This is a genomic window from Methylibium sp., from assembly GCF_035762065.1.
GTDB lineage: Bacteria > Pseudomonadota > Gammaproteobacteria > Burkholderiales > Burkholderiaceae_C > Methylibium.
Map to the genome: position 1 here is coordinate 54660 of NZ_DASTPW010000040.1, position 55970 is coordinate 110629.

The 55970-nt window shown below is 71.8% G+C and carries 52 protein-coding genes, 1 pseudogene and 2 riboswitches (2 of these 55 cut by a window edge); of the genes and pseudogenes, 34 read left to right on the forward strand and 19 right to left on the reverse strand.

The window, feature by feature from the left end:
* The 8 genes in view from sctU to VFR90_RS10780 are tightly spaced (at most 40 nt apart) and all read left to right on the forward strand, a layout consistent with a single transcriptional unit that may run on beyond the window.
* A protein-coding gene (sctU, locus tag VFR90_RS10745; RefSeq protein WP_326406128.1) for a type III secretion system export apparatus subunit SctU crosses the window boundary here: on the forward strand, window positions 1–190 show its 3' portion. 896 nt of this gene lie to the left of the window's left edge; 190 of the gene's 1086 nt are visible here — the last part of the coding sequence; its start codon lies off the left edge, out of view; its stop codon occupies window positions 188–190.
* Between the two features lie 29 nt (window positions 191–219).
* Window positions 220–2274 (forward strand): type III secretion system export apparatus subunit SctV, encoded by a 2055-nt coding sequence (gene sctV, locus VFR90_RS10750; RefSeq protein ID WP_326406129.1) that lies wholly within the window; start codon window positions 220–222, stop codon window positions 2272–2274.
* A gap of 13 nt (window positions 2275–2287) precedes the next feature.
* Window positions 2288–3316, forward strand: coding sequence for a type III secretion HpaP family protein (locus VFR90_RS10755; protein ID WP_326406130.1), 1029 nt, complete (start codon window positions 2288–2290; stop codon window positions 3314–3316).
* The gene (sctQ, locus tag VFR90_RS10760; protein WP_326406131.1) at window positions 3313–4374 is read left to right on the forward strand and encodes a type III secretion system cytoplasmic ring protein SctQ; all 1062 of its coding nucleotides are present in this window, start codon (window positions 3313–3315) and stop codon (window positions 4372–4374) included. The genes VFR90_RS10755 and sctQ overlap by 4 nt, the downstream gene beginning before the upstream one ends.
* Window positions 4361–5023, forward strand: coding sequence for a type III secretion system export apparatus subunit SctR (gene sctR, locus VFR90_RS10765; protein ID WP_326406132.1), 663 nt, complete (start codon window positions 4361–4363; stop codon window positions 5021–5023). Before sctQ ends, sctR begins: the two co-directional genes overlap by 14 nt.
* 18 nt (window positions 5024–5041) lie before the next feature.
* On the forward strand, window positions 5042–5302 hold the full coding sequence (gene sctS / locus VFR90_RS10770; RefSeq protein ID WP_326406133.1) for a type III secretion system export apparatus subunit SctS: 261 nt from the start codon (window positions 5042–5044) through the stop codon (window positions 5300–5302).
* Window positions 5299–6378, forward strand: a complete 1080-nt coding sequence (locus VFR90_RS10775) for a hypothetical protein (protein WP_326406134.1) — start codon at window positions 5299–5301, stop codon at window positions 6376–6378. The genes sctS and VFR90_RS10775 overlap by 4 nt, the downstream gene beginning before the upstream one ends.
* 40 nt (window positions 6379–6418) lie before the next feature.
* Window positions 6419–6874, forward strand: coding sequence for a CesT family type III secretion system chaperone (locus VFR90_RS10780; RefSeq protein WP_326406135.1), 456 nt, complete (start codon window positions 6419–6421; stop codon window positions 6872–6874).
* A 106-nt stretch (window positions 6875–6980) separates the two neighbouring features.
* Here VFR90_RS10780 and VFR90_RS10785 read toward each other — a convergent pair whose 3' ends face one another.
* Both VFR90_RS10785 and VFR90_RS10790 read right to left on the reverse strand, forming a co-directional pair.
* Window positions 6981–8417 (reverse strand): pectate lyase, encoded by a 1437-nt coding sequence (locus tag VFR90_RS10785; RefSeq protein ID WP_326406136.1) that lies wholly within the window; start codon window positions 8415–8417, stop codon window positions 6981–6983.
* Between the two features lie 56 nt (window positions 8418–8473).
* Window positions 8474–8884, reverse strand: a complete 411-nt coding sequence (locus tag VFR90_RS10790; protein ID WP_326406137.1) for a hypothetical protein — start codon at window positions 8882–8884, stop codon at window positions 8474–8476.
* 227 nt (window positions 8885–9111) lie between these two features.
* Here VFR90_RS10790 and VFR90_RS10795 point away from each other — a divergent pair, with 227 nt between their 5' ends.
* Window positions 9112–9429 (forward strand): c-type cytochrome, encoded by a 318-nt coding sequence (locus tag VFR90_RS10795; protein ID WP_326406138.1) that lies wholly within the window; start codon window positions 9112–9114, stop codon window positions 9427–9429.
* A 10-nt stretch (window positions 9430–9439) separates the two neighbouring features.
* Window positions 9440–10744, forward strand: a complete 1305-nt coding sequence (locus tag VFR90_RS10800) for an NAD(P)/FAD-dependent oxidoreductase (RefSeq protein WP_326406139.1) — start codon at window positions 9440–9442, stop codon at window positions 10742–10744.
* Window positions 10745–10752: 8 nt separating this feature from the next.
* On the opposite strand, the gene soxZ is transcribed toward VFR90_RS10800, so the two are convergent.
* From soxZ to VFR90_RS10835, 6 genes are all read right to left on the reverse strand, one after another.
* Window positions 10753–11541, reverse strand: a complete 789-nt coding sequence (gene soxZ, locus VFR90_RS17675; RefSeq protein ID WP_414676524.1) for a thiosulfate oxidation carrier complex protein SoxZ — start codon at window positions 11539–11541, stop codon at window positions 10753–10755.
* 84 nt (window positions 11542–11625) lie between these two features.
* Window positions 11626–13182, reverse strand: coding sequence for an alkaline phosphatase D family protein (locus tag VFR90_RS10815; protein WP_326406140.1), 1557 nt, complete (start codon window positions 13180–13182; stop codon window positions 11626–11628).
* Between the two features lie 11 nt (window positions 13183–13193).
* A complete protein-coding gene (locus VFR90_RS10820; protein ID WP_326406141.1) occupies window positions 13194–13322 on the reverse strand; it encodes a hypothetical protein in 129 nt (42 codons plus the stop codon).
* Entirely contained in the window at window positions 13267–13626 is a 360-nt protein-coding gene (locus VFR90_RS10825; protein ID WP_326406142.1) for a hypothetical protein, read from the reverse strand. Before VFR90_RS10825 ends, VFR90_RS10820 begins: the two co-directional genes overlap by 56 nt.
* Before the next feature lie 26 nt (window positions 13627–13652).
* A complete protein-coding gene (locus VFR90_RS10830; protein ID WP_326406143.1) occupies window positions 13653–15524 on the reverse strand; it encodes a phytase in 1872 nt (623 codons plus the stop codon).
* A 10-nt stretch (window positions 15525–15534) separates the two neighbouring features.
* Window positions 15535–17913, reverse strand: coding sequence for a TonB-dependent receptor (locus VFR90_RS10835; RefSeq protein WP_326406144.1), 2379 nt, complete (start codon window positions 17911–17913; stop codon window positions 15535–15537).
* Between VFR90_RS10835 and VFR90_RS10840 the strand changes: the two genes are divergently transcribed.
* Genes VFR90_RS10840 through VFR90_RS10855 form a run of 4 tightly spaced genes read left to right on the forward strand, consistent with a single transcriptional unit; the run spans window position 17876 to window position 21309 of the window.
* A complete protein-coding gene (locus VFR90_RS10840) occupies window positions 17876–18433 on the forward strand; it encodes a hypothetical protein (protein WP_326406145.1) in 558 nt (185 codons plus the stop codon). The two genes, VFR90_RS10835 and VFR90_RS10840, sit on opposite strands and share 38 nt — an antisense overlap.
* Window positions 18434–18491: 58 nt before the next feature.
* A complete protein-coding gene (locus tag VFR90_RS10845) occupies window positions 18492–19775 on the forward strand; it encodes a DUF3422 family protein (protein WP_326406146.1) in 1284 nt (427 codons plus the stop codon).
* Between the two features lie 11 nt (window positions 19776–19786).
* Window positions 19787–20566, forward strand: a complete 780-nt coding sequence (aat, locus tag VFR90_RS10850) for a leucyl/phenylalanyl-tRNA--protein transferase (protein WP_326406147.1) — start codon at window positions 19787–19789, stop codon at window positions 20564–20566.
* The gene (locus VFR90_RS10855) at window positions 20563–21309 is read left to right on the forward strand and encodes an arginyltransferase (RefSeq protein ID WP_326406148.1); all 747 of its coding nucleotides are present in this window, start codon (window positions 20563–20565) and stop codon (window positions 21307–21309) included. The genes aat and VFR90_RS10855 overlap by 4 nt, the downstream gene beginning before the upstream one ends.
* A 39-nt stretch (window positions 21310–21348) precedes the next feature.
* On the opposite strand, the gene VFR90_RS10860 is transcribed toward VFR90_RS10855, so the two are convergent.
* Both VFR90_RS10860 and VFR90_RS10865 read right to left on the reverse strand, forming a co-directional pair.
* Window positions 21349–21987, reverse strand: coding sequence for a CoA transferase subunit B (locus tag VFR90_RS10860; protein WP_326406149.1), 639 nt, complete (start codon window positions 21985–21987; stop codon window positions 21349–21351).
* Between the two features lie 2 nt (window positions 21988–21989).
* On the reverse strand, window positions 21990–22709 hold the full coding sequence (locus tag VFR90_RS10865; RefSeq protein ID WP_326406150.1) for a CoA transferase subunit A: 720 nt from the start codon (window positions 22707–22709) through the stop codon (window positions 21990–21992).
* 87 nt (window positions 22710–22796) lie between these two features.
* On the opposite strand from VFR90_RS10865, the gene VFR90_RS10870 reads away from it, so the two are divergent.
* Complete coding sequence (locus VFR90_RS10870; protein WP_326406151.1) at window positions 22797–23399, forward strand: LuxR C-terminal-related transcriptional regulator; 603 nt, start codon at window positions 22797–22799, stop codon at window positions 23397–23399.
* 119 nt (window positions 23400–23518) lie between these two features.
* Window positions 23519–23923: pseudogene (locus VFR90_RS10875) on the forward strand (glycosyltransferase); the annotation flags it as partial.
* Here VFR90_RS10875 and VFR90_RS10880 read toward each other — a convergent pair.
* From VFR90_RS10880 to VFR90_RS10895, 4 genes are all read right to left on the reverse strand, one after another.
* A complete protein-coding gene (locus VFR90_RS10880) occupies window positions 23924–24409 on the reverse strand; it encodes a copper chaperone PCu(A)C (protein WP_326406152.1) in 486 nt (161 codons plus the stop codon). It abuts the pseudogene before it with no gap.
* A 66-nt stretch (window positions 24410–24475) separates the two neighbouring features.
* Window positions 24476–24895 carry an acyl-CoA thioesterase gene (locus tag VFR90_RS10885; protein ID WP_326406153.1) on the reverse strand — a complete coding sequence of 140 codons (420 nt, stop codon included), beginning with the start codon at window positions 24893–24895 and terminating at the stop codon, window positions 24476–24478.
* A 14-nt stretch (window positions 24896–24909) separates the two neighbouring features.
* Window positions 24910–25569, reverse strand: coding sequence for a YceH family protein (locus VFR90_RS10890; protein ID WP_326406154.1), 660 nt, complete (start codon window positions 25567–25569; stop codon window positions 24910–24912).
* 115 nt (window positions 25570–25684) lie between these two features.
* Window positions 25685–26467, reverse strand: coding sequence for an SDR family oxidoreductase (locus VFR90_RS10895; protein WP_326406155.1), 783 nt, complete (start codon window positions 26465–26467; stop codon window positions 25685–25687).
* A gap of 238 nt (window positions 26468–26705) precedes the next feature.
* On the opposite strand from VFR90_RS10895, the gene VFR90_RS10900 reads away from it, so the two are divergent.
* From VFR90_RS10900 to VFR90_RS10930, 7 genes are all read left to right on the forward strand, one after another.
* Window positions 26706–28298 (forward strand): DUF4331 domain-containing protein, encoded by a 1593-nt coding sequence (locus VFR90_RS10900; protein WP_326406156.1) that lies wholly within the window; start codon window positions 26706–26708, stop codon window positions 28296–28298.
* A 22-nt stretch (window positions 28299–28320) separates the two neighbouring features.
* Window positions 28321–28635, forward strand: a complete 315-nt coding sequence (locus VFR90_RS10905) for a hypothetical protein (RefSeq protein ID WP_326406157.1) — start codon at window positions 28321–28323, stop codon at window positions 28633–28635.
* Window positions 28636–28759: 124 nt separating this feature from the next.
* On the forward strand, window positions 28760–29938 hold the full coding sequence (locus tag VFR90_RS10910; protein WP_326406158.1) for a tetratricopeptide repeat protein: 1179 nt from the start codon (window positions 28760–28762) through the stop codon (window positions 29936–29938).
* Window positions 29935–31110 (forward strand): HupE/UreJ family protein, encoded by a 1176-nt coding sequence (locus VFR90_RS10915; protein WP_326406159.1) that lies wholly within the window; start codon window positions 29935–29937, stop codon window positions 31108–31110. The genes VFR90_RS10910 and VFR90_RS10915 overlap by 4 nt, the downstream gene beginning before the upstream one ends.
* Window positions 31111–31209: 99 nt before the next feature.
* Window positions 31210–32889, forward strand: a complete 1680-nt coding sequence (locus VFR90_RS10920) for an electron transfer flavoprotein-ubiquinone oxidoreductase (protein ID WP_326406160.1) — start codon at window positions 31210–31212, stop codon at window positions 32887–32889.
* Window positions 32886–34343 carry a DUF2868 domain-containing protein gene (locus tag VFR90_RS10925; protein ID WP_326406161.1) on the forward strand — a complete coding sequence of 486 codons (1458 nt, stop codon included), beginning with the start codon at window positions 32886–32888 and terminating at the stop codon, window positions 34341–34343. The genes VFR90_RS10920 and VFR90_RS10925 overlap by 4 nt, the downstream gene beginning before the upstream one ends.
* The gene (locus VFR90_RS10930; protein WP_326406162.1) at window positions 34340–35845 is read left to right on the forward strand and encodes a GTPase; all 1506 of its coding nucleotides are present in this window, start codon (window positions 34340–34342) and stop codon (window positions 35843–35845) included. Before VFR90_RS10925 ends, VFR90_RS10930 begins: the two co-directional genes overlap by 4 nt.
* 86 nt (window positions 35846–35931) lie before the next feature.
* Here VFR90_RS10930 and VFR90_RS10935 read toward each other — a convergent pair whose 3' ends face one another.
* Complete coding sequence (locus tag VFR90_RS10935; protein ID WP_326406163.1) at window positions 35932–36309, reverse strand: hypothetical protein; 378 nt, start codon at window positions 36307–36309, stop codon at window positions 35932–35934.
* Here VFR90_RS10935 and VFR90_RS10940 point away from each other — a divergent pair.
* Window positions 36293–38248: a hypothetical protein gene (locus VFR90_RS10940; protein ID WP_326406164.1), complete on the forward strand. Its 1956-nt coding sequence runs from the start codon at window positions 36293–36295 to the stop codon at window positions 38246–38248. The genes VFR90_RS10935 and VFR90_RS10940 overlap by 17 nt on opposite strands.
* A 48-nt stretch (window positions 38249–38296) precedes the next feature.
* On the opposite strand, the gene VFR90_RS10945 is transcribed toward VFR90_RS10940, so the two are convergent.
* The 3 genes from VFR90_RS10945 to VFR90_RS10955 form a co-directional block, all read right to left on the reverse strand.
* Window positions 38297–39088 carry a metallophosphoesterase family protein gene (locus VFR90_RS10945; RefSeq protein ID WP_326406165.1) on the reverse strand — a complete coding sequence of 264 codons (792 nt, stop codon included), beginning with the start codon at window positions 39086–39088 and terminating at the stop codon, window positions 38297–38299.
* A gap of 10 nt (window positions 39089–39098) precedes the next feature.
* A complete protein-coding gene (locus tag VFR90_RS10950) occupies window positions 39099–40022 on the reverse strand; it encodes a diacylglycerol/lipid kinase family protein (protein ID WP_414676526.1) in 924 nt (307 codons plus the stop codon).
* Between the two features lie 104 nt (window positions 40023–40126).
* The gene (locus VFR90_RS10955) at window positions 40127–40546 is read right to left on the reverse strand and encodes a CoA-binding protein (RefSeq protein ID WP_326406167.1); all 420 of its coding nucleotides are present in this window, start codon (window positions 40544–40546) and stop codon (window positions 40127–40129) included.
* Between the two features lie 137 nt (window positions 40547–40683).
* Window positions 40684–40806: riboswitch (glycine riboswitch) on the forward strand.
* 22 nt (window positions 40807–40828) lie between these two features.
* Window positions 40829–40943: riboswitch (glycine riboswitch) on the forward strand.
* A gap of 60 nt (window positions 40944–41003) precedes the next feature.
* Between VFR90_RS10955 and gcvT the strand changes: the two genes are divergently transcribed.
* The 10 genes from gcvT to VFR90_RS11005 all read left to right on the forward strand — a co-directional run bounded on the left by gcvT (window position 41004) and on the right by VFR90_RS11005 (window position 53686).
* Window positions 41004–42155: a glycine cleavage system aminomethyltransferase GcvT gene (gene gcvT / locus VFR90_RS10960; RefSeq protein WP_326406168.1), complete on the forward strand. Its 1152-nt coding sequence runs from the start codon at window positions 41004–41006 to the stop codon at window positions 42153–42155.
* A gap of 35 nt (window positions 42156–42190) precedes the next feature.
* The gene (gene gcvH, locus VFR90_RS10965; protein WP_326406169.1) at window positions 42191–42565 is read left to right on the forward strand and encodes a glycine cleavage system protein GcvH; all 375 of its coding nucleotides are present in this window, start codon (window positions 42191–42193) and stop codon (window positions 42563–42565) included.
* Window positions 42566–42629: 64 nt separating this feature from the next.
* Window positions 42630–45557, forward strand: coding sequence for an aminomethyl-transferring glycine dehydrogenase (gene gcvP / locus VFR90_RS10970; protein ID WP_326406170.1), 2928 nt, complete (start codon window positions 42630–42632; stop codon window positions 45555–45557).
* A 55-nt stretch (window positions 45558–45612) separates the two neighbouring features.
* Window positions 45613–45852, forward strand: coding sequence for an AbrB/MazE/SpoVT family DNA-binding domain-containing protein (locus VFR90_RS10975; RefSeq protein WP_326406171.1), 240 nt, complete (start codon window positions 45613–45615; stop codon window positions 45850–45852).
* Window positions 45849–46247, forward strand: coding sequence for a type II toxin-antitoxin system VapC family toxin (locus VFR90_RS10980; RefSeq protein ID WP_326406172.1), 399 nt, complete (start codon window positions 45849–45851; stop codon window positions 46245–46247). Before VFR90_RS10975 ends, VFR90_RS10980 begins: the two co-directional genes overlap by 4 nt.
* A gap of 4 nt (window positions 46248–46251) precedes the next feature.
* Entirely contained in the window at window positions 46252–47331 is a 1080-nt protein-coding gene (locus VFR90_RS10985; protein ID WP_326406173.1) for a threonine aldolase family protein, read from the forward strand.
* A gap of 21 nt (window positions 47332–47352) precedes the next feature.
* On the forward strand, window positions 47353–48783 hold the full coding sequence (locus VFR90_RS10990) for an L-serine ammonia-lyase (protein WP_326406174.1): 1431 nt from the start codon (window positions 47353–47355) through the stop codon (window positions 48781–48783).
* Window positions 48784–48848: 65 nt separating this feature from the next.
* A complete protein-coding gene (locus VFR90_RS10995) occupies window positions 48849–50315 on the forward strand; it encodes a TldD/PmbA family protein (RefSeq protein ID WP_326406175.1) in 1467 nt (488 codons plus the stop codon).
* Window positions 50312–51646, forward strand: a complete 1335-nt coding sequence (locus tag VFR90_RS11000; protein WP_326406176.1) for a metallopeptidase TldD-related protein — start codon at window positions 50312–50314, stop codon at window positions 51644–51646. Before VFR90_RS10995 ends, VFR90_RS11000 begins: the two co-directional genes overlap by 4 nt.
* A gap of 198 nt (window positions 51647–51844) precedes the next feature.
* Entirely contained in the window at window positions 51845–53686 is a 1842-nt protein-coding gene (locus VFR90_RS11005) for a diguanylate cyclase (protein ID WP_326406177.1), read from the forward strand.
* A gap of 16 nt (window positions 53687–53702) precedes the next feature.
* Here the strand turns inward: VFR90_RS11005 and VFR90_RS11010 are convergent, their stop codons facing one another.
* A protein-coding gene (locus VFR90_RS11010; RefSeq protein WP_326406178.1) for an efflux RND transporter permease subunit crosses the window boundary here: on the reverse strand, window positions 53703–55970 show its 3' portion. Its footprint extends 864 nt past the window's final position; the window shows 2268 of its 3132 coding nt (coding positions 865–3132); its start codon lies off the right edge, out of view — the gene reads right to left on this strand; the stop codon is at window positions 53703–53705.

The window sequence follows — 55970 nt, forward strand, 5'->3', positions numbered from 1 at the left end:
CCGCATCGCCGAGGAGCACGGCATCCCGCAAGTGCAGGACCCGCCGCTGGCGCGCGCGCTGCACAAGCTGGAGATCAACGACGCGGTGCCCGAGTCGCTGTTCGAGGCGGTGGCCGCGGTGCTGCGCTGGGTGATGGTGGTGCGCTCGGTGGGCGGCAAGGGCGCGCCCGCCGCGCAGCCGCCGCACTGACACGGGCGCTTGAAAGCGAGGACGCCGCCATGGCCTTCAAGATGAATCCGACGCTGGTCAACGACGCGGCGATGGCGCTGCTGGTCGTCGCGATCATCGCCCTGATGATCCTGCCGCTGCCGATCTTCCTGATCGACACGCTGCTGGCGATCAACATCGCGATCAGCGTGCTGCTGCTGATGACGACGCTGTTCATCCCGAACGCGATCGCGCTGTCGACCTTCCCGTCGATCCTGCTGTTCACGACGCTGTTCCGGCTGTCGCTGAACATCGCCTCGACCAAGGCGATCCTGCTGTATGCCGACGCGGGGCACCTGATCGAAAGCTTCGGCGAGCTGGTCGTCGGCGGCAACCTGGTCGTCGGCATCGTGGTGTTCGCGATCGTCACGATCGTGCAGTTCATCGTGATCTCGAAGGGCTCGGAGCGCGTGGCCGAGGTCGGTGCGCGCTTCACGCTCGACGCGATGCCGGGCAAGCAGATGAGCATCGACGCCGACCTGCGCGCCGGCCACCTCACCGGCGAGGAAGCGCGCCGCAAGCGCGCGCTGCTGGCGATGGAAAGCCAGATGCACGGTGGCATGGACGGCGCGATGAAGTTCGTCAAGGGCGACACCATCGCGGGCCTGCTGATCACGCTGGTCAACCTGGTGGCCGGCATCGTCGTCGGCGTCATGTACCACGGCATGACCAGCGGCGAGGCGGCGAACCGCTTCGCGGTGCTGTCGATCGGCGACGCGATGGTGTCGCAGATCCCGTCGCTGTTCATCTGCGTGGCCGCCGGCGTGCTCATCACCCGCGTGGCCGACGACAACGAGAAGAAGCCGAAGTCGCTAGGCCAGGACATCAGTGCGCAGATCACCGGCAACGCGCGCGCGATGTACCTCGCCGCCGGTCTGGTGGCGGCCTTCGGTCTGGTGCCGGGCTTCCCCTGGATGCAGTTCATGCTGCTCGCCGCGGGCCTCGCGGCCGCCGGCTACGTGCTCGACAAGCGCCGCCGCAAGCAGGAGCAGGTGGTGCTGTCCAAGCCGCTGACCGCGCTGCAGCGCGACGGCGCCAAGGGCGACCCGCCGTCGATCCGCACCGAGCCGCCGATGTTCGCGAAGCCGCTGGCGATCCGCATGTCCAAACCGCTCGGCCAGCTGCTGCACGCCGACGCGCTCGACGAGGCGCTGACCGCCGAGCGGCAGAAGCTGCAGGAGCTGCTCGGCCTGCCCTTCCCCGGCATGGCGATGTGGGTCTCCGCCGCGATGACCGACTACAGCTTCGACGTGCTGCTCAACGACGTGCCGACCGGCGAGATCAAGGTGCCGGGCCGCCTGTTCTATGTCGACGATCCGCAGTCCCCGCTGATGGCCGGCGCGCAGAAGCACGGCCCGCTGTTCGACCGGCCGCAGTCGGCCTGGGTCACGCCCGAGGCGGTGCCCGAAGGCGGCGCCGAGGGCGTGCTCTCGCTCGAGGTCGTGCTGGCGCGCCAGGTGATGACGGTGCTGCGCAAGAACGCGCACCTGTTCATGGGCGTGCAGGAGGTGCAGTGGGTGCTGGAGCGCGCGACGACCGACTACCCCGGCCTCGTCACCGAAGTCCAGAAGATCCTGCCCGCGCAGCGCATCGCCGAGGTGCTGCGCCGCCTGCTCGAGGAACAGGTGCCGGTGCGCAACCTGCGCAGCATCTTCGAGAGCCTGATCGCCTGGGGCCCCAAGGAAAAGGACCTGGTCGTGCTGACCGAGTACGTGCGCGGCGACCTCGGCCGCTACCTCGCGTTCGAGGCCGCCGGCGGTGCCGGCTTCGTGCAGGCGGTGCTGCTCGAGCCGCAGGTCGAGCAGGCGATCCGCCAGTCGATCAAGTCGACGCCGGCCGGCAGCTTCCTCGCGATCCCGCCCGACGCCGCGCAGACCATCGTCGACAACATCATGCGCATGGTCGGCGAGCAGCGGCGCACCGGCGTCGCGGTCGTGACCTCGATGGACATCCGCCGCTACGTCAAGAAGATGGTCGAGGCCCGCGTCAGCTGGCTCGGCGTCTATTCGTTCCAGGAGCTCGGCAGCCTGGTGGAACTGCGGCCGCTGGGCCGCGTGAGCTTGTGACCGGAGGCAGGCAATGCAGGCTCGGCGACCCTTGGTGATCCTGGTCGGATCGACCGCCCCGGCGAACGCCGTCGGTGCCGCCGGCGCGGCACCGCCGCCCGCCGACGACGATGCGCAGTCGCTGCTCGCGCGCCGTTTCGCCGAGGTGCTGGCGGTGCAGCGGCGCGTCGATCGCGAGCGCGACCGCAAGCGCGCCGACGGCGAGGACGACGAGAAGTCGCGCGCGGCCGTCGAGGCAGCTGCCGCGGCCGCGGCCTCGGCTGCCGCGGCGAACGAGGCGCGTGCCCAGGCCGCGGCGTCGCCGCAGCCCGACGAGCCACGGCCCGACGAGCCGCGGCCCGAGGCCCGCGCCGGCGAGCAGCACCCCGGCGATCCGGGCCGCGCAGCCGAGCGAGCGGCCGAGGCCGTCATCGCGCGACGCGAGCCAGCCCCCGCCGCGACGGCCGCGCCGCGCCATGCCGAGGCCGGCTCGGCCCCGCCGGCACCGGCCACGGGCAGCACGCACGACGGGCCCGGCCTGCGCGCCGCGCGCCCGGGCGAGGCGGCCGGGTCGCGCGAACTCGTGCCGTCGCTGCCGGTGCCGGCCGAGCCGCTCGAGACGGCATCGACGCGCGCTCGCGACGAGCCGGCTGGCCCGCCCGAGGCGATCGGCGACGCGCCGACCGTCCCCGCCGGCCCGATGGCCCTGCCGCTCGCGCCGATGCAGCAGGCGCCGCAGACGCAAGGCGGCGACGCCGGCAGCGACGACGCGCAAGGCGACGAGCCGGACGACTGGACGCGCGCGATGGTCGGCGTGCTCGCCTCGCTGCACCACCGCGCCTCGCCGACCGCCGAAGGCTGGACGGTGACGCTGCCGGCCGACCCGGTCGTGCTGCCCGACTCCTGCCTGCGCATCGAGGTTTCGCCGCATTGGATGTCGCTTCGGTTCGCGACCCACTCGCCCGAGAGCCATCGCCTACTGTCCACGCACGCTCAGGATCTCGTGCGCTCGCTGCAGAAGGAGCTCGGTGACCGGCGGCAGATCGACCTGGAGATCGCATGACCTTCCCCTCACGCGGCAGCACGCTCGCAGCGCACACCGGCGACGTCGCGTCGCTCGCCGGCCTGTTGCCGTCGATGCCGGCCGACATCGCGGCGCTGCACCGCACGGTGTTCGACCGCCGCTTCGAGCCGTGGCTCAGGGAAGTCTTCGCCGAAGCGAGCCTGCGCATCGAGCAGCGCGACGGCACCGCCGACGACAGCCGCCGCGGCCTCGCGGTCGAGCTGCGCTGCGACGCCGGCAGCACGCACGGCTTCGTCGACACGACGCAGTGGGGGCCGCTGGCGAGCATCGAATCGTGGCTGCAGACGCCGGGCGGCGACCAGGTCGCCGCGCTGATCTTCGAGACGCTGCTGCACAAGGTGCTGCCGCGCCCCGGAGCCCTGCCGGGCCTGGAGGTGGCGTCGGTCACGCAGGTCGAGACCGAGCCCTCGCCGTGGCCGCTTGCGGTGCTGCACGTCAACGAGCGGCAGATCCGGCTCGGCGCGATCGACCCCGGCCTCGCGCTGCACGTCGCGGCCGCGATGCGCTCGGACGGTGCCGCGGCGCTGGCGGCGCTCGGCGCGCTGCGCCTGCCGGGCCGGCTGCGGCTGTCGAGCCGACCTTACGCGCTCGCGGCGCTGCGCACGCTCGGCGCGGGCGACCTGGTGATCGTCGGCCGCACCGCCACGCAGCCGGCTTGGTGGCTCGCCGGCTGCGGCACCTGCCTGGCCGCGCCGGCCGAGCTCGACTGGGACGCCCTTTCGCTGCGGCTCGCCGCCGCCCCGCAACTGCGCGACGACGACGCCCAACCCTCCACGGAGAACCCCACGATGACCGCCACGCTCGCCGACCTGCAGGTCCCCGTCGCCTTCGAGATCGACACCGCCCGGCTCACGCTCGACGAGCTCTCGGGCATGGCCAGCGGCTGCGTGATCGCGATGGACGTGCCGCTGGCGCATGCGCCGGTGCGCATCGTCTGCCAGGGCCAGCACGTCGGCGTGGGCCAGCTCGTGGCGATCGGCGAGCACCTGGGCGTGCGCATCGAGCGAATGCACTGGAACGGCCATGCCGGGCTTTGAAGTCGATCCGGTTTCGCTGTTCCTGGTGATCGTCGGCCTGGGCATCCTGCCCTTCGCCGCGATGGTGGTCACCTCCTACACGAAGATCGTCGTCGTGCTCGGCCTGCTGCGCAACGCGCTCGGCGTGCAGCAGGTGCCGCCGAACATGGTGCTCAACGGCGCGGCGATCATCCTCAGCTGCTACATCATGGCGCCGATCCTCATGGAGGCGGCCGACCGCATGAGCTTCGCGGGCAAGCAAAGCAGCGGCCAGTCGTCGGCGCAGTCGCTGATCCAGGCCGCGCAGGCCGCCTACGAACCGTTCCGCGGCTTCCTCGACAAGCACGCGAACGAGCGCGAGAAGACCTTCTTCCTCAAGTCGGCCGCCGCGATCTGGCCGCCCGAGTACGCGCAGAACGTCAAGGCCGACGATTTCCTCGTGCTCGCGCCGGCCTTCCTGCTCACCGAGCTGTCCGCCGCCTTCACGATCGGCTTCCTGCTGTACCTGTGCTTCACGATCATCGACCTGGTGATCGCCAACGTGCTGCTGTCGATGGGCCTGAACCAGGTGACGCCGACGAACGTCGCGATCCCGTTCAAGCTGCTGCTGTTCGTGGTGCTCGACGGCTGGCCGAAGCTGGTGCACGGGCTCGTGCTGACCTACCGCTGAGACGCCGGAAGCATCGCCATGGGCTTCGATCAGGTCGTGCAGTTCACTTCGGAGGCGCTGATCCTGTGCGTCATCCTGTCGCTGCCGGCGGTGCTGGTCTCGTCGATCGTCGGGCTGGCGGTGGCCTTCTTCCAGGCCGTCACGTCGCTGCAGGACCAGAGCATCTCGCAGGGCATCAAGCTGTTGTGCGTCACCGTCGTCGTGCTGCTCGCCGCCCCCTGGGGCGCCAGCACCCTGCTCACCTACACGGAGCGCCTGTTCGAGGCGATGTTCAAGTGAAACCCCTGGGCGGATCCTCGCCGGCCGACAAGGCCCGCATCACGGCGCACGAGGCCCCGGCGCCGCAAGCGGCACCGCGCACCGGCCTGTTCAACGGCCTGCAGTTCCGCGAGCCGCCGCCGAAGAACGCGACGCCGACGATGCCGCTTTCGATGCAGACCTCGCTCAAGGTGCGCCCGGCGCCGCAGGCACCGCAGGCGCCGGCGCCCGCGATGCCGGAATCCGCCGGCGCGGCCGCGCAGCGCTCGACCGCGCGCGAGGCCCCGCAGCACGATGCCGACGCGGGCGCGCTCGGCGACAGCGGCGCTGCCGCGCCGCCGCGCTACGTGTCCGCCGTGGCCGCGCGCCAGGGCCGCGGCGACGACGACGGCCAGCACGACGAAGACGGCGGCGGCGGCCAGGGCGGTGGCTCGCGGCACCCGCAACAGGGCCATCCGCCGCGGCCGGACCACGCGCCGGATGCGTCGGCCGCCCGCGCCAAGGCCGACGGCAGGCCCGACGCCGGCGCCGCCTCGAGGTCGCGCGCGGCCGGGCGGCCCGCACCGGGGCCGGGCGCCGGCACGCCGGCGCGGGTGCCGCTCTTCGCCGCGCAGCGACCGGTGATGGAATTCATGGCCACCCAGCTCGCGCTGCTCAGCGAAAACGTGCCGGGCTCACAGACGCTGTGGGGCACCGACCCGGCGAGCCGGCGCGCCGGCGAGCGCGAGCGCGCGCTGGCCAGCGTGCTGTTGTGGAACGCCGAGCGGGTCGACTCGATCGACGCGGGCGCCACGCCCTCGCAAGTCAGCCGTGCGGCCCTGCACGCCTACCTTGGCTCCGACCCGCGCCCCGGCGTGCTGTGGAACCTCTCAGCGGTGCAGGACCTGCTGCTCACGCTGCGCCCGGGCCGGCCGGAGTCGGCCGACGGCGACCTTACCGACAAGCAGCGCGTCCACAACGCGCTGCTGCCGCTGATCCTGCTGCACGCGAACCGGCCGCGCACCTCGGCCGCGCGCGAGACGACGCGCGCGCGCATCCAGTTCGTCGAGTCCAGCACACGGCAGCTCGCAAAGCCGCACGAAGGCGAAGAAACCTGAAGCGCCCGGCTGCGCCGGGGCGCGCAGCGCATTCACTGCGATGAACCACCAGCGCTATCAGGAACTGATCCGCGAGACCTGCGAAGCGGTCGGGCTGCCCGACACGCGGGCGATCGTCGAGCGCGGCGCGCTCGAGGTTGAGGGCTACGAGATCCAGCTGCTCAACTACGAGACGGATCCCAGCGCGATCTACATGAACTTCGTCTTCGGCGTCGTGCCGGCCGGGCGCTCGCTCGCGATCTGGCGAATGATGCTGGAGGCGAACCTCTCGGTGTATGCCCAGGACCAGGCGCACCTGGGCATGGACGCCGACACCGGCAGCGTGCTGCTGATCGTGCGGCTGGTGATGGTGCAGAACGTGGACGGTCAGCACTTGGCCGAGGTCATCAGCCACTACGTCGAGCACGGCCGCTACTGGAAGAACACGATCCTCAACACCAACGACGAGATGTTCGAAGGCGTGTGCTCGGGCGACTACCGCTGGATCAAGGGCTGAGCGCCCCGCGGGCGTTCGGCACCACGCACGTTCGACGCACCAACGAAAACGCCGCCGTGCGGACACGGCGGCGTGGTTCGCGAAAGGGCCGGGCGGCCCGGCGAACTCACTCTTCTTCCGGCTCTTCCTCGTCTTCGTTGGGGTTCCACTCGCTGCCGGGCTGCATCGGCGGCACGCCACCGGACGCGGTCGTCGTCGAACCCCGCACGTTCTGCTGGTACGGCGAGCGCACCATCGTGCTTTCGGAGCCGTCGGTCTCGACGTTGCTCAGGGTGATGTAAGCGCTGCTCGAGTCGGTGCGCACGATCGACTCGTCGCCGTTGACGAACCGGCTGTTGTTGATCTGGATGTTGGTGCTGATCTCCTGTCCGCCGTTGGTGCGGATCGCCTTGCCGAAGGTGTCGGCGTAGAAACCGTTGACGGTGAAGCTGCCGCCCGCATTGAGCTGGAAGATCTTGTCGGTGGCGTTGAACGCGCCGCCGCCGTTGATGACGACGTCGCCGTCCTCCTTGACCGTCAGCGCGTCCTCGCCGACGTCGGCCCACCACACGTCATCGAGCTGGGCATCGCCGTAGGTGTGCACGCCGTCGGCACCCGAGATCTGCACGTTCTTGAGCTTCGCGCCGTTCTCGAGGATGAACACCGGCTTCTGGCCTTCGCCCTGGCCGCCATCGCCCAGCGACGCGCCAGCCTTGTAGAGCTTGCCGCCGCCGTCGAAGGTCTCGCCCGCCTTGACGACGATCGGCTCGTTGACGGTGACCTCGCCGGTCGCCGGCGGCAGCGCCTGCGGGCGCCGCGTGGGATCCGAGCCTTTCGGGCCGTCGGTCGGCCCGGTGTCGCCGCCGGGCGGCGTGCCGCCCCCGGGCGGGGTACCGCCGCCGACATCGTCGTCGCCCTTGGGCTTCTTGCCGCGCTTGGTGTCGCCGGTATCGCCGTAGTCGCCCTTGCCGCCACCGCCGCCCGGCCTGCCGCCCGGCTTCGTGCCGGGGCTGCCCCCGCCGCCGCCGGGGCCGCCGAAGCCGGGCGAGTCGCCGCCCGGACCGCCGAAGCCTTCCGAGGGCTCTTCGTCGCTGAACGGATTCTTGTTGCCCATCAGCATCATCAGCATCATGAGCAGCTGCATGATCATCTCGAGCGGCATCCCGCTGCCCGAGGAATCATCGAAGAGGCCGGAGTTGCCGGTGGTGGCGCCGACCGGGGCCTGGTCCATGTAGCCCGCGCTGTCGGTGTTGTTCCAGCCGAGCGGGTCGCTCGAGCCGAACGGGTCGGAGCCGGTCGCGCCGGGCCCACCGAAGCCGAACGGGTCGGAGCCGCCGCCCATGGGACTGCCGTTGTTCATGCCGCCGAGAGCGTCGTTCATCGGCGACAGCATCTGCAGGAGCTGCTGCATGAACTGCATGATGAACATCAGCATCATGATCTGCTGCAACGGATTGCGCGACGCCGAGCTGGCGAGCGGATCGTTGCTGGACTCGACGTACGACATCTCGGGCCGGTACGTCGGGGTCCACATGGGGTTCTGGGTCATGACGGGAGCCACCATGGCAAGCCTCCTTGATCAAGCGGTTGAGAAGGTGAAAACGAAAGGCGTCGCGCCGCTCAGTCGGCGTCGGTGCCTGCTCCCGGCTCCGGCGCCTGAGGCGCTTCGCCGGCGAAGGGATCGCCGAGCGAGTCGACGAACGACTCCATCAGTAGCAGCAGCAGCATTTGCGCGACCGAGTCGGACGGCTCGTCCCCGCCCGCCCAGTCGGAGTCCGGCCCGGCGAACGGGTCGGCGAGTGCGCCGGGGGGCGGGCTGACGTGGCCGTCGCCGGCTTGCGTCGCAAGCATGCGCATCAGCGGCTGCATCGCGCCGTGGATCAGCGTCAGCAGCCCGAGCATCTGCATCGGGTCCGGGTTCTCGCCGGGGGGCGCGGCATCGTCGTGCCAGGCGCGGTGCTGACGCGATTCGTCGGAGAACCGCGTGAGCCGGCGGTCGGGCGAGGGACCGGACTGGACCGGTGGCGGCATGGGGGTTCCTGGTACCGATGACGACGGGCGCAGCGCGGGATGCGTTGCGTGAAGGCATCCTCGACGAGCCGGCCCGCCGGCCTGCGCATTGCGGCGAAGCCCTGCACGGCACAGCGAAGTGCGTGCCACCAACCTCCGCCGTTCGCCCCGACCACCGGGCTTGCCCATTTGCTTATGCCGGATCGCGTCGGCACCATCGCGCCCGTCGCAAGGACGAGGAGATCACGATGGATTCGAGCCCCGGTGTCGTCGCAGCCCTGCTCGCGCTGGCCGCCCTCGCCGTGCCGGCGGCGGCGCAGGACGCGAAGGCGCTCGCGACCCGCAGCCTCGCGGCCACCTGTGCCAACTGCCACGGCACCGACGGCAAGGCCGTGCCGGGCGAATCGATGGCGCGGCTCGCCGGGCTCGACGCGGCCTACTTCACCGAGCAGATGAAGGCCTTCCGCGACGGCAGGCGCCCGGCCACCGTGATGCACCAGCTGACCAAGGGCTACAGCGAGGAACAGATCGCCGCCCTCGCCGCCTACTTCGCGGCACAGAAGTAAGGAGAGCACGATGCGACGCAGACAACTGATCCGCAGCCTGGCAGGCATCGCGACCACCGGCGGAGCGCTCGCGGCGCTCGGCGGCTGCGCCTCCAGCAAGGGCGTTCCGGCCAGCGCGAAGGTGGTCGTCGTCGGGGGCGGCTACGGCGGCGCGACCGCGGCCAAGTACGTCCGGTTGCTGTCGGAGCACAGCATCGACGTGGTGCTGATCGAGCCGGCCGAGGCCTTCGTCTCCTGCCCGATCTCGAACCTCGTCGTCGGCGGCCAGCGCACGCTCGCCGACGTGACGAGCCCCTACGACGGCCTGACGACGCGGCACGGCGTGCAACGCGTGCGGGATCGCGTCGCGAGCATCGACGCGCAGAAGAAGACCGTCACGCTCGCCGGCGGCGCGAGCATCCGCTACGACAAGCTCGTCGTCGCGCCCGGCGCGGACTTGATGTTCGACAGCGTGCAGGGCCTGCGCGAGGCGAACGCCAGCGGGCGCATCCTGCAGGCTTGGAAGGCGGGGCCGGAGACCGCCGCGCTGTGGAAGCAGCTGGAGGCCATGCGCGACGGCGGCGTCTACGCGATCACCGTGCCCGAAGCGCCCTACCGCTGCCCGCCCGGGCCCTACGAGCGCGCGAGCGTGGTGGCGGCCTACTTCAAGCGCGCGAAGCCGAAGTCGAAGGTGCTGATCCTCGACGCCAACCCGGACGTCACCTCGAAGGGCGCGCTGTTCAAGAAGGCCTGGGCCGAGCTCTACCCGGGCATGGTCGAGTTCCGGCCGCAACACAAGGTGATCGCGGTCGATGGCACGCGCTCTTCTTCCGATCGCAGCACCATCAAGTTCGAAGTGCAGGCCGACGTGCAGGCCGACGTCGCCAACGTGCTGCCGCCGATGCGCGCCGGCGCGATCGCGGTGCAGGCCGGGCTCGCGAACTCGAACAACCGCTGGGTCAACGTGAACTGGCTCGACTTCGAGAGCACAGCGCAGAAGGACATCCACGTCGTCGGCGATTCGATCCAGCTGGCCGCGGGCATGCCCAAGTCGGGCCACATGGCGAACTCGCACGCGAAGGTCGCGGCCGCGGCGATCGTCGCGGAGCTCAAGGGCTGGGAAGTCAACCCGCGGCCGATGCTCAACAACACCTGCTACAGCTTCGTCGGCGACGACAGCGTGATCCACGTCGCCAGCGTCCACGAGTACGTCGCCGCGGAGAAGACCTTCAAGCCGGTCGCGGGCTCCGGCGGCGTCTCGGCCGAGCGCTCGGCGCTCGAGGCGCGCTACGCACTGGGCTGGGCGAAGAACATCTGGGCCGACGCGCTGGCCTGAACCGCCCGTCAGGCCGCGGCGACCGCGACCTCGTCGGCGCGGGTCGCGCCGCGGTTGTCGGCCCAGGCGAGCGCGAGCCGGTCGCCCGCCTTCGCGCCGCGCAGCGCGAATTGCAGGAAGGGGTTCTTCGCGACGGCAGTGCCCCACTGCGCGTTCAGCACCGGCTGGCCGTTCAAGCGCGCGACCACCTGCTGGATGTGCCAGGCAGGCACCGTCTGGCCGGCGGAGTCCTTGCGCTGGCCGCTTTCCATCTCGTGCTTCATCAGCGCGCGCACCGTCAGGGCCTTCGCGCCAGGGCTCAGGCGGATCAGCGTCGGCTCGACCTTGGTCGAGCTCACCGGCTCGGCCGCGCCGCCGCAGCCGCCGAGCGTGATCTTCACCTCCTTGCTCGCCGTCAGCACGCGGCCGTCGGCCATCACCACGAGCGCCGCGACCGGCGAGGTCTCCTGCATCTTCAGGCGCACGCCGAAGCTCGGCTCGATCGCGTCGCCCGGCTCGAACCATGCCGCGAGCCAGGTCGGATTGCGCTCGACGCCGACGAGCAGCGCCTTCACGCCGGGCAGCGCGCAGCCGAAGGTGATCGGCACGACCGAGCCGTCCTCGAACAGGTCGGGCGCGGTCAGCTGGACGTCCTTGCTCGGCTGAGGCGCTTGGAGACCGAGCGCCTTGATCGCCTGCGGCAGCGTTTTCGCATCGAAGGCGGCGCGCCGAAAACCCGCGACATCGTCGGCACGGGCGCCGGCCCAAGGCAAGGCGAACGAACTGAGGCTCAACAGCAGATCACGGCGGCTCGGCATGGCGCAACGGTACTTCGATGACGTCGGCCGCATGCTAAGAGCCGCAGCACGGGCCGCGCCAGGCGCGGGTCTTCGCCGGGCCGGCTACTCGACGCGCAGCCCCGGCCGCCCGGCCTCGACGCTGACCGCCGCCACCGTCTCGACCGCGCTTTCCGCACGCATCGGCTCGGCCACCGCGCGGAACTCGGCGCGCCAGCGCTTCGTATCGACGGTGTGCCGGGTCCAGCCGCGTTCGCGGCTCGCCAGCTTGATGTGCGGGTTCTCCTGCTTGAGCGTCGCGAAGAACGCATCGCTCGCGCCCGACGGCGCGGTCGAGCCCACCGCGTAGCCCAGGATCTCGGAGCCGACCGTTGGCGACTCGAGGTTGCGCCAGTCACGCTTGAGGTCGGCGGCAACGCCGTAATGCAGATCGCCGCTCAGCACGATCGGGTTCGGTGCCCGGCTGTCGGCCAGCAGGTCCATCAGCCGCTGGCGCGCGAGCGGCGTGCGGTCCCACTTGTCGGACTTCGGCACCGCATGCGCCTGGGCCATCAGGATCTGCTGGGCGAGCACGGTCCACACCGGGGCCGCGCGTTCCTTCAGGCCGTCGGCGAGCCAGGCCTCCTGCGCGGCGCCGAGCATCGTGTGGCGCGCATCGGCATCCGCCGGGCTGCAGGCGCTGGTGAGCTTGCCGTCACAGAAGCGGCCGCTGCGGAACAGCCGCGTGTCGAGCGTCGAGAAGCGCATCAGGCCGCCGACCTCGAAGCGCCGATAGGCGCGCAGATCCGGGCCGCGCGGCAGCGCGCTGCGCCGCACCGGCTGGTTCTCGTACCAGGCCTGCAGTGCGGCGGCGCGGCGCAGCAGCAGCACCTCGCTCGGGCGCTCGTCCTGCTTCAGGTCGGCGATCCAGCCGTTCTCGACTTCATGGTCGTCGTAGCTCGCGATCCACGGCGCACAGCGCGCGGCGGCTTGCAGATTCGTATCGAGCCGGTAGATCGCATAGCGCAGCCGGTAGTCGTCGAGCGACACGCATTCGTCGACGGCGATCGGCAGTTCACGCGCCACGCGCCCCGGATCCTGGGCGCGCAACGCGCTGCGGTACTCGTAGATGAAATCGCCGTAGCAGTAGACGAAGTCCGGCGCGTCGCGCGCCAGATCGGCCAGCGCATGGAAGTGCGCGTATTCGTAGCGCTGGCAGCCGACGACGCCCAGCCGCACCGGCTGCAGCGCGCCGGGCGCCGGCAGCGTGCGGGCGCGGCCGACCGCGCTGCGTTCGTCGTCGAGCGTGAAGCGGTAGAAGTAGTCGCGTCCGCTCTGCAGGCCCTCGACCTCGACGTGCACCGTGTGGCCGAGCTCGGCGAAGGCGATCGCCCGACCGTGCATCAAGCCGCGCTTGAAGCGCTCGTCCTCGGCGATCTCCCAGCCGATCTCGACGGCCGCATGCGGCATGCCGCCGTCGGGCAGCAGCGGCTGCGGCGCGAGCCGCGTCCACAGCACGATGCCGGTGGACGAGGGGTCGCCGGAGGCGACGCCGAGCGGGAAGGGATACGCGGTGAAGCGCGGCGCCGCGCGCAGCGGTGCGATGCCGGCCGCGCCAAGCAGCGGCAGCGCCGCCGCGCCGAGCAGCCGCCGGCGCCCGGCATCGATCGTCGATCGCGCCATCGCAGCCCCGACTACGGCGACACCGGCAGGCCGGTCTCGAACGAGCGCGCGGCCGCGTCGGCCAGGCGCTGCGCGGCAACGCCGTCAGCCACCGTCGTGCGGAAGGCGCCGCCCGAGTGCAACTGCTCGAAGAAGTGCACGGCCTCGGCGCGGTAGGCGTCGCGGTAGCGCTGCAGGAAGAAGTGCTCCGGCTTGTCGCTGAGTTTTCGGATTGGCCGCCTCGGCGCGCACCTGCGCGAAGATTTCGCCGGCGCTCTTGCGCACCATCGAGACCTTCACCCCCGACTCCTTCTCAAAGGCGACGCGCATCAGCTCGCACCAGTCGTTGTCGGCCGCGCACAGCACGTTCAGGCGTTCGGCCGCCGCGCCGTGCTGCGCAAGCGAGAGCGCCAGCACGGCGGCCGACGCCGAAGCACGCGCGAATCGAAGCAGTCGGGCCTGCATCCGAAGCACTCCTTGCGTGAAGCAGCTCAGCGCAGGCCGAGCGCGGTCTCCACGTCCTGCCACGAAACGTACTTGAAGTTCTGCGGGCCCATCGGCAGCGTCTTGTGGCCGTCCTGCACCACCAGCAGGCCGCGCGGGTAGTCGGGGCCGAGCGCGGCGGCGGTCACTTCGAGCCCGTCGGTCTCCGAAGCGCCGTCGATGCCGCGCTTCGCGTCGATGCCGATGCGAAAGGCCCCGCGCGTGCGGTACGGCGGCGCGGCATCCACCACCAGGTAACTGTCGTTGCCCTGGCTCGAAATCACCAGGAAGGCCTTGTCGCCGCTGCGGTGCAGGCCGACGCCTTCGACGTCCTTTTGCAGCAGACCGCCGACCTTCACAACCGGCTGGAGCACCGGCGGCTGATCGGCACGCGACGAAAGCGCCCAGACGCCGGCCGCCTCCTCGCCGACGAAGACGCGCTCCGCGGCCTCGTCGACGACGCAGCCCTCGGGCTGGGTGGCGACCTTGAAGCGGCGCAACTCGCGCGCCTTCCACTGCCCCGCCTGCTGCTCGACGCGAACGTGCAGGTAGCTGCCGTCCTCGTCGTTCGCGTAGACGTCCAGTTCGCCCGCCGGCGTGCGGCCGGTGCACATGCCGTAGATGTCCTTCAGCGGCAGCGGCAGGCGCGCGGCGTCGGCGACGCGGCCTTCCGCGTCGATGGTGAAGACCGCGAGGCCCGGCAAGTCGCGGTGCGTCGCGACCGCGACGTCCACGGCCCGTCCGTCGATGCGCAGGCCCTGGCGCAGATCGACGTTGTTCAGTCGGCCCGTGGGGAGGAATTGCGTCTCGCGCCCTGCGAGGTCGTAGACATGCAGGCCCTGCTTCTTGTTCGTGCCGAGAACGCGGCTCGCCTGCGGGTTGACCGGGTGGACCCAGATCGCGGGATCGTCGGCTGCATCGCCGAGCGTTCCGACCGGATCGGTCTGCGCGCGCGGCACGACGATCGCGAGGGGCTGCGGCGCCGCCTGCGCCGCCGCGACCGGCTTGCCCGCCAGCCGCCGCGACTGCCAGCCGTCAGCGTCCTCGCCGAGCCAGTGCAACTGCATGCCTTCGGCGGCCGGCGTGACCGCCAGCGCTTCGAGCTTGCCGCTGCCGGCGGCGGGAGTCACCGCGTTCAGCGCCCAGGCGCCCTTCGTCTCCTGCAGCAGCGCGAGCCGTTCGCCGTCGCCGACCGCCAGGCCGCCGGGCACGAGCGCGAGCGGCCCGAGCGCCGAGCGCAGCTGGCCCCAGGGCGCCGTCTGCGCGACGAGCCGCCGCGTGGTCGAGCCCTCGCTGGCGATGTCGTACTGCCAGACGCCGAGCGCTTCCTCGCTGACGTAGAGCCGGCCGTGTTCGTCGTCCGCCCGACAGGACTCGGAACCCTGCGGCAGCGCGCGCTCGCGCACCAGCCGATGCGCGTCGTCCTGCACCAGCCACTGCTCGGCGCGGCCGTCGTCGCCGATCACGAACAGATGCAGCAGCCCCTGCGCGTCGCGGTGCAGGCACAGCGCCTCGACGTTCAGGCGCGTCGGCGGCAAAGCCGCGAGCGTGCGCAGTTGCGCCGGCCGCCCGTCGGCCGCCGGCTCGCCGCGCAAGAGCAGCGGCTGGCTCGAGTTCGAGTCGAGCAGCACGGCGACGAAGCCGGCGCCGTCGGGCCGTGCGTCGAGCTGCTTGCCCCGCACGGCGAACTTGCCCTGCTCGGCGCCCTTCGCGTCGAGCCAGCGAAGCGCCTTGCTTTCCAGCGACAACCAGGCGCCGCCGGACAGCATCACCGCGTTCTTTGCCTTGGGCGGCGGCGCGGCCTGCGCGAGCACGGCCGCCAGCGCCAGCCCGACCGCCACGCCGGCCGCACGTCGCGGCTTGATCTGCTTGAAAGGCATCGAGGTTTCCTCAGAACAGCAAGGCACGCAGGCCGAGCTTGTAGGTTCGACCGTACTGCTCGTACTGGAAGTTGTAGGGCCGCGAGCCCTGGTAGGCGTAAAACTTTTCGTCGTTCACGTTCTGGATCTCGAAGCTGAGCTGCAGCTTTGCGCTCAGCTTGTATTGGAACGAGAAGTCGATCTGCGTCTGCTTGTCGACGATCGCGTCGCGGCCCGCGTCGAGCACGTCGCCGATCTCCAGGATGTACGGCGACTTGCTGTTGACCGCGATGCGCGTGCTTATCGGCCCTGCCTCGTAGGCGAGGCTTGCGTTGAACACGCGGTCCGACTGGCCCGGCAGCGAGATGTTGCGGCTGAAAGTGGTGCCGCTGTCGGCGTCGAACTGCGCGATGCGAGCCTTCGAACGGGTGAAGGTCGCGTTGGCACCGAGGATCAGGCCGTTGAACGGCTCGGGCAGCATGCGCAGCGCCTGCTGGTAGGCGAGTTCCAGGCCGCGCACCTTCGCGCGCTCGCCGTTGACGAAGGTGATCGCATCGTCGAAGCCGACGTAGTCGCCGGTGCCCGCGAGGTTGGTCTGGTAGACGAAGTTCTTGATGTTCTTCGTGAACAGGTAGGCGGACATCGCGCCGTCGCGGCCAAGTGCATGCTCGATGCCGAGGTCGAAGTTCGAAGCGGTCAACGGCTCCAGATTCGGGTTGCCGAACTCCGCCTCGGTCGCGCTGCTCTGCACGAAGCCCGGCGACAGCTGCTCGAAGTTGGGCCGCACCACGGCGTTCGTCCAGGCGGCGCGCACCGAGGTCTGCTTGCCGAGGTTGTAGCGGGCATGCAGGCCGGGTAGCACGTCGGTGTAGCTGCGCTCGGCGAGCACCGGATCGAAGGTCTCGTCTTCCTCGTTGACGCGGGTGCCGCGGGCGCGCAGCTTGGTGCGCTCGACACGCACGCCGCCCATGAACCAGAACTTGCCGACGGTCGTCGAGCCCATCACGTAGGCGGCGTCGATGTCCTCGTTGATCGAGAAGTCGGCGACGGTCGAGTCGATGCCATCGCGCGCACCGGCGCGCGGCAGGCCGGCGACCCGGGCGCGCACCAGTGCCGGGCTGATCGACGGCCCGAAACGGCCGAGCGCGTAGTCGACCGGGCCGCCGGCGAAGGCCGTCAGCGAGGTCGAGCCCGGACCCCAATAGTTGCCGCTGGTCGGGTCGTCGTCGTCGTAGCTCCAGACCTCCTCGTCGGAGCGGGTGCTGCGGCGGCTCGTCTTGCCGCCGAACTTCAGGTCGAACTCCCGCTCGCCGAGTTCGAAACTGCGGGTGATGTCGAACTTCAAATGGCGCTCGCGGTCCTGGCTGTCGCGGGCGGACAAACGCAAGTCGTCGAGCTCGTAGCTCGCGGCGTCGAAGGCCGCGTCGGGCGCGATCAGCCGCGGCGAGCGCGTGTTGGTGAAGCCGACGCCGGCGAAGGGGTCGCTGCCGACGAAGCGGGCGTCGGCGATGCTCTCGGGCGTCTTCTCGCGCGCGCGGCTGGTTCCGCCGCTCGCGTCCAGCCCCCAGTCGCCGAACTTCTGCTCGGTACCGATCACCACCGACTGGATCGTCTGCGTGAACTTGCGCTGGCGCAGCCGGCGTTCAAGCTCGGCCTCGGCGAGCTGGCCTTCGACAACCGTGTCGTCCTCGAAGTCACCGACGGTCAGCCGGTCGCGCGACTCGCTGTCGCTGTAGCGGCTGGACAGGCCGCGCAAGTAGTACTTCTGTTCGTTGCTCGGCCGGTAGTCGAGCGTCAGCGCGAGCGCGTCGCGCTGACGCTGCGGCAGGTAGTCGCGCAGCTCGAAGCCTTCGAGCGCGTCGCCGTCCCAGCTGCCGCCGGTCTCCACGTTGTCGGAGCCGAACTTGCGCTTCTCGTGGCTGAGCCCGAGCGCGACACCGAACTTGCCTTCGGCGAAGCGGTCGGCCCAGAGCGAGCCGAGCTTGCGGCCGTACTGGCCGGTGTTGCCGTCGCGGCTGCCGCCGACGTCGACCGACATGAAGGTGCCGGGCAGGTCGAAGGCCGACAGCGTCTTGATCTCGACACTGCCGCCGAGCGAGTTGGCGTCGCGGTCGGGCGTCAGCGTCTTGCTCACCTCGAGCGAGCGGATCAGGCCGGCGGGCAGCACGTCGAGCGCGACGCCGCGGCTGCTGGCTTCGGGCGACGGCACGCCGGCACCGTTGATCGTGGTCGCGTTCAGGTCGGCGCCGAGGCCGCGCACCGTGATGTAGCGGCCCTCGCCCTGGTCGCGCTGGACCGAAATGCCGGGGATGCGCTGCAGCGCCTCGGCGGCGTTGGTGTCCGGCAGCTTGCCGATCCCATCGCTGCGCACGATGCTGACGATGTTGTCGGCGGCTTGCTGGGCCTGCATCGCATCGCGAAGAGCGGCGCGCTGGCCGGTGACCTCGACGGTGTCGAGCTGCGTCGCGCCACGCGTCGGCGCGACCGGGCGCGCTGCCGGCGCTGCCGGCGTTGCGGCAGGTGCGCTGGCCTTGGTGGTCGGCGCCGAGGCGGCCGGCGATGGTGACGAGGCCACCGGCGCCGGCGTTGGTGTGGAGGCCGCCGGAGCCGGCGGCTCGGCCACGGTCTGCGCGAAAGCCGGCGCGCCGAGCGCGAGGCACGCGCAGCTGGCGATCAGCGAGCGGCGCAGCGCGGGAGGGGTACCCAGGCGGGAGAACGGTCCATCGGTCATGTCGAAGCTCCTCGTTGTCTCCGGAATCTTGGATTCGATGCATGACAACCGTTACGGGGCGATCTCCCGCGTCGGGTTGCACACGTGTGCACTGCACGACGCCGCCAAGGCGAAGGCCAGCTTGGCCGCCGTCGGCGGCAACGACGGCGCGGCCGATCTGGCCCGGCTGTGGCTGCTGCACGCGCGTCGCAAGGCTTGAACGTGCGCCACCGAACCCGGCGCTGCACGGCGCGCGCCGGGCGATACATTGCCTCGCCATGCCGACGACGCCTTGCCCGCACCCGCTGCGCACCGCCCTCTACAACGAGGTGCACGCGCGGCCCTACGAACGCATGCAGGCGCCGCTGGCGTTCTCGCACCTGGCCTTCGTCTGCGACGCCGGCGCGCGCGAGGCCGAGCGGGCGCACCTCGAGACGCTGCTCACCGACCTGCACCTGCCAGTGCCGGCAGCCGATGCGAACCACCTGAGCGTCGAGCTGCCCGGCTGCCGCCTGCGCTGGGAGCGGCACACCGAGTTCGTCGCCTATACCGTGCTGCGCGGTCTGAAGCCCGGCGAGGCGCTGGATGCGACGCCGGCGCACCGCAGCCTGCCCGAAGACTGGCTCGCGGCAATGCCCGGGCAGCTGCTGGTCGCCAGCCGCGGCCTCGTGCTGATGCAGAGCGCCCGCCCTCTGCGCGAGCTGGCCGACCGCTGGCTCGAGGCCGACACGCTGGTGGCCGCCGGCATCGCCGACGGCGACCTGCAGGTCTTCGGCGACCTGCGGCTGCACCCCGACGGCTACGGCCGCTGGCTGGTCGGCGTCGGCAACGCGGCGATGTCGCAGCGCAGGCTCGGCCGCTACCTGCAGCGGCTGCTGGAGATCGACACCTACCGGATGATGGCGCTGCTCGGCCTGCCGGCCGCGCGCGCGGTCACGCGGCGGCTCGACGAGCTCGAGCCCCAGCTCGCGCAGCTCGCCGCGTCCGGCCACGGCACGAGCCTCGCGGAAGAGACCGCGCAGCTCGATGCGCTGACGCGGCTCGCGCGCGAGATCGAAGGCGCGTATGCGCAGCACCACGGCCGCTTCTCGGCCTCGTCGGCCTACTTCGCGCTGGTCGAGCAGCGCATCGACGAGTTGCGCGAGGAGCGCATCGAAGGCTTGCAGACGATCCGCGAATTCGTCGACCGCCGGCTCAAGCCCGCGATGACGACGACCGCCTGGGCCTCGCGCCGGCTCGGTGCCTTGAGCGAGCGCGTGTCGCGCGCCAGCGAGCTGCTGCGCACCAGGGTCGAGATCGAACAGCAGGAGCAGGCGCACCAGATGCTCGGCTCGATGAACCGGCGCCAGCAGCTGCAGCTGCGGCTGCAGGCAGCGGTCGAGAGCCTGTCGGTCGCGGCGATCACCTACTACGGCGCCGGCTTGGTCGGCTACCTCGCGAAGGGGCTGTACGCGGCGCGGCTGCCGGTACCGGTGGAGCTGGTGGTGGCCGCCTCGGTGCCGCTGATCGCGATCAGCGCCTGGCTGGGCCTGCGCAAGCTGAGGCGCCGCGTCGAAGCCTGAGGCGTGCCGCGATGCTGACCTGGCTGGAGGCCGACGACCCGCTGCCCGACACCGCGCTGGCCTGGGGCCCCGGCACCGACGCGCCGGGGCTGCTGGCCGCGGGCCGCGACATCTCGCCGCAGCGCCTGGCCGAGGCCTACGACCGCGGCATCTTTCCCTGGTACAGCGAAGGCCAGCCGGTGCTGTGGTGGAGCCCCGATCCGCGCATGGTGCTGCCGGTGGCCGAGTTCCGCGTCTCGCACAGCCTGAAGAAGACGCTGCGCCGCTTCGCGGCCGACCCGGCCTGCGAGCTGCGCATCGACAGCGCCTTCGCCCGCGTGATCGCCGCCTGCGCCTCGACGCCGCGGCCCGGCCAGACCGGCACCTGGATCCAGCCCGCCCTGCGCGCCGCCTACGCCGCCTGGCATGTGCAGGGCGCGGTGCACTCGTTCGAGACCTGGATCGGCGGGCGGCTCGTGGGCGGCCTTTACGGCGTCCACCGCGGGCGGATGTTCTACGGCGAATCAATGTTCGCGCACGCGACCGACGCCTCGAAGATCGCGCTGGCCGCGCTGGTCGCCTTCTGCCGCGCCGAAGGCATCGCGCTGATCGACTGCCAGCAGCGCACCGCGCATCTCGCCTCGTTCGGCGCACGCGAGCTGCCGCGTGCCGCGTTCGAGCAGCACCTGCAGCACGCGGTGCGGCTGCCGCCGCCGGTGCGCTGGACCTATGATGAAACGCACTGGGCGCAGGTCTTGCTGGACCCCGGCCAGCCCACCGCCCAAGACGCCCGACCCACGCGCCCGACGTGACCCACCCGAAAGAACTTCCGCTCGCCTCGCTGCAGTTCTACGCGACGGCGCCCTACCCCTGCAGCTACCTCGGGGGCCGGCTCGCGCGCTCGCAGGTCGCGACGCCGAGCCACCTGATCCACGCCGACGCGTATTCGGGGCTGGTCGCCAACGGCTTCCGGCGCAGCGGCATGTTCACCTACCGGCCCTACTGCGACGGCTGCCGCGCCTGCGTGCCGCTGCGCGTGCCGGTCGCGAGCTTCACGCCGACGCGGAGCCAGCGGCGCGCCTGGAAGGCGCACGGACACCTCGTCTCGCGCGTGCTGCGCCTGTGCTTCGTGCCCGAGCACTACCAGCTCTACCTGCGCTACCAGTCCGGCCGCCACGCGGGCGGCGGCATGGACCATGACTCGGTCGACCAGTACACGCAATTCCTGCTGCAAAGCAGGGTCAATTCGCGGCTCGTCGAGTTCCGCGAGCCCCCGCCCGAAGGCGCCCCGGCCGGCACGCTGGGTGCACTGAAGATGGTCTCGATCCTCGACATCCTCAACGACGGTCTGAGCGCCGTCTACACCTTCTACGAGCCCGAGCGCGGCAGCAGCTACGGCACCTACAACGTGCTCTGGCAGATCGACCAGACCCGCCAGCTCGGGCTGCCGCACGTCTACCTCGGCTACTGGATCGAGAAGAGCCCGAAGATGGCCTACAAGGCGCAGTTCGGGCCGAACGAGAAGCTGGTCGACGGGCGCTGGACGAGCGGCTGAGCCGCTCGCACGAGCCGCCCCAGTGGAGGGGCGGCGAAGTCAGTGGATCGGCACGCCGGTCTTGGCCTGCAGCTCCTCGCGCGTCACGCCATCGGCCAGTTCCACCAGCTTCAGGCCTTCGGGCGTCACGTCGAGCACGGCCAGGTCCGTGATGATCCGGTCGACCACGCCGACGCCCGTGAGCGGCAGCGTGCATTGCGGCAGCAGCTTGAGATCGATGCCGCCGTCCTTCTTCTTCGCGACGTGCTCCATCAGCACGAGGCAGCGCTCGACGCCGGCGACCAGATCCATCGCGCCGCCCATGCCCTTGACCATCTTGCCGGGGATCATCCAGTTGGCGAGGTCGCCGCGCTCGCTGACCTGCATCGCGCCGAGGATGCTGAGGTTGATCTTGCCGCCGCGGATCATCGCGAAGCTGTCGTGGCTGCCGAAGATGCTCGAGCCCGGCAGCGTGGTGACGGTCTGCTTGCCGGCGTTGATCAGGTCGGCATCGACCTGGTCCTCGGTGGGAAACGGGCCGATGCCGAGCATGCCGTTCTCGCTTTGCAGCCAGACCTCGATGTCCTTCGCGACATGGTTCGCCACCAGCGTCGGCAGTCCGATGCCGAGGTTCACGTAGTAGCCGTCCTTCAGCTCGCGGGCCGCGCGGGCGGCCATCTGGTCGTGGGTCCAGGCCATGGTCAGCTCCCTGCCTTTTCGGTCGATCGTTCCGTGATCGTGCGCTTCTCGATGCGCTTCTCGGGGTTCGCGTTGAGCACGATGCGGTGCACGTAGATGCCGGGCAGGTGGATGCTGTCGGGCTCCATCGCGCCGGTCTCGACGATCTCCTCGACCTCGACGATCGTCGTGCGGCCGGCCATCGCCGCCGCCGGGTTGAAGTTGCGCGCGGTCAGGCGGAACTGCAGGTTGCCGGACCTGTCGGCGCGGTGCGCTTTGACCAGCGCCACGTCGGGCACGAGCGAACGCTCCATCACGTAGGTCTGGCCGTCGAACTCGCGCAGCTCCTTGCCTTCGGCCACCAGCGTGCCCACGCCGGTCTTGGTGAAGAAGGCCGGGATGCCGGCGCCGCCGGCGCGCAGCTTCTCGGCCAGCGTGCCCTGCGGCGTGAACTCGAGTTCGAGTTCCCCGGCGAGGTACTGCCGCTCGAACTCCTTGTTCTCGCCGACATAGCTCGAGATCATCTTCCTGATCTGGCGCGTCTCGAGCAGCTTGCCGAGACCGAAGCCGTCGACGCCGGCGTTGTTCGAGATCACGCTCAGGTGCTTCGCGCCGCTGTCGCGCAGCGCGTCGATCAGCGCTTCGGGGATGCCGCAGAGCCCGAAGCCGCCGACGGCCAGCAACTGCCCGTCGTGCACGACGCCGTCGAGCGCCGCGCGGGCGCTGGGGTAGACCTTGTTCACGCTGCTGCTCCTCGGCCATGCGGGCGCGAAGAGGCCCGCAAGCCACGCAATTTACCGCCGGGGCGCTTACGTAAGATCGCCTAAGTCATGGCCCAGACGCCCCTCGCCGCCGCCGTACCGCAGGCCGCCAGCGCCGTCGACCACCGCATCGCTTTCGAGCTCGCGCCGATCGGCATGGTCCTGTCGCGCGAGCGGCAGATCGTCGATTGCAACCTCGCGCTCGCAAGCATGTTCCGCACGCCGCGCGAGCTGCTGCTGGGCCGCTCCTTCAGCTGCCTCTACCCGAGCCTCGGCGAGTTCGAGCACACCGGCACGCGCATCGTCGCGAACCTGCGCGACGACGGCTGCTATGCCGACGACCGCATCATGAAGCGCGAGCCCGCCAATCCGCGCGGCGAGCTGTTCTGGTGCCATGTGAGCGGCCGCGCGCTCGATCGCGCGCGCCCGCACGAAGCCGGCATCTGGACCTTCGAGGACTTGTCGGCGCGCCGTCCGCTGGCCTCGTCGGCGCAGCTCACGCCGCGCGAGCGCGAGATCGCCGCGCTGCTGATCGAGGGGCGCACGAGCAAGCAGATCGGCAAGGCGATCGGCACGAGCCCGCGCACGGTCGACGTCTACCGCGCGCGCCTGCTGCGCAAGTACGGCGCGGCGACGACGCCGGAGCTGGTGCACCGGCTGCTCGGCAGCTGAGACGCTGTCACGCGCGCATCACCTGCGCGTCCTCCCATCGGCCGCCGGGCTCGCCGGCGCTTCCTGCCTGCCCGTGACCCCCGGCTTTCACGCGCTCATCGCCGCGGCGCGCGCGGCTCGAAGCGCGCTGGCGCGCCGCGAAGGACGTGCGCTGGTTCGGCGTGCTCGACGGCCCGGGCCTCGCCGCGCTCTACCGCAGCGCGGACGTGAAGGTCTTCCCCAGCGTCACGGACACCTTCGGCCTGGTGATGGCCGAAGCGATGGCCTGCGGCACGCCGGTCGCCGCCTTCCCGGCGCCGGGGCCGATCGACGTGGTCGGCGCCGATTCGCCGGGCGGTGCGCTCGATCGCGAGCTGCGCAGCGCCTGCCTGCGCGCGCTCGAACCGCCGCGCGACGGCGTGCGCCGGCACGCCGAGCAGTATTCGTGGGAGCGCGCGACGCGGCAGTTCGTCGAAGCGCTGCCGCCGATCGCGGGTGCGCGCGCCGGGGCGCTCGACGCCACGTCGAGCGTCGCGCCCGCCTGATCAGTGCTTGTGCGCGCCGGCCGCTTCGGCGGCCGCGCTCGACTGCGACTCGACCTTCACGTCGACGGTCACCTCGCCGGCCTTCTCGAACCTGAGCTTCAGCGGCACCTTGCTGTCCTTGGCGAGCGGCTGCTTCAGGCCGATGAACATCAGGTGCAGGCCGCCGGGCTTGAGCTCGACGGTCTGGCCGGCCGGCACGTCGATCGCGTCGACAGGGCGCATCTTCATCACGTCGCCTTCCATGCTCATGGAATGCAGCTCGACGCGCTCGGCGAACGCCGCGCTCGCACCGATCAGCCGGTCGGCCTTGCCCTTGCTCGTGAGCTTCAGGAAGCCACCGCCGCCCTTCTGACCCGCGACGGTCGGCCGCGCCCAGGGGTGGCCGACCTGGATGTCGCCGGCCTGGAAGCTGTGGGCCGCGGCGGCCGCGGCGAACGCGAGGCCGAGCGAAGTGACGAGCAGGTGCTTGATCGCGGAGGTCTTCATGGCAGCTGGTTGGGAGGGGACGTCACCGATGCTAGCCAGCGCGTCGATGTCCGATGTTTCGGAAGTTCACCGGACCCGCGCGCGCAGCCAGTCGGGCAGCGGCGCCGACTTCTGCTGCGGAAAGTCGGTCCAGACGATCTTCGCGCCGCCGCTCGCGTCGATGCGCTGCGGCGCGGCGGCACTCGACATCGTCACGTAGGTCTCGAGGCTCGTGCGGCCCGGGTTCGCGACGTAGTGGCGCGCGATCACCTCGCCCGGGTATTCGAACTGGCGGATGAAGTTGCAGAAGGCGTTGACGATCACCGGGCCTTCGCCGTCAGGGTTGGGCGCGCAGCCGATCGCGTCGAACCAGGCGATGCGCACGATCTCCATGTAGCGGAAGTAGATCGTGTTGTTGACATGGCCCATCGCGTCCATGTCGCCCCAGCGGATCGGGATCGTCATCTCGTGCGTAAGCTTCTTCGCCTCGGGCAGGTCGAACCGCATCGGCAGCCTCCTCGTCAGGACAGATCGACGCCGAGCTCGAGCGCGAGCCGCTGCAGCTGCGCCCGAAGGTGAATCACCTCGGCCTGCAGGCGCTGCTGGTTGGCCTTGAGTGCGGCGATCTCGCCGGCCGCGATCGCATCGCCCGCCGCGGCCGTCTCGGGCGCCGCGGTGTCCACCGGCCCGCCCAGCAGCTGCGCCCAGCGCGCCTCGCGCGAGCCGACCGCGCGCGCGAGCTTCACGACCAGCGGGCCGCCCTGTTCGGCCGAGCGCGCCGCGAGTTCGTCGAGGAAGCCCTCGACCGCCGAGATGTCCGCGAAGCGATGCAGCCGCTCGGCGTTGGCGCGCAGCTCGGCGGCGGTCTGCGGCCCGCGCAGCGCCAGCGTCGCGAGGATGGCGACCGACTGCCCCGGCACGCGCAGCACGCGGCCGAGGTTGTGCTCGTAGCGCGCGACGCGGCTGCCCGAGCTTTCGATCACCAGGCCCAGCGACTTCAGCTCGTCGATCGCGCCGAGCACCTCGGCGTCGCGCGCCTCGATCACCGGATCGCGCGCCGTCTTCTGGTTGCAGCCGGCGACCAGCGCGTTGAGCGACAGCGGGTAGCTGTCCGCGACCGTGTGCTGCTTCTCGACGAGCACGCCCAGCACGCGCAGTTCAAGAAAAGCGAGGACTCTCATGCGGCCGGTTCGCCGCACGAGCCCCGCAGGCAGACGCCGCGGACCCGGCTCTGCCGGTCCGGCAGCGTCGCCCCCTCGAGGGGGAGCGCCGAAGGCGCAACGGGGGTGGGTGTCATCACACGCCGAAGCCGTCGTCGGCCTGGATCACCGCGCCGTTGATGAAATGGCTCTCCTTGGCGCACAGCATCAGCAGCGTCGTGTCGAGGTCCTGCGGTTGGCCGATGCGCTTGCGCGGCAGCATCTCGATGAGCTTGCGGCCCTGCTCGGTGTCCCAGTGGTGGTGGTTGATCTCGGTGTCGATGTAGCCGGGGCAGATCGCGTTCACGTTGATGCCGTACCGACCCCATTCCAGCGCCATCGCGCGGGTCATATGCACGACCGCCGCCTTGCTCATGCAGTACACGCCGATCTGGCCGAGCACCTTCAGCCCCGCCATCGACGCGATGTTGACGATGCGCCCGCCGGTGAAGGTGCCCGGCGCCGCGCCCTTGGCCCTCGCGATCATCCGCTTGCCGACCGCCTGCGCGACGAAGAAGGCGCCGCGCGTGTTCGTGTTCATCACGTAGTTGTAGTCCTCCGGGCTCACCTCGGTGAGCCGCTGCGTCGTGCTGACGCCGGAGTTGTTGACGAGGATGTCGATCGCGCCGCATTCGGTCTCGGCGTGGGCGACCGCGGCGACGATGCTCTGCGGGTCGGTGACGTCCAGGCCGACCACATGCGCGTCGCCGCCGGCGCCTTCGATCTCGGCGCGCAGCGTCTTCAGCCGCTCGATGCGCCGGCCGGCCAGCACCACCGCGGCCCCGGCCGCCGAAAGCGTGCGCGCGAACTGCGCGCCGAGCCCGCTCGACGCGCCGGTGACCAGGGCCACGCGGCCCGAAAGATCGATCGCATAGCTCATGACAAAACCCTTGTTCGTGAGGCCCACGCCTGCGCCGCGGGCCGAGGCTCGGGACTATGGCACGCAAGCTTTTCCGGCTCGGGTCCGCGACTTGCCCCGACGCCCGCGCCGCCGCCAGTTCGCTTTGCGCTGCATCCGGTCGCAGCGGGCCTGCGTATGGGGCGGCACACGCTGCCAACCCGCGGGTGATCGGGGGCGTGGCTCGTCCTCGCCCTTCGTCATCGAACCAGGAGACACCATGACATCTCTCGCGCACCCCCGCCACGCGCTGGCTGCTGCCCTCGGCGCCGCCGCACTCGCCGCGACCAGCGGCGCCGCGCTCGCATCGAGCCACCGCGAGGCTCCGGCGATCACGAACTCGCCGAAGGTCGACAGCACCGACTTCTACATGTTCCGCAGCTACGAAGCGGGCCGCGACGGCTACGTGACGCTGATCGCGAACTACTTTCCGCTGCAGGACGCCTACGGCGGCCCCAACTACTTCAAGATGGATCCGAACGCGCTGTACGAGATCCACATCGACAACAACGGCGACGCCCGCGAAGACATCACCTTCCAGTTCAAGTTCAGGAACACGCTGGCCGACATCAAGGTGCCCGCGCTCGGGGCGGAGGTCTCGATCCCGCTGTCTCAGGGCGGCACGATCACCGAGGTCAACAGCCCGAACTCGAACGTGCGGGAGCAGTTCACGCTCGACATCGTCCGCGGCGACCGCCGCACCGGCACCAAGGCCGCGGTCGTGAACGCCTCCGGCGGCGCGGCGCTGTTCGACAAGCCGGTCGACAACATCGGCAGCAAGACCTTCCCGAACGGCTACGCGGCCTACGCGGCGCAGCACGTCTACACCGCCACCATCCCCGGCTGCGCGATGCCCGCCAAGGTGTTCGCAGGCCAGCGCAAGGAAGGCTTCGCGGTCAACCTCGGCACGATCTTCGATCTGGTCAATGCGCCGCTCGCGGTGATCACCGACCCGACGCTGATCGGCGCGGTGCCCAACACCATCGGCAACAAGAACGTCACCTCGCTCGCGGTCGAAGTGCATCGCGACTGCCTGACGGTCGCCGCCGGCGCGACCGGCACCAACGCGGTGATCGGCGGCTGGCAGACGGCCAGCCTGCGCCAGGGCCAGCTGCTTTCGGGCTCGCCGCGCAGCGGCTACGACACGCGCTCGCTCAACGTGGGCCCGTGGGTGCAGGTCTCGCGTCTGGGCAGCCCGCTGGTCAACGAGGTGGTCATCGGCGTGAAGGACAAGGACCGCTTCAACGCCAGCAAGCCGAGCGCCGACGCGCAGTTCGCGCAGTACGTGACCAACCCGACGCTGCCGGTGCTCATCAGCGCCGTGCAGAACCTGGGCGCGGCCGCGCCCACCAACGCCGGCCGGGGCGACCTGGTCGCCGCCTTCCTCACCGGCATCCAGGGCGTGAACCAGCTGACGACGGTGACGCCTTCGGAGATGCTGCGGCTCAACACGGCCATCCCGCCGGTCGCGTTCGCGCAGCAGAACCGGCTCGGCATCGTCGGCAACATCCTCGCCGCAGGCAGCGACAACGCCGGCTTCCCCAACGGCCGCCGGCCCAAGGACGACGTGGTCGACATCGCGCTGGTCGCGGTGATGGGCGGGCTGTGCGTGGCCAACGGCACGACCGACGCGCTGAAGTTCGGCGCAGCCTGCAACCCCAGCGCGGTTGCGGCGCCGCTGCGCGCCAACGGCACGAACGGCATCCCGACGGTGTTCAACCTGCACGACGCGGTCGATCAGGCGGCCGAGACCTTCCTGCCCGGCTTCCCCTACCTCAACACCCCGCTGCCCGGCACGCCGCCCGCGCCGTGACCGCCAGCCACCAGGAGATGCCATGAACAGCGCTCATGAAAGCTTGAGGGCCACGAGGAACCGGCGGCGCGTCGCGGCGACGCTGGCGGTCGCGAGCGTCGCCCTGCTGTCCGCCTGCTTTGGCGGCGGCGACGACGACGCGCCCGCCTACGACTACAACACCGCGGCCGCACCGCCCGAAAGCGCCGCGGCCAACAGCGGCGGCTTCCTCGACTTCGTCGCCGCGCTCGGCGGCTCGTCGCTCGAAGGCCGCGAGCCCTTCGACCTCTCGGCCTTCAACCCGCCGACCGACAACGCCGACACGCTCGAGCCGGCGCGCACCTCGATCGACCAGTGATCCTCGTCGATCGATGAACCAGGGCCGGCCCATGCCGGCCCTTTGCTCCGCAGGGCCGGCCACGCGTCGGCCCTTTGCTCCGCAGGGCCGGCCATGCGCCGGCCCTTTCTACACTCGCCGCCCGATGAAGAACCTGCTGTCGTCGACGCTCGCGGTGCTGCTCGCCGGCGGTGCCTTCGCCGCGCCGCTGCTGCCGCGCGGCGACGACGAGATCGTCGAGGTGCTGCCCGTCACGGGCGGGTACGCGGCCGAACAGAAGAAGCTGCGCCGCCAGCTCGCCCAGCAGCCGCGCGACGCGACGACCGCGCTCGCGCTGTCGCGCAGCACGCTGGCCCGCGCGCGCCACGACGGCGATGCGCGGCTCGCCGGCCAGGCGCTCGGCGCGCTCGCGGCCTGGGACGGCGACGCGAACGCGCCGGTCGAGATCCGCCTGCAGCGCGCGGTGCTGCGCCAGTACCTGCACGAGTTCGACGCCTCCGTCGCCGAACTCGAAGGCCTGCTGCGCGCCTCGCCGCGCCATCCGCAGGCGCTGCTGACGCTGGCGACCGTCCTGCGGGTGCAGGGCCGCTACGACGAATCGGACGCGCAATGCCTGCGCCTGACCGACGCCGGCGCGCCGCTCTACGCGCGCGCCTGCCTCGCCGAGAACCGCGGCCTGCGCGGCGAGTGGGACGCGGCCCGGCGCGAGTTCGACGCGCTGATCGCCGCGCAGCCGGCCAACGCGGGCTGGGTCAACTGGATCCGCACCAGCCTCGGCGAACTCGAGGCCCGCGCCGGCCGGCCTCAGCAGGCCGCCGCGACGCTGCGCGCGGCGCTGAAGGACGCGGACGACAGCTACACCCGCTTCGCGCTCGCCGACGTGCTGATCGACCAGCAGCGCTGGGCCGAGGCGCGCCAGTTGCTCGGCAGCACGCCGCTCGAGCTCGACAGCGAAGCCTCGCTGCTGCGCCGCGCGATCGTCGCGGCGGCCGCGAAGACCGACGACGCGGCGGCGCTGCGCGAGACGATGGCCGCGCGCTACGCGCAGTCGGCGCTGCGGCCGGAGGCGGTGAACGTGCACGCGCGCGAGCGCTCGCGCTTCGCGCTGGAGGTCGCAGGCGACGCGGCGCGTGCGCTCGCGCTGGCGCGCGTCAACCTCGAGAGCCAGCGCGAGCCGGTGGATTTCGTCGTGATGGACCGCGCCGCGCGCGCGGCGGGCGACGCGAAGGCGCAAGCCGAGGTCGCGGCGCTCGCCGAGCGCGTCGGCCTGCGCGACGCGCGGCTCAGCGAGCCGGCGAAGGCGGCCGCGAAGGGCCGGTCTTGATCGCCCGCCGGCTCCTGCGCGCCGCGCTCGCGGTGCTGCTCGCGGCGGCGGGCGGCTCGGCAGCCGCGCACCAGTCGAGCGACGCCTACCTGCGCGCGAGCAGCGATGCGCAGGGCCGCCTCGCGCTGCAAGTGGACGTGGCGCTGCGCGACCTCGACGTGGTGCTCGATCTCGACCGCGACGCCGACGGCCGGCTCGCCTGGGGCGAGGTGCGCACGCGCGAGGACGAGATCGCCGGGCACGTCGCGGCGCACCTGCGGCTGAACGACGGCCGCTGCCAGCTGCAGGCGCAGCCCGGCCTGGCGCTCGACCGCAAGGCCGACGGCGTCTACGCGGTGCTGCGCTATGCCAGCGATTGCGCGGCCGTGCCGGCGCCGGTGCTCGCGTACGGGCTGTTCCGCGAGTCCGACCCGACGCATCGCGGGCTGCTCGCGGTGCTCGACGCCGACGGCAGGCCGACCGGCGCATTGCGCAGCCTGCCGCCGGGCGCGGCGCCGGTGGCGCTGAGCCTCGCGGCGAGCGGTGCACCGAGCGGCACCGAGAGCGAGCCGGCACAGGCGCCGCACGACGCGCGCAGCGGCTTCCTCGAGGGCTTCTTCGGCAGCGGGCTGCACCACATCCTGATCGGCCCCGACCACGTGCTGTTCATCGTCTGCCTGCTGCTGCCGCTGGTGCTGCTCGGCACGAAGGGCGCCCCGTGGCGGCCGACCGCGTGGGCGATGGTGGCGCTGGTGACGGCCTTCACCGCCGGCCACTCGATCACGCTGGCGCTCGCCTCGCTGCGCATCGTCGCGCTGTCGCCCTCGGTCATCGAGCCGCTGATCGCCGCGACGATCGCGCTGACCGCGCTCGACAACGTCAAGCCGCTGCTGCGCGGCCGCCGCGCGCTCGCGGCCTTCGTCTTCGGCCTGGTGCACGGCTTCGGTTTCGCCGGGCCGCTGATCGAGCTGGACCTCGCGCCGGGCGCGATGGCCTGGGCGCTGCTGCAGTTCAACCTGGGCGTCGAGGCGGGGCAGCTGGTGGTCGTCGCGCTCGCGACGCTCGTGCTGTGGCCGCTGCGCGGTCGGCCGGCGGCGCGCACCTTGCTGCGAGCCGGCTCGGCGCTTGCCGGAGTCGTCGCGCTCGTGTGGTTCGCGGAGCGGGTGGTCGGCTTCAAGGTCGTGCCGTTCTGAAGCCGGGGCGGTGAGCCGCCCGCGGTCATCGAACGACCGTGCTCTTTTGCGAGGCACCCTCGTAAACTTCGCCGCTTTCGCATTGCCAGGACCGCCCGCATGCCCGCCACGTCGCAAGCCCTCCTCGACCAGTACGGCCCGCGCGAGTCGATGGAGTACGACGTGGTCGTCGTCGGTGCCGGACCCGCCGGCCTGGCCTGCGCGATCCGGCTCAAGCAGATCGACCCGGCGCTCTCGGTCGTGGTGCTCGAGAAGGGTTCGGAGCCCGGCGCGCACATCCTCTCGGGCGCGGTGATGGACCCGCGCGGCATCGACGAGCTGATCCCCGACTGGAAGGCGCAGGGCGCGCCGCTGTCGCAGCCGGTCACCGGCGACGACGTGCTGTTCCTCAGCGAGCACGGCGCGACGCGCACGCCCGACTGGCTGGTGCCGCGCAACCTGCACAACGACGGTTGCTACGTGATTTCGCTCTCCGACGTGGTCAAGTGGCTGGCGCAGCGGGCGGAGGGCCTGGGCGTCGAGATCTTTCCCGGCTTCGCGGCGGCCGAGATCCTCTACGACGACCAGGGCCGCGTGCGCGGCGTGGCGACCGGCAACCAGGGCGTCGGCAAGGACGGCCAGCCCACCGGCAGCTTCCAGCTCGGCATGGAGCTGAACGCGAAGTACACGGTGTTCGCCGAAGGCGCGCGCGGCAACCTCGGCCGCGAGCTGTTCGCGAAGTACAAGCTCGGCGAAGGCCGCGATCCGCAGAGCTTCGCGATCGGCATCAAGGAGCTGTGGGAAGTGCCGGCCGCGCAGGCGAGGCCCGGCCTCGTCGTGCACACCGCCGGCTGGCCCATGACCGACGACACCTTCGGCGGCGGCTTCCTCTACCACCTGGCCGGCAACAAGGTGACGCTGGGCTTCGTCATCGGCCTCGACTACCGCAACCCCTACCTTGCGCCCTTCGAGGAGATGCAGCGCTGGAAGACGCACCCGTCGATCCGCGCGCACCTCGAAGGCGGCAAGCGCATCGGCTACGGCGCCCGCGCGATCAACAACGGCACGCCGCAGTCGCTGCCGAAGACGGTGTTTCCCGGCGGCGCGCTGATCGGCTGCGACGCCGGCTACCTGAACGCCGCGCGCATCAAGGGCAGCCATGCGGCGATCAAGACCGGCATGCTCTGCGCCGATGCGCTGGCCGAGGCGCTGAAGGCCGGCCGCTCGCACGACGAGCTCGCCGCCTACCCGGCCGCGTTCGAAGCGAGCTGGCTGCACGAGGAGCTGCAGCAAAGCCGCAACTTCAAGCTCTGGTTCAAGAAGGGCAAGTGGGTCGGCAACCTGATGACCGGCATCGAGCAGTGGCTGCTGCCGAAGCTCGGCGTCGCGAGCCCGCCGTGGACGCTGCATCAGAAGGTGGCCGACCACGAGGCGCTGCGCCCCGCGTCCGAGTTCGCGCCGATCGCCTACCCCAGGCCCGACGGCAAGCTCAGCTTCGACAAGTTGAGCTCGGTGTTCATCAGCAACACCAACCACGACGAGCACCAGCCCTCGCACCTCACGCTGAAGGACGCGAGCGTGCCGGTCGCCACCAACCTCGCCGTCTACGCCGGCCCCGAGAGCCGCTACTGCCCGGCCGGCGTCTACGAGTACGTCAAGAACGAGTCGGGCCAGGACCGGCTGCAGATCAACGCGCAGAACTGCGTGCACTGCAAGACCTGCGACATCAAGGACCCGACGCAGAACATCGTCTGGGTGACGCCGGAGGGCGGCGGCGGGCCGAACTACGCGGGCATGTGAACGCCGACAGCGCGCGCCGGCTGCTGCTGGTCCAGGCCTTCGAGCAGACCACCGAGCCGGCGTGGTCCGCCGCCGACGCGGCCTGGGCCACGGGCGAGGCGCGGCGCCGCGAAGGCGGCTCGGCCGCGGCGAAGCCGCTGCTGGCGCGCCGCGCGGGGCTGGCCGCGCAGCGACTGACGCAGCGCGACGCGACGATCGCGCGATGGCTCGACGGCTTCGCGCTGCCCGGCTGGGTGCTCGGCGCCGCGCTCGGGGTGGCTTTCGCCATCGGCATCGCGCTGGACGGCCTGGGTGCGCAGCCGCGCATCAACATCCTCGCGCTGCCGCTGCTCGGCGTGATCGGCTGGAACCTCGCGGCCTACCTGCTGCTCGCGTCGCAGGCGCTGCGATCGCTCGGCGCGGCGCCGCGGGCGGCGCGCACCGGCCACGGTCTGCGCGACGCGCTCGCGCGGGCGGCGCAGGCCGTCGCGCGCCGGCTCACGGGCGCACGCGGGCAGACGCCGGCGCTGTCGCGCTTCGCGCTCGACTGGGCCGAAGCGGCGCGGCCGCTGCACGCCGCGCGCGCCGCGATCGCGCTGCATGCGCTGGCCGCGGCGATCGCGCTCGGCCTCGTCGGCGGCCTCTACCTGCGCGGGCTCGCCTTCGAATACCGCGCCGGCTGGGAGAGCACCTTCCTCGACGCGGGCGGCGTGCATGCGCTGGTCTCGGTGCTGCTCGGGCCGGCGGCCGCGCTGCTCGGCGAGCCGCTGCCGTCGGCGGCGCAGCTGGCGGCGCTGCGCTTTCCGGCGTCGGCCGGCGAGAACGCGGCACCGTGGATCCACCGGATCGCGCTGAGCGTCGTGCTCGTCGTCGTGCTGCCGCGCGCGCTGCTCGCGCTGGTGAGCCTGCGGCGTGCCCGCGCACTCGATCGCGAGCTGCCGATCGACCTGGGCACGCCCTACTTCCAGCGCCTGCTGCGCGAGCTGAGCGGCCAGCGCATTGAGCTCTTCGTGCTGCCCTACGGCCACCGCGTGCAGCCGCCGGGCGCTGCCCGGCTCGAAGCCTGGCTCGCCGCGGCGCTGGGCGGGCCGGTCGGCGTGACGCTCGCGGCGCCCGCCGCCTACGGCGACGCGGTGCCGCCCGCGTGGCGCGCCGCCGCCGACGGCGCGCTGCCCTTGATGCTGTTTGACGCGAGCGCGACACCCGAGGCCGAAGTGCACGGCGAGTTCCTGCGCGCACTCGATCCGCCGCCCACCGCGGTGCTGATCGACGAGACCGGGCTGCGCCGCCGCAGCAGCGGCCCGGACGCGCCGGCGCGCGTCGAACAGCGCCGGCGCGCCTGGCGCTCGCTGCTCGAAGCGACCTCGCTCGAGCCGGTGTTCGTCGATCACGCGGGCGACGGCGCAGGCGACTCCACCGAGGCGCAGCGCGCGCTCGTCGAAACGCTGCGCCGCGCCGGCGCCGTGCCGCGATGAAGGCCGCGCCGAGCCCGGGCGACGCGGCGGTCGTCGCGCTGAGCCTGATCGCCCACACCAACGTCGGCAAGACCTCGCTCGCGCGCACGCTGCTGCAGCGCGACGTCGGCGAAGTGCGCGACGAGGCGCACGTGACGCAGGAGGCCGAGCGGCACCTGATGATCGAAGCCCGCGAGGCCGAACCGCACGCACGCCTCGAACTCTGGGACACGCCCGGCTTCGGCGACAGCGTGCGGCTCGCGCGCCGGCTGGCGCAGCTCGCGGGCACGAGCGCGCCGGTCGCGTGGTTCCTCAGCGAGGTCTGGGATCGCTTCCGCGACCGCGGCTTCTGGATGACGCAGCGCGCGGTGCGCAATGTGGTCGAGCAGGCCGACGTGGTGCTGTACCTGGTCGATGCATCGCAGCCGCCCGACGAGCTCGGCTACCTCGACGCCGAGCTGCGGGTGCTGGAGCTGCTGCGCAAGCCGGTGCTCGTGCTGCTGAACCAACGCGGCGCGCCCGGCCCCGCCGATGAGGAAGCCGCGCAGGTCGCCGCCTGGCGCGCGCGCACCGCGCAGACGCGCTGCGTGCGCGACGTGCTGGCGCTCGACGCCTTCTCGCGCTGCTGGGTGCACGAGGAGCGGCTGCTCGATCGCGTCGCCGCGGCCCTGCCCGAGGCGCGCCGGCCCTGCTTCGCGCGCCTGCAGGCCGCATGGCGCGAGCGCGACCGCGCACGCCTGCGGGCATCGATCGACGTGCTCGCGGCGAGCCTCGTGCGTGCGCTGCTCGACCGGGAGCCGCTCGCCGAGGCGGGCTGGAGCGGCCGGCTGCGCGAAGCCGGCCAGGCGCTGGGGCTGCGGCGCGACGAGGCCGCGACGCCGAACGCGATCGCGATGCGCGCGCTGGCCGGGCGGCTCGACCGCGACCTGGCCGACGCGACCGATCGACTGATCGCGTTGCACGGCCTCGACGGCAGCGCGGCCCGTGAAGTGGGCGAGCGGCTCGCCGAGCACTTCCTGCAGCACGCGCCGATGCGCCTGGGCAAGGCGGCCGGCTGGGGCGGCGCGGCCACCGGTGCGCTGCTCGGGTTGAAGGCCGATCTCGCGAGCGGCGGGCTCACGCTGGGCGGCGGGCTGCTGGTCGGCGCGCTGCTCGGCGCGCTCGGCGGTGCGGGGCTCGCGACGGCGGTCAACCGCGTGCGCGGCGTCGAACGGCCGAGCCTGGAGTGGTCGGAGTCGGCGATCGACGGGCTCGTCGAGACGCTCGCGACGAGCTATCTCGCGGTCGCGCACCACGGGCGCGGACGCGGCGCCTGGTTCGCCGGCGACGAGCCCGGACATTGGCGCGAGACGATCCGGCGCGAGCGCGACGCGGCGATCGGCGCACTGCACGAGGCGATGCGTCAGCTTCGTGACAAGCGGTCGGGTCCGCCGGATGCCGCGGCGATCTCGGCGTGGCTGCTGCGACTCGTGGAGCGCACCCTCGCCACGCTGTACCCGGATGCGCCGACACGCGCTTCCTAGAAGCCGAAGCGTGAGCGATTGCCGCAAGGCGACGCATCCCGTTGCACCTTGTCAGCACCGTGCAGGCCGCACGGCGAAGCTGCCCCCTAGCATCGTCTGCGCTGCGCGCAACACCGGCGCCGCTTTGCCTTCACCCTCACGCGCCCCCGTGCGCCGACCCGGAACCCCAGCATGACCTTGAACGCCGCCCGTCCCCTCCCGATCGCCCCGCCCCCGGCCACCTCATCGGCGCGATGGAAGGCGCTGTGCGCGACGTCGCTCGCGGTGATGCTGTCGGCGTGCGGAGGCGGGGGCGGCGGCGTGAGCTGCCCGGCCGGGGTCGATTGCAGCGGCGGCGCGCCCGCGCAGCCGTCGTCCGGGTCGCCGCCGCCCGCGCCGCCCTGCCAAGACGTGACGGGCGCGCTCGATGCGCCGGTGCGCTTCAGCACCACGGACAAGGCCGCGTCGGTGACCGTCAGCGCCACCGGGCAGACCGCCTGCTTTACCAGCACCACGCCGGGCGCGCTGCGCTCGACCACCGCGGTCCAGCCCGGCGGCTACTACTACTTCGAGGCCACGCGCACCGCGAACACCTCGGTGACGCTCGGCGTCGGCAGCCCGGCGATGACGCTGGTGCCGAACAGCACCAGCGGCACCGACATCTTCACGACGGACCAGGCGCTGGTGCTGAAGGACGGCACCGCCGAGACGATGCGGCTGGAGCCGCCGCCGGCCGGCACCTACTCGACCGGGCCGTTCAACGTCGGGCTGGGCGAGACCACCTTCGGCTTCGCGGTCGACTACCGCGGCCCCCACCCGGTCGTCTACGTGCTCGGCAGCACCGCCTCGGCGGCGGCCGAGAACATCGCCCCGTCGCAATGCGCCGGCGCCGGCGTGACGGTGAGCGCGACGACGCCCTGCGTCTACGGCGTGCAGCTGATGCCCGGCGTGACCGGCCCGCTGCACGTCTACGCCTTCGGCAGCACCTTCGCCGGCGGCACGCCGAAGGCGTCGATCAACGGCGGCACCGACCTCGTCAACCGCGCGTTCAAGTACGCGCCGCTGGAGGTGCGCAACGCGATCCGCAAGCGCTGGGCCTACGGCGAGCGGCAGTTCAGCGCGCAGTGGGCCCCGGCGGCGTTGCCGACGATCACCGCGAGCTCGCGCACCGTCGCGGTCGTGAAGACCGACGACGCCGCGCCCTCGACCGCCAGCTTCGCCGTGACCGCTGCGGCGTCCGGCGGCGGCGCGCTGACGGGCACCGCGGTGCAATGGCTGAACGGCAGCGGCGCGCTGATCGCCACCGGCCTGTCGCTCGACCTCGCCGCCGCGAACACCAAGGCCGTCGTGGGCAACGGCACGCACCGCATCCAGGCGGTCGTGACCGACCCGGCGACCCGGCAGGTCAACGCCATCGACTTCCACCTGACCTACACCGCCGCCGACACCGACGACGACGGCGACGGCCTCACCTACGCGCAGGAGACGGCGCGCACGACCGACCCGGCCAACCCGGACACCGACGGCGACGGCCTCGGCGACGGCGTCGAAGTGAGCCTCGGTGCCGGCTACAACCCGGCGGTCCTGTCCACCGACGGCAGCGGCGTGGCCGACGGCCGCCGCTACGCGGGCGACCCGACGCTTGCGCTGGCCGTCCGTCTCGCGACGCAAACGGCCGACGCCGCCGGCAACGGCGGCAGCAGCTACGCGACCAGCCGCGGCGTCGTGCTGCTCGACGACCAGCTCTCGATCACGCTGACCTCGCAGCTCAATCCCGACTGCCTGCTCAACCGCGGCCCCTACGCGGGCGCCGGCCGCACCAACGAGCAATGCAGGAAGCGCGCGATCCGCGCCGACTCGGGCATCGAGCCCGGCGAGATCCGCTACTACGAGACGCATCGCCTGACCGCCAACAGCAGCACCGGCTTCCCGCCCAACATGGGCCAGGGCTTCATCACCGGCACCGGCCGCATCGACCCGTTCTGCTGCGTGCAGGAGAGCGGCTCGACGCCGGTCGCGGACACGCCGCCGTCGTTCATGGTCAACAACGCCGCGAGCGTCTGGAACACGCTGGTGTCGCAGCCGAACACCAACTTCGACACCCAAGGCGGGCCGGTCAACACCTACTACGTCGGCTTCGTCGTCGACTACCGCAGCGGTCCGCCCAAGGGCTATGCGATCACGACCGCGGCGAACGGCAGTGCGCAGATCGACGGGCCCTTCACGATCACCGGCTTCACCGGCGACGCGATCCCCTACGTCTACGGCCACCCGCAGAGCGACACGGCGCCGGCGATGGAAGTGAACTTCGGCCTGAAGCCCTTCCACTACCCGCTGGCAACAGTGCGCGGCCTGGTCAACGGCATCTCCGCGGGCACCGGCACCGCGATCGTCCCGGGCGTTGGCATCCACCGCCAGCCCTAGCGCGTCCTGAAGCACGACGGGGGCGTCGCGCTGCGGCGCCCTTTTTTTTCAGCGCAGGAACGGCAGCGCCTGCACCTCGACCCGCTCGAAGCCGCCGCTTCCTGCCGCGTAGTCCCAGCGCTCGACGGCGCAGGCTCCGGCGTCGTCGCGCCGCAGCACGTTGACGGAATTGCCCGCCTCGTGCCGCACCCGCACCGACACCGCGGTGCCCGCCTGCACCGCCCACCAGCGATGCGGCGCGGCGGCCGGCAGCTCGGCCACGTAGGGCAGGTGGATGTGCCCGCCGAGCACCAGCTGCGCGCCGGCCTCGGCCCAGTGGCCGAGCGCGGCGTCGCGGCCGCGCAGCAGGTCGGGCGCGTCCTGATCGCGCAGCACCGCGATCGGCTGGTGGACCACGACCACGCGCAGCAGCTCGGGCGGCGCGGCGCGCAAGGCGGCACCGACGCGCCGGACCTGCGCCGGAGACACGACGCCGTTGACGTGCCGCCAGGGCCGCGTCGTGTTCACGCCGATCGCCAGCAGCCGCGCCGAGCGGTACACCGGTTCGAGCTCGGCGCCGAAGGCGCGGCGGTAGCGGCCGTAGGGCGCGAAGAGCCTGCGCGGCAGGTCGTACAGCGGCAGGTCGTGGTTGCCCGGGATCGCCAGCAGCGAGCGCGGCGCGAGCCGCTCGACGAAGCGGCGCGCCGCCTCGAACTGCGCGTGCCGCGCGCGCTGGGTGATGTCGCCCGACAGCACCACCAGCTCCGGCTGCAGCCGCCGGCCCAGCGCGATCAGGGCTTCGACCACTTCGGCGCGCTCGGTGCCGAAATGCGGATCGGAGACGTGCAGCAGCAACGCCATCGCTCGCCGCTCAGTCGGCGTCCTCGCTGTCGAGTCCGTGCTCGGCGGGCTTGATCAGCATCAGCGGCTGCGCGGCGACCTGGAAGCGGATGGGCGGGCGCATTTGGCCCACTTCGCCGTCGATCGCGTACTTCATCCGGCCGCGCCGGTAGCGTGACACCGGCGCCACCGCGAGTTCGCGGCAGGCGAGGCTCGCCACTTCCTCGGCCGCGCCCAGCCGGCCTGCGGCGCCGCGCAGCACCAGCCCGAGCATGCCGAGCGGGCCGACCGGCGCCGGCGTGATCGCCACCAGCCGGCCGTGCTGCACCGCCGCCCCTTCTTCGAGCCCGATGCGCTCGAGTTGCAGCCGGTTGTTGCCGACGAACAGCGTCGGCGTGCGCAGGCTGCGCTGCGTGCCGCCGTCGTCCTCGATCACGATGCGCAGCTGCGGGTGCCGGCCGAGCAGCGTCGACAACGCCGCAAGCCCCGCCACGATGCGATTGCGGCCGTAGCGGCGCTTGAAAGCTTCGCGGTCCTGCAGCAGCTGCGGGTACAGCCCCAGGCTCGCGTTGACCAGGAAGACGCGCTCGTTCATCAGCCCCACCTGCACCGGCCGCGCGGCTTCGCGCGTCAGCAAGGCGGCCGCGGCCGCGGTGTCGGTCGGGATGCCGTTGCCGCGGGCGAAGTAGTTGAACGTGCCCAAGGGCACGACGCCGTAGGGCCGCCCGCTCGGCAGCACCGCCGCGGCCACCGCGTTGAGCGTGCCGTCGCCGCCCGCGGCCACCACCACGCCCTGCTGCGCGCTCGCCTGCTCGACCGCCCGCTGCGCCACCGCCGGGAGCCGCCCGGGCCGATCGACCAGCAGCACCTCGTGGCGCCGGCCGGCCTGCGCAAGCGCGGCTTCGATCTGCCGGCGCGCGTCGTCCGGCGCGACGCGGCCCGAGCCGGCGTTCATCACGACGAAGAACGGCGCCTGCGGATCGATCGCACGCGCCGCGTCGACCGCGTCGCCCTGGGTGCCCGCCGGGCGCGGCTGCGCGTTCGAGGAGACCGCGCCGCTCACGCGCCGCGGCCCATCAGCAGCGCGTGGTCGATCTTCACGCAGCGATCGACCACCACTTCGAGCCCGGCGGCGCGCGCCTTCGCCGCGGCTTCTTCGTTGAAGACGCCGAGCTGCAGCCACAGGCACTTCGCGCCGATCGCGATCGCGCCGTCGGCGACCGGGCCGACCTCCTCGCCGCGCCGGAAGACGTCGACCATGTGCACCGGCTCGTCGATGTCCTCGAGCCGTGCGTAGCTGCGTTCGCCCAGCACCCGCTCGTAGCGCGGATTGACCGGGATCACTCGGTAGCCGTGCGCCTGCAGGTAGCGCGCGACGCCGTGGCTCGGTCGCGCGGGCTCGCTCGAGAGGCCGACGACGGCGATGGTCTTGCACTCGCCGAGGATGCGGCGCAGGCGGGTGGCGGTGTCGTCGTTCATCGCGGGCGTCGGAGTGGATCGGCGACTCTAGCGTCGGCAAACGATGGGCCTTGCGGGGCCGGCGCGTCGCAGCGAGCCCGCATCGGCACGCCGGCCGTGCGGAATTCGGTCGCCACGCGAAGGGCGTGTGGGTAGACTCGCAGCCGCCAGGAGAGAGCCCGCTGTGATGTGTGCGATGTGCACGGGGGCCGCCGAAGGCGCAGGGGCGAGGTCCAGAAGACGCGCCCCGAACGCTCAGGCAAAAGGACTGGCATGCGCCCCGAGACGTCGAAGACGTCGGCGGGCGTCCTCACTGGAGAGAGGCTGCGGCGAGCGCAGCCCACCGAAGGGGCAAGCCGACGCGGTGCGAACCACCGCGAAGGCCAATCTCTCAGGTAGAGCGGACAGCGAGGGCAACACGGTCGTCACCGTTCTTCGGTGGCGTGTCACTTGCCCGACGCCGAAAGTCCGCCGCCCGATGACGACAGCTTCGTCCCCCGCCCAGCCCGCGCTGCTGCGCACACCGCTGCACGATCTGCACGCCGAACTCGGCGCGCGCATCGTCAGCTTCGCCGGCTATGCGATGCCGGTCAGCTACACCGTAGGCATCCTTGCCGAGCACCGCCACTGCCGTGCGCAGGCGGCGCTGTTCGACGTCTCGCACATGGGCCAGATCGCGCTGCGCGGCGAGCGGGTCGCTGCCGCGCTGGAATCGCTGATCCCGATCGACGTGGTCGGCCTGCGCGCCGGCCAGCAGCGCTACGGCTTCTTCACCGCGCCCGACGGCGGCCTGCTCGACGACCTGATGCTCACGCGGCTCGCGCCCGAGTCGCCGCTGGGCGACTGGCTGCTGATCGTCAACGCCGCGCGCAAGGCGCACGACATCGCCCACCTGCGCCGGCTTGAAGGCCCGGGCTGCGAGATCACCGTGCTGGAGGACCGCGCACTGCTCGCGCTGCAAGGCCCGAAGGCGGGCGACGTGGTCGCGCGGCTGGCACCGGCCACCGCCGCGCTGCGCTTCATGCAGGGCGGCCATCACGCGCTGGCCGGCATCCCGACGCACCTGACGCGCTCCGGCTACACCGGCGAGGACGGCTTCGAGATCTCGGTGGCCGCGTCGCAGGCCGGGGCGCTGGCGCGCGAGCTGTTGAAGCAGCCGGAGGTCAAGGCCGCCGGCCTCGGCGCGCGCGACACGCTGCGGCTCGAAGCCGGCCTGTGCCTGTACGGCCACGACATCGACGCGAGCACCAGCCCGATCGAGGCCGCGCTCGGCTGGGCGATCCAGAAGGTGCGCCGCGCCGGCGGTGCGCGGGCCGGCGGCTATCCCGGTGCCGCGGTGCTCGACGCGCAATTCGCGCAAGGCGCGGCGCGCAGGCGCGTCGGCCTGCGTGGCCTGGAACTCGCGCCGGTGCGCGAGGGCAGCGAGCTCGTCGACGAGGCCGGCGCGCCGATCGGCCGCGTCACCAGCGGCACGATCGGCCCGACCGCCGAGGCGCCGATCGCGATGGCGCTCGTCGCCGCCGGGCACGCTGCGCCCGACACCGTCGTGCACGCCCTCGTGCGCGGCAAGCGCCTGCCGATGCGCGTGAGCCCGTTGCCCTTCGTCGCGCACCGCTACCTGCGCGGCTGATCACCCTTGCTCTCCCCACCCACGAGGAAAACGCGATGACGACCAAGTTCACCACCGACCACGAGTGGATCAACATCGAAGACCACGACGCCGCCGTCGTCGGCATCACCTCGCATGCGCAGGACGCGCTCGGCGACGTGGTGTTCGTCGACCTGCCGGCCGTCGGCGCCAGCTTCAAGAAGGGCGAGGTCGCCGGCGTCGTCGAGTCGGTCAAGGCCGCGGCCGATCTGCTGATGCCGGTGAGCGGCGAGGTCGTCGAGATCAACGAGGCCCTGAAGGCCGACCCGGCGCTCGCGAACACCGACCCGCTCGGCAACGGCTGGTTCTTCAAGCTCAAGGTCGCCGACATGGCCGAGTTCGACCAGCTGATGGACCCGCCCGACTACGACAAGTTGCTGAAGACGCTCTGATCGAGCGGCGCTTCTTCCTTCTTTCGATCGCGCCCACCGGCGCCACCGCCACGGAGAGCTTTCCATGCTGATGTCCACCGCCCTGCCGCTCGCCGACCTCGAGGTCTCGAATGCCGAGCGCAGCGAATTCGAAGCGCGCCACATCGGCATCGATGCCGCGGCCGAGAAGACGATGCTCGGCGCCGTCGGCGTCGCCTCGCGCGCGGCGCTGATCGATGCAGTCGTTCCGCGCGACATCGCGCGCGCCGCGCCGATGGCGCTGCCGGCGCCGCTCGGCGAGGCCGAGGCGCTGGCGGCGTTGCGCTCGATCGCCGCGAAGAACGTCGTGGCGAAGAGCTACCTCGGCCAGGGCTACCACGGCACCCACACGCCGGGCGTGATCCTGCGCAACGTGCTCGAGAACCCGGCCTGGTACACGGCCTACACGCCCTACCAGGCCGAAATCTCGCAGGGCCGGCTCGAAGCGCTGCTGAACTTCCAGACGATGGTCTGCGACCTCACCGGCCTGGCCGTCGCGAACGCTTCAATGCTCGACGAAGCCACCGCCGCCGCCGAGGCCATGACGCTCGCGAAGCGCAGCGCGAAAGGCAACAAGGGCGCGACGCTGCTGGTCGCCGACGACACGCACCCGCAGACGGTCGAAGTGCTGCGCACGCGGGCCGAGCCGATGGGCTTGGCGATCGATCTGGTTGCGCCGGCTGCGCTGGGACAGCGCGCAGGCGGGGCGGACGTCTTCGCCGCGCTCGCGCAATACCCCGGCACGAGCGGCGCGATCCACGATCTGCGCGCGCTCGCCGACGCACTGCACGCACGCCAGGCGCTGCTGATCGTCGCGGCCGACCCGCTCGCGCTCGCGCTGCTCACGCCGCCCGGTGAGTTCGGGGCTGACATCGCGATCGGCAGCACGCAACGCTTCGGCATGCCGATGGGCGCCGGCGGCCCGCACGCGGCCTACATGGCCTGCCGTGCGGGGCTCGAGCGCTCGCTGCCGGGCCGGCTGGTCGGCGCGAGCATCGACGCGCACGGCCGCACCGCCTACCGGCTCGCGTTGCAGACGCGCGAGCAGCACATCCGCCGCGAGAAGGCCACGTCGAACATCTGCACCGCGCAGGTGTTGCCGGCGGTGGTGGCGAGCATGTTCGCGGTCTATCACGGGCCGGCGGGCATCAAGCGCATCGCACGGCGCGTCGCCTCGTACACCGCGATCCTCGCGGCCGGGCTGCGCTCGATGGGCTTCAAGCTCGCGCACGACTCGGCCTTCGACACGCTCGCCGTCGAATGCGGCCACGAGGCCGCCTCGATCGCGCGGCGCGCTTGCGAGGCCGGCGCGAACCTGCGGCTGTCGGCGACGTGCCTGTGCGTGACGCTCGACGAGACCACGACGCGCGCCGACCTCGTCGCGCTGTGGTCGTGGTTCGCGCGCAGCGAGGCGCAGGTGCCGCGCATCGAGGCCTTCGAGCACGGCGCCGAGCCGCTGATCCCGGCCGAGCTGCGCCGCAGCAGCCCCTTCCTCATCCATCCGGTCTTCCACAAGCACCACAGCGAGACCGCGATGCTGCGTTACCTGCGCGGCCTCGCCGACAAGGACCTCGCGCTCGACCGCTCGATGATCCCGCTCGGCTCCTGCACGATGAAGCTGAACGCGACCAGCGAGATGATCCCGATCACCTGGCCCGGCTTCGCGCACATCCACCCGTTCGCGCCGGCCGAGCAGCTGGCCGGCTACGCCGAGCTGGACCGCCAGTTGCGCGAGGGGCTGTGCGAGGCCACCGGCTACGCCGGCATCAGCCTCCAGCCGAACGCCGGCTCGCAGGGCGAGTACGCCGGGCTGCTGGCGATCCGCGCCTGGCATGCCGCGCGCGGCGACGCGAAGCGCAGCGTCTGCCTGATCCCCGAATCGGCGCACGGCACCAACCCCGCGAGCGCGCAGATGGTCGGCATGCGGGTGGTCGTCGTGAAGTGCGACCACGAGGGCAACGTGGATCTGGCCGACCTGCGCGCCAAGTGCGAGGCGCACCGCGACGAGCTCGCCTGCGCGATGGTCACCTACCCCTCGACCTACGGCGTGTTCGATCCGGGCATCCGCGAGCTGTGCGCGACCGTCAAGTCGCACGGCGGGCGCGTCTACATCGACGGCGCGAACATGAACGCGCTGGTCGGGCTGGCCGCGCCGGGCGAGTTCGGCGGCGACGTGAGCCACCTGAACCTGCACAAGACCTTCTGCATCCCGCACGGCGGCGGCGGGCCGGGCGTCGGGCCGGTGTGCGTGGTCGAGGACCTGGTGCCCTTCCTGCCGGGGGGCGGCGCCGTCGGCGCCGTGTCGGCGGCGCCGCTCGGCAACGCCGCGGTGCTGCCGATCAGCTGGATGTACATGCGGATGATGGGCGCCTCGGGCCTCAGGCGCGCGACCGAGACCGCGATCCTCAGCGCCAACTACGTCGCGGCGCGGCTGGCCGGCCCCTACGACATCCACTTCAGCGGCGAGCTCGACCACGTCAAGGGCGGCGGCGTCGCGCACGAGTGCATCCTCGACCTGCGCCCTTTGAAGGAGACGAGCGGCATCAGCGCCGAAGACGTCGCCAAGCGACTGATCGACTACGGCTTCCACGCGCCGACGCTCAGCTTCCCGGTCGCGGGCACGCTGATGGTCGAGCCGACCGAAAGCGAATCGCTCGAGGAGCTCGACCGCTTTTGCGACGCGATGCTCGCCATCCGAGCCGAGATCGCGAAGGTCGAGGCCGGGCCCGAGCAGGGCGGATGGCCACGCGACGACAACCCGCTCGTCAACGCGCCGCACACCGCCGAAGCGCTGCTGAAGGCCGACTGGCCGCACCCTTACAGCCGCGAGGAGGCCGCCTACCCGATGCCCGCGCTGCGCGGCGCCAAGTACTGGGCGCCGGTGGGCCGGGTGGACAACGTCCACGGCGACCGGAACCTGCAGTGCAGTTGCCCGCCGGTGTCGGACTGGATCGACGCGACTGGCGTGGCATGAAAAGCTGGCGATGACATGCGCCTAGACTCAAGCCATTCCAACGGAGGCATGGCACATGCAGGTGAAGGTGTCGGAAGGCGGCCGCGTTGTGATCCCGGCCGAGCTGCGCGAGAAGTACGGCATCGAGATCGGCGACACGCTGCTGTGGGTCGAGGACGGCGGCGGGCTGCGCCTGAGTTCGCGACGCGACGGCATCAGGCGGGCGCAGCAGATCGCGGCGAAGTACAAGCGCCCGGGCGTCAGCGTCGTCGACGAGCTCCTCGCGGAGCGGCGCCTCGAGGCGGAGCGCGAGTGAGCAGTGCCTCGACGGTGCGCGTCTACGACGCCTCGGCCATCCTCGCCGCGCTGTTCGAGGAACCGGGCGGCACGCAGGTGAGCGACTGGCTCGAACGCGCGTCGGGCCTGGTGAGCAGCGTCACCTACGCCGAGGTGCTCGCGAAGCTGCTCGAACACGGCTTCATGCCCGCCGACGCCAACGCGACCTGGGGCGACCTGCCGCTGGACATCGAGCCGCTGAGCGCCGCGCAAGCGCGCGCGGCGGCGGGCCTGCGGCCCGCGACGCAGCCACTGGGCCTTTCTCTGGGCGACCGCGTCTGTCTGGCGCTTGCGCGCGAGCGCGGGCTGCCTGCCGTGACCGCCGATCGGGCCTGGGCCCGGGTCGGCGGCGTCGAAGTCCAACTGATCCGCTGATGCGATGAGCAGCGTGCCGCCACCCCCCCAGCATTTCGCGAGCGACAACTACGCCGGCATGTGCCCCGAGGCGATGCACTGGTTCCTCGAAGCCAATGCCTCCGGCCACGAGCCCGCCTATGGCGACGACCGCTGGACCCAGCGCGTCTCCGACCGGCTGCGCGAGTTGTTCGAGACCGACTGCGACGTCTACTTCGTCTTCAACGGCACCGCGGCCAATTCGCTCGCGCTGGCCGCGATGTGCCAGAGCTACCACTCGGTGATCTGCACGCCGCAGGCGCACATCGAGACCGACGAGTGCGGCGGCCCCGAGTTCTTCTCGAACGGCTCGAAGCTGCTGACCACCGATGCGAGCACGCCCGCGGCGCAGCTCGCGAAGCTGACGCCCGATGCGGTCGAGGCGCTGGTGACGCGGCGCGACGACATCCACTACCCGAAGCCGAAGGTCGTCTCGCTGACGCAGGCGACCGAGCTGGGCACCGTCTACAGCGTCGAGGAAGTGCGCGCGATCGCCGCGATCGCCAAGCGCCGCAAGCTGCGCGTGCACATGGACGGCGCGCGCTTCGCGAACGCCGTCGCGCACCTGGGTTGCACGCCGAGCGAGATCACCTGGCGCGCCGGCGTCGACGTGCTGTGCTTCGGCGGCACCAAGAACGGCATCCCCGTCGGCGAGGCGGTGGTGTTCTTCGATCGCGAGCTGGCGCAGGACTTCGCCTACCGCGTCAAGCAGGCGGGCCAGCTCGCCAGCAAGATGCGCTTCATTTCGGCACCCTGGGTCGGCATGCTGGAGAACGACGTCTGGCTGCGCAACGCGCGCCATGCGAACGCGATGGCCCAGCGGCTGCACGAGGCGATCCACGCGCTGCCCGGCGTGCGGGTGATGCATCCGCCGCAGGCGAATGCGGTGTTCGCCTTCCTGCCCAAGCCGGTGATCGAGCGGATGCAGTCGGTGCGCGGCTGGCGCTTCTACGACTTCATCGCCGGCGGCGGCTGCCGCCTGATGTGCGCCTGGGACACGCGGGCGGAGGTGGTGGACGCCTTCGCCGCCGATCTCGCCGCGGCCTGCGGCGCCGCGTCGCGCTGAACCGCTGAACACGCCGCTGCGATGGCCGTCTCCGTCTTCGACCTCTTCAAGGTGGGGATCGGCCCGAGCAGCTCGCACACGGTCGGGCCGATGCGCGCGGCGCGGCTGTTCGCGCAACGCCTGCACGACGAAGGCCGGCTCGCCGCCACCGCGCGCGTGCTCTGCGAGTTGTACGGCTCGCTCGGCGCGACCGGCAAGGGCCACGGCTCGGACAAGGCGGTGCTGCTCGGCCTGATGGGCGAGACGCCCGACGGCGTCGATGTCGATGCGATCGAGCCGCGGCTCGCGCAGTTGCGCGCGCACAAGCGCATCGCGCTGCTCGGCCGCCACGCGATCGACCACGACGAAGCGCGCGACCTGATCTTCAAGCGCCGCCAGAGCCTGCCTTTGCATCCGAACGGCATGCGCCTGACCGCCTTCGACGCGGCCGGCGCCGAGCTGGCGAGCCGCAGCTACTACTCGGTCGGCGGCGGCTTCGTGCTCGGCGAGGAAGAACTGGCCGGCGGCGGCAGCACGCCCGCGATCGTGCCGGACGCCACGCCGCTGCCGCTGCCCTTCCACAGCGGCGCCGAGCTGCTCGAGCGCTGCCACGCGATCGGCGGCTCGATCGCGCAGGTGATGCGCCGCAACGAGCGCGTGCTGGGGCCGCGCAGCGACGCGGAGATCGACGCCGGCCTGCTGGCGATCTGGCGCGTGATGCAGGCCTGCGTCGAACGCGGCCTGAAGAGCGAGGGAGTGCTTCCCGGCGGCTTCCAGGTCAAGCGGCGCGCGCCCAAGCTGCATCGCGACCTGACCGCGAGCCCGACCGCGGCGCACGACGAGACGAAGGCGCGCCCCTTGTTCGATCCGCGCGATCCGCTGCAGGTGCTCGACTGGGTCAACCTCTACGCGCTCGCGGTCAACGAGGAGAACGCGGCCGGCGGTCGCGTCGTCACCGCGCCGACCAACGGCGCCGCCGGGATCGTGCCGGCGGTGCTGCACTACTACGCCCGCTTCGTCGCGGGGGCCGACGACCGCGGCATCGCCGACTTCCTGCTCACCGCCGCCGCCATCGGCATCCTCTACAAGGAGAACGCCAGCATCTCGGGCGCCGAGGTCGGCTGCCAGGGCGAGGTCGGCGTCGCCTGCTCGATGGCCGCCGGCGCGCTGTGCGCGGTGCTCGGCGGCACGCCCGAGCAGGCCGAGAACGCCGCCGAGATCGGCATGGAGCACCACCTCGGCCTCACCTGCGACCCGGTCGGCGGCCTGGTCCAGATCCCGTGCATCGAACGCAACGCGATCGCGTCGGTGAAGGCGATCAACGCGGCGCGCATGGCGCTGCGCGGCGACGGCAGCCACCACGTGAGCCTCGACAAGGTGATCAAGACGATGCGCGAGACCGGCGCCGACATGCAGACCAAGTACAAGGAGACGGCGCGCGGCGGGCTCGCGGTGAACATCGTCGAGTGCTGAGCGCCCCCTACACTGAGCCGGCCGCGGCCACGAGCTGGCGGCCACCCGAAGTCCAAGGAGCCACCATGCTCGACACGCTCGAATCGAACGCCGCCCGAGCCGCGGCGGTGCTGCCCTCCTCCACCTCGCATTGGTCTTTGCGCGGCGTCAGCGAACGCAGCGAGCAGCTGGCGGTGCGGCAAGGCGTCGCCGAGGCGCCACGGCGCAGCCGCGACGAAGGCGTGATGGTCAGCGTGATCGACGGCGGCGCGGGTTTCGCCGCCACCTCCGACACCTCCGAGCCCGGCCTGCGCCTCGCGTTCGAGCGCGCGCACGCGCTGGCTCGCGCGTCGGCCGGCAAGACCGCCTTCGATCCGGCGCAGGCGCCCCGCCCGCGCGAGGGCGGCCGCTATGCGAGCCGCGTCGAGCAGCCGGCTTCGGCGCGCCCGCTCGGCGACAAGCTGGCGCTGCTCGCGAAGGTCGAAGCCGCGAGCCGCTTCGACGCGCGCATCGTCGATGCGACCGCCAGCCTGTGGAGCGTCGCGACCGACCAGCTCTTCGTCACCAGCGACGGCATGCGCGCCGAACAGCGCTTCGAGTTCCTGACGCCCGCGGTGCAGGTCACCGCGCGCGACGGCGGCGTGACGCAGGTGCGCTCCAGCGCCGGCCAGTACAACGGCTTCTGTCAGCAGGGCGGGCTCGAAGTGCTGGCACGCGCCGACTTCGAGGCCGACGGCGTGCGCGTCGCGCGCGAGGCGCTCGAACTCGTCCAGGCCCGGCCCTGCCCCAGCGGCCCGATGGACCTGCTGCTGATGCCCGACCAGATGATGTTGCAGATCCACGAGTCGATCGGCCACCCGCTCGAGCTCGACCGCATCCTCGGCGACGAGCGCAACTTCGCCGGCACCAGCTTCGTCACGCTCGACATGTTCGGCAGCTACCGCTACGGCAGCGAGCTGCTGAACGTGAGCTACGACCCGACGGTGCCGAACGAATTCGCCGGCTTCGCCTACGACGACGAAGGCACGCCGGCCGAGCGCCGCATGCTGATCGAGCGCGGGATCCTGAAGGCGCCGCTCGGCGGCAGCCTGTCGAGCGCGCGGGCGCGCGCCGCCGGCCACGAGCTGGGTGCGGTCGCGACCACGCGCGCGTGCAGCTGGAACCGTGCGCCGATCGACCGCATGAGCAACCTCAACGTCGAGCCGGGCGACCGGACGCTGGCTGCGCTGATCGCCTCCGTCGAGTACGGCGTCGTGATGCACACCAACTGCTCGTGGAGCATCGACGACTCGCGCAACAAGTTCCAGTTCGGCTGCGAGTACGCGCGGGTGATCCGCGACGGCCAGCTCGCCGAGGTGGTGCGCAACCCGAACTACCGCGGCATCAGCGCGACCTTCTGGCGCTCGCTGGCGGCCGTCGGCGACGCGAGCACCTTCGAGGTGATGGGCACGCCGTTCTGCGGCAAGGGCGAGCCTTCGCAGGTGATCCGCGTCGGGCATGCGTCGCCGGCCTGCCTGTTCTCCGGTGTCGACGTGTTCGGAGGTGCGCAATGAGCAAGCTCGCCTCGCGCGGCTACTTCGAGTCGCTCGCCGACGCGATCTGCACGCCGGGCGGCGACGCCCGCGTCGCGCTGTCGCTCGCCGCCGAGGCCTCGGACTTCCTGCGCTTCAACCGCGCCGCGCTGCGGCAGGCGACGCACGTCGAGCAGGCGCAAGCCACGCTGGCCGTCGCGCGTGGCGCGCGGCGCGCGGAATCGACGCTGACGCTCACCGGCTCGATCGACCACGACCTGGCGCGCCTGCGCGAGGAGCGCACGCAGCTCACCCACGACCTCGCGCTGATCCCCGACGACCCGTGGCTGCTGCTGCCCGAGGCCGCGAGCCGCAGCACGCGCGAAGACGCCGGCGTGCTGCCCGCGCCGGCCGAGGTGATCGACGCGGTGCTTGCCCATGCGGCGGGCCTCGACTTCGTCGGCTTCTACCAGGGCGGCCCCGTCGTGCGCGCCTTCGCCGACAGCCTGGGCTCACGCCACTGGCACCGCGTCGAGAGCTTCCATTTCGACTGGTGCCTCTACCTTCGCGCCGACAAGGCGGTGAAGACTGCCTACGCCGGCACGCGATGGCAGCCGGACGAGTTCGCCGCGCGCGTGCGCGAAGCCGCGACGCGCGTCGAGCTGCTCAAGCGCCCGTCGCGCAAGCTGGAGCCCGGCGCCTACCGCGCGGCCTTCAGCACCGCGGCGATGAACGAGCTGCTGGGCACGCTGGCCTGGAGCGGCTTCGGCGCGAAGGCGCGGCGCACCGGCGTGTCCTCGCTGCTCGCGCTCGCGCATGGCGACGCGAAGCTGCATCCGTCGATGCACCTGAGCGAAGCGACGGCGCACGGCATCGCGCCGGCCTTCACCGGCGACGGCTTCGTCAAGCCGGCGAGCGTGGCCCTGATCGACGCCGGCCTCGCGGCCGGCACGCTGAACTCGCCCCGATCGGCGCGCGAGTACGGGCTCGAAGCGAACGGCGCGAACGAGACCGAGACGCCGGTATCGCTGCAGCTCGCACCGGGTGCGCTGGCGCACGGCGCGCTGCTCGCGACCCTCGGCACCGGCCTGTTCGTCAGCAACCTCTGGTACCTGAACTACAGCGATCGCCAGGCCTGCCGCATGACCGGCATGACGCGCTTCGCCTGCTTCTGGGTCGAAGGCGGCGAGCTCGTCGCGCCGCTGGACGTGATGCGATTCGACGACGGCTTCCTGCGCATGTTCGGCGACGGCTTGGTCGGCCTCGGCGACCGCGCCGAGCCGGTGCCGGAGCGCGACACCTACCAGATGCGCCAGCTCGCATCGGTCACGACGCCCGCGGCGATCGTCGAGGGCTGGCGGCTGACGCTCTGAGCCGCGCCTTCGCGCAGCGCGTCACGCGGGCGCGCTCAAGTTCATGGCGGGCCGGCCGATGAGCAGGGTTTTGCGCGTCGCGCGCCCTGCCCGTCCGTGCCCGCCCACCCGCATCGTCGCCGAACCAGAGCGCTGCATCGCTTTCGCGCGGCACTCGCGAGCGCCGTCCCCGCGCTGCGGATCGCCGCGCGCCTCGGCATGCTGGGGCTGGCCGCCGCCACTGCGCAGGCGCGCCCCGACGCCTACCCGCTCGCCGCCGAGCTGCGCCATGCGCGCGAGCACATCGGCATCGACCCGCCCGAGGCTCGCCGCATGCTCGCCGCGCTGCGCGACGAAGCTGCGCGCATCGGCTCGCTCGCCGCGCGGCTCGAAGCCGACGAGATCGAGTGCCGCTTGCTCACCGACATCGACGCAGTCGCCGCGGTGGGTCTCGCCGACGCCGGCGTGGCTGCCGCCGACGCGAAGGCCACGACCCGCGACGCCGGCCCGGTGCTGCTGAACCGGCTGCGCCTCGAAGCCTGCGCCGCGAGCGCGATGGCCGATACCGGCCGCCGCGCCGAATCCGACGCGGCGCTCGCCGCGCTCGTCGAACGCACGGCCGGCGACCCGGACCTGGCCGCCGCCCGGGCACTCGCGCTGCTGGAGCGCGGCGTCGCACGCTCGCGCAGCGGCGCGCTGGCCGAAGGCCAGCAGGACCTGCTCGCCGCCTGCGAGCTTTCGCGCCAGCTCGATCTGCCGCGCGACCACGAGCTGTGCATGGGCCACCTCGCCAACCACTACAAGCGCGTCGGCGATCTGGACGACGCGCTGCGCTACCTGCAGCAGCTGATCGACGCCGCACGTGCACGCGGCGCCTCGTTCGACCAGGCGATCTACGCCTTCTCGCTCGCGCAGGTGCACGTCAAGCGCGGCGAATGGGATGCCGCGCGCCGATCGTTCGACGAGGCGCTGTCGCTCAAGGCCTTCCGCCAGGATCCGGCGAACGTCGCCTACGCCGAAGGCGGCATCGGCGACGTGCTGCTGCGCAGTGGCCGCCCGCGCGAGGCCGAGCAGCATCTGCTGCGGTCGCTCGAGGCGCTGGGGGAACTCAGCGACGTGAAGCAGCGCCTGCGCACGACGATCGCGTTGGCGACCGCGCGAGCGCGCCTCGATGCGGCGCCGGCGGCGCTGCGCTCGCTCGGGGCGATCGAAGCACCGCTGCGTGCGCTGGCCGATCCGGTGCTGCTGGCGCAGTGGTTCGACGCGGAAGCCGAGAGCCGCGCCGCGGCGGGCGACTGGCCGGCCGCGTACCGCGCGCTGGCCGCCTTCCGCACGATCGACGCCGACGTGCAGCGGCAGCGCCTGTCGGACCAGTCGGCCCGGCTGCGCATGCAGTTCAACCGCGAGAAGGACGCGCTCGATCTCGCTTCGCTGCGCACGCTCAACGAACGCGGCCAGCAATTGCGCCGCACGCAGGCGATCGCGATCGCGCTGTTCGTGCTGCTGCTGGCGGCGAGCCTCGCGTACGCGGTGCACAAGGTGCGCGAGGCGCGCCGGCTGCGCACGCTGGCCTTGAGCGACGAGCTGACCGGCCTGCCCAACCGGCGCGCCGTGCTCGCGGCGGCGCAAACGCTGCACCGCGATGCGCTGCGCGGCGGCCACGCCGGCTTCAACGTGCTGGTCGTCGACGTCGATCACTTCAAGCGCATCAACGACAGCCACGGCCACGCGGTCGGCGACGAGGTGCTGCGCCACCTGGCGCAGCTGCTGCCGGCAAGCCTGCGCGCGAGCGACCGGCTCGGCCGCATCGGCGGCGAAGAGTTCCTCGCGGTGCTGCCCGAGGTTTCCGCCGAGCAGGCGCTGGCGGTCGCCGAGCGCATGCGGCGCAGCATCGAGCGGTCGCCGGCCGCGACGAGCGCGGGCGACTTGCCGCTCTCGGTGAGCATCGGCCTCGCATCGATGCGCGAGGGGAACAGCTCGCTGGCGGAGCTCATCCGGCTGGCCGACCTGGCGCTCTACCAGGCAAAGGCGCAGGGACGCAACCAGGTGGTGGGCACCTAGCGCCGCTGGACCCCGGCTACTCGGCGACGGCCGGCGAGCCCGGCTGCGCGCTCGTGCCCACCGGCTGCGGCTGCGCCTTCGGCACGCGCACCAGGTAGCTGTAGAGCACCGGCACCACCACCAGCGTCAGCAGCGTCGACGTGATCACGCCGCCGATGATCGCGCGGCCCATCGGCGCCTGGATCTCGCCGCCGTCGCTGAGCGCGAGCGCCAGCGGCAGCATGCCGAAGACCATCGCGGCGGTCGTCATCATGATCGGGCGCATGCGCACGAGGCCGGCTTCGAGCAGCGCGTCCGCGACGCTCGCGCCGCGCCGGCGTGCGTGGTTCGCGAAGTCGACCAGCAGGATCGCGTTCTTCGTCACCAGCCCCATCAGCATCACCAGGCCGATCATCGAGAACAGGTTCAGCGTCGTCCGGGTCAGCAGCAGCGCGAGCATCACGCCGATCAGCGCCAGCGGCAGCGAAGCCATGATCGCGAGCGGCTGCAGGAAGCTTGCGAACTGCGACGCGAGCACGATGTAGATGAAGATCACCGAAAGGCCCAGCGCGGCGAGCATCGCGCCGAAGGCCTCCTGCTGGTCGCGCGTCTGGCCTCCCACGTCGAAGCGGTAGCCCGGCGGCAGCGTCGTCGCATCGACCAGCTTCTGCACCTCGGCCCCCACGTCGCCTGCGGGCCGGCCCTGCACGCCGGCGTAGATCGCCTGGCGGCGTTGCAGGTCCTGGCGCTTGATGACGTCGGGGTTGCCGACCGGCACGACATCGGCGACGCGCCCCAGCGCGACCGGCGTGCCGTCCTTCGCATAGGCGACGGGCAGGCTTTCGAGCTGCGCCGCGTTCTCGCGAGAGGCGCTCGGCAGCCGCAGTTCGACCTCGACCTGCTCGCCGTCGGGTGCGGTCCAGTAGGTCGCGACGTCGCCGTTGACGAAGGCGCGCAGGCTCGCCGCCAGATCGGCCGGCGTGATGCCCAGTTCGCGCACCGCGTCCTGGCGCAGCCGCACCGCGTAGGCCGGCAGGCCCGGCTTCACCGAAGTCTCCAGGTCGGTGATGCCCTTGATCGACCTGACCTTCTCCGCCAGCTTCAGCGTCTCGGCATCCAGCACCGCCGGCTCCGGGCCGAGCAGCGCGACGTAGATCGGCCGGTCGAAGCCGAACGCGACCTCGATGCCCGGGATCGGCGCGAGCGCGCTGCGGATCGACTCCTCGACCTCCTTCTGCGAGCGCTCGCGATCGCGGCGCGACTTGAGCTGGATGCCCAGCTGGGCCTGGTTGCGCTGCTGGCCGTCGCCGTTCTCGCCGATGGTCGCCGAGACCAGCCGCACCTCGGGCATGGCGCGCACCGCCTGCTCGACCTGCTCGACCTTCTCGCTCGATCGCGCGAGGCTGGTGCCCACCGGCATGCGCAGGGTGAGCTGGATGTAGCTGTTGTCGGTCTCGGGAATGAACTCGCTGCCGACCGCCGGCACCAGCGCGATCGCGCCGCCGAAGCTGGCCGCGCCGAGCAGCAGCACGATGCCGCGCGGCGTGACGCCGAAGCGGCGCGTGCCGTAGCGGCGGCCCGAGAAGATCCAGCGGATCAGCCGCTCGTAGACCGCGTGCATCACGTCGAGCAAGCGGTCGCTGCCACGCATCAGCGCGCCCAGCACCGGCACGCGCGCGAGCCGGGTCGCCGGCGGGTCCTTCCAGAGGCTGGAGAGCATCGGATCGAGCGTGAAGCTCACGAACAGGCTCACCAGCACCGCGACGGTGACCGTGATGCCGAAGGGAAAGAAGAACTTGCCGACGATGCCCTTCATGAAGGCGACCGGCACGAACACCGCGCAGATCGCGAAGGTGGTGGCGAGCACCGCAAGGCCGATCTCGTCGGTGCCGACGCGCGCGGCGGTGTGGTGGTCGGCGCCCATGCGGATGTGCCGCACGATGTTCTCGCGCACGACGATCGCGTCGTCGATCAGCAGGCCAATGCACAGGCTGAGCGCCATCATCGTCATGAAGTTCAGCGTGAAGCCGAAGGCGTACACCGCGATGAAGCTGGAGACCACCGCGATCGGCAGCGTCAGGCCGGTGATGACGGTGCTGCGCCAGCTGTGCAGGAACAGGAAGACGATGCCGATCGTCAGCAGCGCGCCTTCGATCAGCGTGCGCTTGACGCCCGCGAGCGAATCGCGCACCCAGTCGCTGTCGGCGTAGACGAGCTTGAGCTCGACGCCCGGCGGCATCGACTTGCGCAGCTCGGCCGCGGCTTCCTTGATGCCTTCGCCGGTCTCGACGATGTTCGCGTCCTG

Coding starts and splice junctions, on each gene's coding strand:
- VFR90_RS10930 (WP_326406162.1), top strand. CDS start 34,340: ATGAAGGCCGCGCCGAGCCCGGGCGACGCGGCGGTCGTCGCGCTGAGC.
- VFR90_RS10945 (WP_326406165.1), bottom strand. CDS start 39,088: ATGGCGTTGCTGCTGCACGTCTCCGATCCGCATTTCGGCACCGAGCGC.
- VFR90_RS10955 (WP_326406167.1), bottom strand. CDS start 40,546: ATGAACGACGACACCGCCACCCGCCTGCGCCGCATCCTCGGCGAGTGC.
- sctR (WP_326406132.1), top strand. CDS start 4,361: ATGCCGGGCTTTGAAGTCGATCCGGTTTCGCTGTTCCTGGTGATCGTC.
- soxZ (WP_414676524.1), bottom strand. CDS start 11,541: ATGCCGAGCCGCCGTGATCTGCTGTTGAGCCTCAGTTCGTTCGCCTTG.
- VFR90_RS10800 (WP_326406139.1), top strand. CDS start 9,440: ATGCGACGCAGACAACTGATCCGCAGCCTGGCAGGCATCGCGACCACC.
- VFR90_RS10840 (WP_326406145.1), top strand. CDS start 17,876: ATGCTGACGATGTTGTCGGCGGCTTGCTGGGCCTGCATCGCATCGCGA.
- VFR90_RS10815 (WP_326406140.1), bottom strand. CDS start 13,182: ATGGCGCGATCGACGATCGATGCCGGGCGCCGGCGGCTGCTCGGCGCG.
- VFR90_RS10885 (WP_326406153.1), bottom strand. CDS start 24,895: ATGCGGTTCGACCTGCCCGAGGCGAAGAAGCTTACGCACGAGATGACG.
- VFR90_RS10950 (WP_414676526.1), bottom strand. CDS start 40,022: ATGAACGCCGGCTCGGGCCGCGTCGCGCCGGACGACGCGCGCCGGCAG.
- gcvH (WP_326406169.1), top strand. CDS start 42,191: ATGACGACCAAGTTCACCACCGACCACGAGTGGATCAACATCGAAGAC.
- VFR90_RS10905 (WP_326406157.1), top strand. CDS start 28,321: ATGAACAGCGCTCATGAAAGCTTGAGGGCCACGAGGAACCGGCGGCGC.
- VFR90_RS10780 (WP_326406135.1), top strand. CDS start 6,419: ATGAACCACCAGCGCTATCAGGAACTGATCCGCGAGACCTGCGAAGCG.
- VFR90_RS10835 (WP_326406144.1), bottom strand. CDS start 17,913: ATGCAGGCCCAGCAAGCCGCCGACAACATCGTCAGCATCGTGCGCAGC.
- VFR90_RS10890 (WP_326406154.1), bottom strand. CDS start 25,569: ATGAGAGTCCTCGCTTTTCTTGAACTGCGCGTGCTGGGCGTGCTCGTC.
- sctQ (WP_326406131.1), top strand. CDS start 3,313: ATGACCTTCCCCTCACGCGGCAGCACGCTCGCAGCGCACACCGGCGAC.
- gcvT (WP_326406168.1), top strand. CDS start 41,004: ATGACGACAGCTTCGTCCCCCGCCCAGCCCGCGCTGCTGCGCACACCG.
- VFR90_RS10795 (WP_326406138.1), top strand. CDS start 9,112: ATGGATTCGAGCCCCGGTGTCGTCGCAGCCCTGCTCGCGCTGGCCGCC.
- VFR90_RS10920 (WP_326406160.1), top strand. CDS start 31,210: ATGCCCGCCACGTCGCAAGCCCTCCTCGACCAGTACGGCCCGCGCGAG.
- VFR90_RS11000 (WP_326406176.1), top strand. CDS start 50,312: ATGAGCAAGCTCGCCTCGCGCGGCTACTTCGAGTCGCTCGCCGACGCG.
- sctV (WP_326406129.1), top strand. CDS start 220: ATGGCCTTCAAGATGAATCCGACGCTGGTCAACGACGCGGCGATGGCG.
- VFR90_RS10995 (WP_326406175.1), top strand. CDS start 48,849: ATGCTCGACACGCTCGAATCGAACGCCGCCCGAGCCGCGGCGGTGCTG.
- VFR90_RS10900 (WP_326406156.1), top strand. CDS start 26,706: ATGACATCTCTCGCGCACCCCCGCCACGCGCTGGCTGCTGCCCTCGGC.
- VFR90_RS10755 (WP_326406130.1), top strand. CDS start 2,288: ATGCAGGCTCGGCGACCCTTGGTGATCCTGGTCGGATCGACCGCCCCG.
- VFR90_RS10895 (WP_326406155.1), bottom strand. CDS start 26,467: ATGAGCTATGCGATCGATCTTTCGGGCCGCGTGGCCCTGGTCACCGGC.
- VFR90_RS11005 (WP_326406177.1), top strand. CDS start 51,845: ATGCTGGGGCTGGCCGCCGCCACTGCGCAGGCGCGCCCCGACGCCTAC.
- VFR90_RS10880 (WP_326406152.1), bottom strand. CDS start 24,409: ATGAAGACCTCCGCGATCAAGCACCTGCTCGTCACTTCGCTCGGCCTC.
- VFR90_RS10870 (WP_326406151.1), top strand. CDS start 22,797: ATGGCCCAGACGCCCCTCGCCGCCGCCGTACCGCAGGCCGCCAGCGCC.
- VFR90_RS10910 (WP_326406158.1), top strand. CDS start 28,760: ATGAAGAACCTGCTGTCGTCGACGCTCGCGGTGCTGCTCGCCGGCGGT.
- gcvP (WP_326406170.1), top strand. CDS start 42,630: ATGCTGATGTCCACCGCCCTGCCGCTCGCCGACCTCGAGGTCTCGAAT.
- VFR90_RS10790 (WP_326406137.1), bottom strand. CDS start 8,884: ATGCCGCCACCGGTCCAGTCCGGTCCCTCGCCCGACCGCCGGCTCACG.
- VFR90_RS10985 (WP_326406173.1), top strand. CDS start 46,252: ATGAGCAGCGTGCCGCCACCCCCCCAGCATTTCGCGAGCGACAACTAC.
- aat (WP_326406147.1), top strand. CDS start 19,787: ATGCTGACCTGGCTGGAGGCCGACGACCCGCTGCCCGACACCGCGCTG.
- VFR90_RS10845 (WP_326406146.1), top strand. CDS start 18,492: ATGCCGACGACGCCTTGCCCGCACCCGCTGCGCACCGCCCTCTACAAC.
- VFR90_RS10785 (WP_326406136.1), bottom strand. CDS start 8,417: ATGGTGGCTCCCGTCATGACCCAGAACCCCATGTGGACCCCGACGTAC.
- VFR90_RS10990 (WP_326406174.1), top strand. CDS start 47,353: ATGGCCGTCTCCGTCTTCGACCTCTTCAAGGTGGGGATCGGCCCGAGC.
- VFR90_RS10825 (WP_326406142.1), bottom strand. CDS start 13,626: ATGCAGGCCCGACTGCTTCGATTCGCGCGTGCTTCGGCGTCGGCCGCC.
- VFR90_RS10860 (WP_326406149.1), bottom strand. CDS start 21,987: ATGGCCTGGACCCACGACCAGATGGCCGCCCGCGCGGCCCGCGAGCTG.
- VFR90_RS10975 (WP_326406171.1), top strand. CDS start 45,613: ATGCAGGTGAAGGTGTCGGAAGGCGGCCGCGTTGTGATCCCGGCCGAG.
- sctS (WP_326406133.1), top strand. CDS start 5,042: ATGGGCTTCGATCAGGTCGTGCAGTTCACTTCGGAGGCGCTGATCCTG.
- VFR90_RS10830 (WP_326406143.1), bottom strand. CDS start 15,524: ATGCCTTTCAAGCAGATCAAGCCGCGACGTGCGGCCGGCGTGGCGGTC.